At 63.7% G+C, this 56,863-nt stretch carries 52 protein-coding genes (2 of these 52 only partly in view); 17 read left to right on the forward strand and 35 right to left on the reverse strand.

The window, feature by feature from the left end; translation table 11 throughout:
* Positions 1-155 carry the beginning of a PhzF family phenazine biosynthesis protein gene (locus DGA31_RS14500; RefSeq protein ID WP_109513008.1) on the reverse strand. Its footprint begins 688 nt before the window's first position, so only the first 155 of its 843 coding nucleotides appear in the window; the start codon lies at positions 153-155; the stop codon falls past the left edge of the window.
* 107 nt (positions 156-262) lie between these two features.
* On the opposite strand from DGA31_RS14500, the gene DGA31_RS14505 reads away from it, so the two are divergent.
* A complete protein-coding gene (locus tag DGA31_RS14505; protein WP_109513009.1) occupies positions 263-1,081 on the forward strand; it encodes an NAD-dependent protein deacetylase in 819 nt (272 codons plus the stop codon).
* Between the two features lie 47 nt (positions 1,082-1,128).
* Here DGA31_RS14505 and DGA31_RS14510 read toward each other — a convergent pair whose 3' ends face one another.
* Positions 1,129-3,495, reverse strand: coding sequence for a DNA polymerase II (locus tag DGA31_RS14510; protein WP_109513072.1), 2,367 nt, complete (start codon positions 3,493-3,495; stop codon positions 1,129-1,131).
* A 192-nt stretch (positions 3,496-3,687) separates the two neighbouring features.
* Here DGA31_RS14510 and DGA31_RS14515 point away from each other — a divergent pair, with 192 nt between their 5' ends.
* Entirely contained in the window at positions 3,688-6,270 is a 2,583-nt protein-coding gene (locus tag DGA31_RS14515) for a bifunctional diguanylate cyclase/phosphodiesterase (protein WP_109513010.1), read from the forward strand.
* Positions 6,271-6,386: 116 nt separating this feature from the next.
* The gene (locus DGA31_RS14520) at positions 6,387-6,827 is read left to right on the forward strand and encodes a CBS domain-containing protein (RefSeq protein WP_056839811.1); all 441 of its coding nucleotides are present in this window, start codon (positions 6,387-6,389) and stop codon (positions 6,825-6,827) included.
* Positions 6,828-6,844: 17 nt separating this feature from the next.
* On the opposite strand, the gene DGA31_RS14525 is transcribed toward DGA31_RS14520, so the two are convergent.
* Positions 6,845-7,366, reverse strand: coding sequence for a DUF4174 domain-containing protein (locus DGA31_RS14525; protein ID WP_109513011.1), 522 nt, complete (start codon positions 7,364-7,366; stop codon positions 6,845-6,847).
* Between the two features lie 126 nt (positions 7,367-7,492).
* A complete protein-coding gene (locus tag DGA31_RS14530; RefSeq protein WP_109513012.1) occupies positions 7,493-8,662 on the reverse strand; it encodes an aspartate aminotransferase family protein in 1,170 nt (389 codons plus the stop codon).
* A 107-nt stretch (positions 8,663-8,769) separates the two neighbouring features.
* Here DGA31_RS14530 and DGA31_RS14535 point away from each other — a divergent pair, with 107 nt between their 5' ends.
* A complete protein-coding gene (locus DGA31_RS14535; RefSeq protein WP_109513013.1) occupies positions 8,770-9,684 on the forward strand; it encodes a LysR family transcriptional regulator in 915 nt (304 codons plus the stop codon).
* Here the strand turns inward: DGA31_RS14535 and cysC are convergent.
* Positions 9,648-10,298, reverse strand: coding sequence for an adenylyl-sulfate kinase (gene cysC, locus DGA31_RS14540; protein WP_109513014.1), 651 nt, complete (start codon positions 10,296-10,298; stop codon positions 9,648-9,650). The genes DGA31_RS14535 and cysC overlap by 37 nt on opposite strands.
* Positions 10,299-10,382: 84 nt before the next feature.
* Here cysC and DGA31_RS14545 point away from each other — a divergent pair, with 84 nt between their 5' ends.
* The gene (locus DGA31_RS14545) at positions 10,383-10,967 is read left to right on the forward strand and encodes a GNAT family N-acetyltransferase (protein ID WP_109513015.1); all 585 of its coding nucleotides are present in this window, start codon (positions 10,383-10,385) and stop codon (positions 10,965-10,967) included.
* 3 nt (positions 10,968-10,970) lie between these two features.
* Here the strand turns inward: DGA31_RS14545 and DGA31_RS14550 are convergent, their stop codons facing one another.
* A complete protein-coding gene (locus DGA31_RS14550) occupies positions 10,971-11,243 on the reverse strand; it encodes a hypothetical protein (RefSeq protein WP_109513016.1) in 273 nt (90 codons plus the stop codon).
* A gap of 197 nt (positions 11,244-11,440) precedes the next feature.
* Positions 11,441-13,006, reverse strand: a complete 1,566-nt coding sequence (locus DGA31_RS14555; protein WP_109513017.1) for a TerC family protein — start codon at positions 13,004-13,006, stop codon at positions 11,441-11,443.
* Between the two features lie 617 nt (positions 13,007-13,623).
* On the opposite strand from DGA31_RS14555, the gene DGA31_RS14560 reads away from it, so the two are divergent.
* The 4 genes from DGA31_RS14560 to moaA all read left to right on the forward strand — a co-directional run bounded on the left by DGA31_RS14560 (position 13,624) and on the right by moaA (position 16,878).
* Positions 13,624-13,908 carry a hypothetical protein gene (locus DGA31_RS14560; protein ID WP_056839818.1) on the forward strand — a complete coding sequence of 95 codons (285 nt, stop codon included), beginning with the start codon at positions 13,624-13,626 and terminating at the stop codon, positions 13,906-13,908.
* 147 nt (positions 13,909-14,055) lie between these two features.
* Positions 14,056-14,754 (forward strand): YoaK family protein, encoded by a 699-nt coding sequence (locus DGA31_RS14565; RefSeq protein ID WP_338322866.1) that lies wholly within the window; start codon positions 14,056-14,058, stop codon positions 14,752-14,754.
* 59 nt (positions 14,755-14,813) lie between these two features.
* Entirely contained in the window at positions 14,814-15,755 is a 942-nt protein-coding gene (locus tag DGA31_RS14570; protein WP_109513019.1) for a class I SAM-dependent methyltransferase, read from the forward strand.
* 124 nt (positions 15,756-15,879) lie between these two features.
* Entirely contained in the window at positions 15,880-16,878 is a 999-nt protein-coding gene (gene moaA, locus DGA31_RS14575; protein WP_109513020.1) for a GTP 3',8-cyclase MoaA, read from the forward strand.
* Positions 16,879-17,090: 212 nt separating this feature from the next.
* Here moaA and DGA31_RS14580 read toward each other — a convergent pair whose 3' ends face one another.
* The 6 genes from DGA31_RS14580 to poxB form a co-directional block, all read right to left on the reverse strand.
* Positions 17,091-17,399: a hypothetical protein gene (locus tag DGA31_RS14580; RefSeq protein ID WP_056839820.1), complete on the reverse strand. Its 309-nt coding sequence runs from the start codon at positions 17,397-17,399 to the stop codon at positions 17,091-17,093.
* Positions 17,400-17,925: 526 nt separating this feature from the next.
* Complete coding sequence (gene ycaC, locus DGA31_RS14590; protein ID WP_056839821.1) at positions 17,926-18,558, reverse strand: isochorismate family cysteine hydrolase YcaC; 633 nt, start codon at positions 18,556-18,558, stop codon at positions 17,926-17,928.
* A 75-nt stretch (positions 18,559-18,633) separates the two neighbouring features.
* On the reverse strand, positions 18,634-20,475 hold the full coding sequence (locus tag DGA31_RS14595) for an amidohydrolase (protein WP_056840174.1): 1,842 nt from the start codon (positions 20,473-20,475) through the stop codon (positions 18,634-18,636).
* Positions 20,476-20,622: 147 nt separating this feature from the next.
* Positions 20,623-21,237, reverse strand: coding sequence for an antibiotic biosynthesis monooxygenase (locus DGA31_RS14600; protein WP_056839822.1), 615 nt, complete (start codon positions 21,235-21,237; stop codon positions 20,623-20,625).
* Positions 21,238-21,359: 122 nt separating this feature from the next.
* Positions 21,360-22,277 (reverse strand): LysR substrate-binding domain-containing protein, encoded by a 918-nt coding sequence (locus tag DGA31_RS14605; protein ID WP_109513021.1) that lies wholly within the window; start codon positions 22,275-22,277, stop codon positions 21,360-21,362.
* Positions 22,278-22,697: 420 nt separating this feature from the next.
* Positions 22,698-24,416: a ubiquinone-dependent pyruvate dehydrogenase gene (gene poxB / locus DGA31_RS14610; protein ID WP_109513022.1), complete on the reverse strand. Its 1,719-nt coding sequence runs from the start codon at positions 24,414-24,416 to the stop codon at positions 22,698-22,700.
* Positions 24,417-24,635: 219 nt separating this feature from the next.
* On the opposite strand from poxB, the gene DGA31_RS14615 reads away from it, so the two are divergent.
* Positions 24,636-24,947: an RcnB family protein gene (locus DGA31_RS14615; RefSeq protein WP_082481636.1), complete on the forward strand. Its 312-nt coding sequence runs from the start codon at positions 24,636-24,638 to the stop codon at positions 24,945-24,947.
* A gap of 79 nt (positions 24,948-25,026) precedes the next feature.
* On the opposite strand, the gene DGA31_RS14620 is transcribed toward DGA31_RS14615, so the two are convergent.
* From DGA31_RS14620 to DGA31_RS14645, 6 genes are all read right to left on the reverse strand, one after another.
* Positions 25,027-25,428: an ExbD/TolR family protein gene (locus tag DGA31_RS14620; RefSeq protein WP_056839826.1), complete on the reverse strand. Its 402-nt coding sequence runs from the start codon at positions 25,426-25,428 to the stop codon at positions 25,027-25,029.
* Between the two features lies 1 nt (position 25,429).
* Entirely contained in the window at positions 25,430-26,149 is a 720-nt protein-coding gene (locus DGA31_RS14625) for a MotA/TolQ/ExbB proton channel family protein (RefSeq protein ID WP_056839827.1), read from the reverse strand.
* Between the two features lie 92 nt (positions 26,150-26,241).
* Positions 26,242-27,069, reverse strand: coding sequence for an energy transducer TonB (locus DGA31_RS14630; protein WP_109513023.1), 828 nt, complete (start codon positions 27,067-27,069; stop codon positions 26,242-26,244).
* A 246-nt stretch (positions 27,070-27,315) separates the two neighbouring features.
* The gene (locus tag DGA31_RS14635) at positions 27,316-27,498 is read right to left on the reverse strand and encodes a hypothetical protein (RefSeq protein ID WP_056839829.1); all 183 of its coding nucleotides are present in this window, start codon (positions 27,496-27,498) and stop codon (positions 27,316-27,318) included.
* 339 nt (positions 27,499-27,837) lie between these two features.
* Positions 27,838-29,103: a dihydrolipoamide acetyltransferase family protein gene (locus DGA31_RS14640; RefSeq protein ID WP_109513024.1), complete on the reverse strand. Its 1,266-nt coding sequence runs from the start codon at positions 29,101-29,103 to the stop codon at positions 27,838-27,840.
* A 1-nt stretch (position 29,104) separates the two neighbouring features.
* Positions 29,105-31,207: an alpha-ketoacid dehydrogenase subunit alpha/beta gene (locus DGA31_RS14645; protein ID WP_206606841.1), complete on the reverse strand. Its 2,103-nt coding sequence runs from the start codon at positions 31,205-31,207 to the stop codon at positions 29,105-29,107.
* Positions 31,208-31,353: 146 nt separating this feature from the next.
* Between DGA31_RS14645 and DGA31_RS14650 the strand changes: the two genes are divergently transcribed.
* The 3 genes from DGA31_RS14650 to DGA31_RS14660 all read left to right on the forward strand — a co-directional run bounded on the left by DGA31_RS14650 (position 31,354) and on the right by DGA31_RS14660 (position 33,648).
* Positions 31,354-31,833, forward strand: a complete 480-nt coding sequence (locus DGA31_RS14650; RefSeq protein WP_056839832.1) for an Lrp/AsnC family transcriptional regulator — start codon at positions 31,354-31,356, stop codon at positions 31,831-31,833.
* 319 nt (positions 31,834-32,152) lie between these two features.
* Positions 32,153-32,491, forward strand: coding sequence for an FKBP-type peptidyl-prolyl cis-trans isomerase (locus tag DGA31_RS14655; RefSeq protein WP_109513025.1), 339 nt, complete (start codon positions 32,153-32,155; stop codon positions 32,489-32,491).
* A gap of 194 nt (positions 32,492-32,685) precedes the next feature.
* Positions 32,686-33,648 (forward strand): ABC transporter substrate-binding protein, encoded by a 963-nt coding sequence (locus DGA31_RS14660; RefSeq protein WP_109513026.1) that lies wholly within the window; start codon positions 32,686-32,688, stop codon positions 33,646-33,648.
* Positions 33,649-33,841: 193 nt separating this feature from the next.
* Here the strand turns inward: DGA31_RS14660 and ptrR are convergent, their stop codons facing one another.
* Positions 33,842-34,708 carry a putrescine utilization regulator PtrR gene (gene ptrR / locus DGA31_RS14665; protein ID WP_109513074.1) on the reverse strand — a complete coding sequence of 289 codons (867 nt, stop codon included), beginning with the start codon at positions 34,706-34,708 and terminating at the stop codon, positions 33,842-33,844.
* 107 nt (positions 34,709-34,815) lie between these two features.
* Between ptrR and DGA31_RS14670 the strand changes: the two genes are divergently transcribed.
* A complete protein-coding gene (locus DGA31_RS14670) occupies positions 34,816-36,207 on the forward strand; it encodes an aldehyde dehydrogenase family protein (RefSeq protein ID WP_109513027.1) in 1,392 nt (463 codons plus the stop codon).
* A gap of 275 nt (positions 36,208-36,482) precedes the next feature.
* Here the strand turns inward: DGA31_RS14670 and DGA31_RS14675 are convergent, their stop codons facing one another.
* Positions 36,483-37,052, reverse strand: coding sequence for a flavin reductase family protein (locus tag DGA31_RS14675; RefSeq protein WP_109513028.1), 570 nt, complete (start codon positions 37,050-37,052; stop codon positions 36,483-36,485).
* Between the two features lie 90 nt (positions 37,053-37,142).
* Here DGA31_RS14675 and DGA31_RS14680 point away from each other — a divergent pair, with 90 nt between their 5' ends.
* Positions 37,143-37,745 carry a nucleotidyltransferase family protein gene (locus DGA31_RS14680; protein WP_421957970.1) on the forward strand — a complete coding sequence of 201 codons (603 nt, stop codon included), beginning with the start codon at positions 37,143-37,145 and terminating at the stop codon, positions 37,743-37,745.
* A gap of 308 nt (positions 37,746-38,053) precedes the next feature.
* On the opposite strand, the gene DGA31_RS14685 is transcribed toward DGA31_RS14680, so the two are convergent.
* From DGA31_RS14685 to DGA31_RS14705, 5 genes are all read right to left on the reverse strand, one after another.
* Entirely contained in the window at positions 38,054-39,022 is a 969-nt protein-coding gene (locus tag DGA31_RS14685; protein WP_109513030.1) for an XdhC family protein, read from the reverse strand.
* A gap of 5 nt (positions 39,023-39,027) precedes the next feature.
* Positions 39,028-41,244, reverse strand: coding sequence for a xanthine dehydrogenase family protein molybdopterin-binding subunit (locus tag DGA31_RS14690; protein ID WP_109513031.1), 2,217 nt, complete (start codon positions 41,242-41,244; stop codon positions 39,028-39,030).
* A complete protein-coding gene (locus DGA31_RS14695; protein WP_109513032.1) occupies positions 41,241-42,230 on the reverse strand; it encodes an FAD binding domain-containing protein in 990 nt (329 codons plus the stop codon). The genes DGA31_RS14690 and DGA31_RS14695 overlap by 4 nt, the downstream gene beginning before the upstream one ends.
* Complete coding sequence (locus DGA31_RS14700; RefSeq protein WP_109513033.1) at positions 42,230-42,919, reverse strand: (2Fe-2S)-binding protein; 690 nt, start codon at positions 42,917-42,919, stop codon at positions 42,230-42,232. Before DGA31_RS14700 ends, DGA31_RS14695 begins: the two co-directional genes overlap by 1 nt.
* Before the next feature lie 230 nt (positions 42,920-43,149).
* Entirely contained in the window at positions 43,150-44,115 is a 966-nt protein-coding gene (locus DGA31_RS14705) for a DMT family transporter (RefSeq protein WP_109513034.1), read from the reverse strand.
* Positions 44,116-44,255: 140 nt separating this feature from the next.
* Here DGA31_RS14705 and DGA31_RS14710 point away from each other — a divergent pair, with 140 nt between their 5' ends.
* Positions 44,256-44,759: an Lrp/AsnC family transcriptional regulator gene (locus tag DGA31_RS14710; RefSeq protein ID WP_056839846.1), complete on the forward strand. Its 504-nt coding sequence runs from the start codon at positions 44,256-44,258 to the stop codon at positions 44,757-44,759.
* A 223-nt stretch (positions 44,760-44,982) separates the two neighbouring features.
* Here the strand turns inward: DGA31_RS14710 and DGA31_RS14715 are convergent, their stop codons facing one another.
* Positions 44,983-45,420: a YqaA family protein gene (locus tag DGA31_RS14715; protein ID WP_109513035.1), complete on the reverse strand. Its 438-nt coding sequence runs from the start codon at positions 45,418-45,420 to the stop codon at positions 44,983-44,985.
* Positions 45,421-45,686: 266 nt separating this feature from the next.
* On the opposite strand from DGA31_RS14715, the gene hmpA reads away from it, so the two are divergent.
* Positions 45,687-46,868, forward strand: a complete 1,182-nt coding sequence (hmpA, locus tag DGA31_RS14720; protein ID WP_109513036.1) for an NO-inducible flavohemoprotein — start codon at positions 45,687-45,689, stop codon at positions 46,866-46,868.
* 53 nt (positions 46,869-46,921) lie between these two features.
* Here hmpA and tssE read toward each other — a convergent pair whose 3' ends face one another.
* The 8 genes in view from tssE to DGA31_RS14760 are tightly spaced (at most 54 nt apart) and all read right to left on the reverse strand, a layout consistent with a single transcriptional unit that may run on beyond the window.
* A complete protein-coding gene (gene tssE, locus DGA31_RS14725) occupies positions 46,922-47,362 on the reverse strand; it encodes a type VI secretion system baseplate subunit TssE (protein ID WP_109513037.1) in 441 nt (146 codons plus the stop codon).
* Between the two features lie 3 nt (positions 47,363-47,365).
* Positions 47,366-47,875 (reverse strand): type VI secretion system lipoprotein TssJ, encoded by a 510-nt coding sequence (gene tssJ / locus DGA31_RS14730; protein ID WP_109513038.1) that lies wholly within the window; start codon positions 47,873-47,875, stop codon positions 47,366-47,368.
* Positions 47,781-48,968, reverse strand: a complete 1,188-nt coding sequence (gene tssG / locus DGA31_RS14735) for a type VI secretion system baseplate subunit TssG (RefSeq protein ID WP_109513039.1) — start codon at positions 48,966-48,968, stop codon at positions 47,781-47,783. Before tssG ends, tssJ begins: the two co-directional genes overlap by 95 nt.
* A complete protein-coding gene (gene tssF / locus DGA31_RS14740; RefSeq protein ID WP_193551506.1) occupies positions 48,932-50,692 on the reverse strand; it encodes a type VI secretion system baseplate subunit TssF in 1,761 nt (586 codons plus the stop codon). The genes tssG and tssF overlap by 37 nt, the downstream gene beginning before the upstream one ends.
* A 54-nt stretch (positions 50,693-50,746) precedes the next feature.
* Positions 50,747-52,333 (reverse strand): type VI secretion system protein TssA, encoded by a 1,587-nt coding sequence (tssA, locus tag DGA31_RS14745; protein ID WP_109513041.1) that lies wholly within the window; start codon positions 52,331-52,333, stop codon positions 50,747-50,749.
* Entirely contained in the window at positions 52,330-55,671 is a 3,342-nt protein-coding gene (locus DGA31_RS14750) for an ImcF-related family protein (protein ID WP_421957968.1), read from the reverse strand. The genes tssA and DGA31_RS14750 overlap by 4 nt, the downstream gene beginning before the upstream one ends.
* Positions 55,664-56,782 carry a hypothetical protein gene (locus DGA31_RS14755; RefSeq protein WP_240043500.1) on the reverse strand — a complete coding sequence of 373 codons (1,119 nt, stop codon included), beginning with the start codon at positions 56,780-56,782 and terminating at the stop codon, positions 55,664-55,666. The genes DGA31_RS14750 and DGA31_RS14755 overlap by 8 nt, the downstream gene beginning before the upstream one ends.
* A 5-nt stretch (positions 56,783-56,787) precedes the next feature.
* A protein-coding gene (locus tag DGA31_RS14760; protein ID WP_109513043.1) for a PAAR domain-containing protein crosses the window boundary here: on the reverse strand, positions 56,788-56,863 show its 3' end. 182 nt of this gene lie beyond the right edge of the window; 76 of the gene's 258 nt are visible here — the last part of the coding sequence; its start codon lies off the right edge, out of view; its stop codon occupies positions 56,788-56,790.

Below are 56,863 nucleotides of genomic sequence, written 5' to 3' on the forward strand. Positions count from 1 at the left end.
AGGATGAACGTGGTCTCGCTGAGGTTGGTCCAGTTCGCCAGCGCAGCCATGCGCTCATCACTGAGGTCATCGGCATCGAACACCACGGCCAGCGGATTGCCTTGCAAGGGCTGTTCGGCAAAGACATCCAGTTGTTTGAACGGGTAACGACGCATGACCGACTCCTGTCGACAAAACGCCAAGCGTGGCACGGCCACGACAGGGAGGTAAAGCGCGCCGGCTCAGGTTAAGCTCCAGTGAGCCTGCCAGGAGAGACGCGCTCATGCCCCTTGAAACGCTCTGCCATACCTTTGAGCAACACCCGCTGCTGGTGATCACCGGTGCCGGGATCAGCACCGCCTCCGGCATCCCGGATTACCGCGACCGTGAAGGCGTGCGTCGCGGCCAGCAACCGATGATGTATCAGGAATTCGTCGGCAACCCTGCGGCCCGCCAACGCTACTGGGCCCGCGCCATGCTGGGCTGGCCGCGCATCCTGGCCGCACAGCCCAATGCCGCGCACCAGGCGCTGGCGCAACTGCAGGCGGCAGGCCGGATCAGCGGCCTGATCACCCAGAACGTCGACGCCCTGCACACCCGTGCCGGCAGCCCGGCGGTGACCGAACTGCATGGCAGCCTGCACCGGGTCCTGTGCCTGGACTGCGGGCAGCGCTGCGAGCGCGCGACGCTGCAGCAACAGATGCTGGCCGACAACCCTTACCTGAACCGCGTCGAAGCGGTGCAGGCCCCCGACGGTGACACCCTGCTCGATGCCGCCTATATCGCCGACTTTCGCCTGCCGCTGTGTCCGCACTGCCAGGGTCAGCGGCTCAAGCCCGACGTGGTGTTCTTCGGCGAGAACGTGGCCAGCGACACCGCCGCCCAGGCGCTGGCCCTGGCGCACCAGGCGGCCGGCCTGCTGGTGGTCGGCACCTCACTGATGGCCTGGTCGGCGTTTCGCCTGTGCAAATTGATGGCCGAACAAGGCAAGCCGATCCTGGCCATCAACCAGGGCAAGACCCGCGCCGACGACCTGCTGAGCGCCAAGTTCGAGGTGCCGTGCGAAACGCTGCTGCCCCGGCTGGCGCAGGCACTGACTTAGGCTCTGTTGCCGTTTCAGCACGAGCCGTGATGAAACGGCAACAGCCCCTAGAACAAGCCCATCTGCCCACCGATCAGGCGGCTGAAATCGTCGCCGACAAAGGGCAGGATCGCATCGGCCAGCGGTTGCAGCTGGCGCGTGACGTAATGGTCGTAGTCGATGGGTGACTGCCGTGCTTCCAGCGGTTCGGGGCCGTTGACCGTCATGACATAACTGATCCAGCCGCCGCGCTGGTACTGCAACGGCCGGCCCAGGCGCCGGTTGTAGTCATCTGCCAGTTTTGCCGCCCGCACATGCGGCGGTACGTTGCGCTGGTATTCGTCCAGACGTCGGCGCAGGCGCTTGCGAAACACCAGCAACACGTCCAGTTCACCGGCCAGGGTGCGGCGTACATAATCGCGGATGTAATCCTGATGGGGGCGACGCTGGAAAATCAGCAGGTACAGGGCCTGCTGGAACTCCCGGGCCAAGGGTGACCAGTCGGTGCGCACCGACTCCAGGCCCTTGTAGATCATTTCCTGGGTCTGGTCGGCACGCGTGACCAGCCCGGCGTAACGTTTCTTGCTGCCCTCCTCGGCGCCGCGAATGGTCGGCATCAAAAAGCGGGTGTAGTGGGTTTCGTATTGCAACTCCAGGGCGCTGCTCAGGCCGTGGGTCTGCTGCAGGTGTTCGGTCCACCATTGATTGATATGCGCCACCAGCTCCAGCCCGAGGGCACGGGCCTGCTGCTCGTCATGGGGCTTGCCCAGCCAGACGAACGTGGAGTCGGTGTCGCCGTAGATCACCTGATGACCACGCGCTTCGATCAGTTGCCGGGTGGTGTGCATGATTTCATGCCCGCGCAAGGTGATCGACGACGCCAGGCGCGTATCGAAGAAGCGACAGCCACTGGTGCCCAGCACGCCATAGAATGCATTCATGATGATTTTCAACGCCTGGGACAACGGCGCATTGCCTTCACGCTTGGCCGTCTCGCGGCCCTGCCAGACCCGCTCGACAATAGCCGGCAGACAATGCCGGGTGCGGGAAAACCGGGCGCCGCGAAAGCCGGGCACCGAATGCTCGTCATCGGGCTGCTGCAAGCCTTCTATCAGACCGACGGGGTCGATGAGAAAGGTGCGAATGATCGAGGGGTACAGGCTCTTGTAGTCCAGCACCAGCACCGACTCGTAGAGTCCGGGCCGGGACTCCATGACAAATCCGCCGGGGCTGGCCTCGGGCATGCGCTCGCCCAGGTTCGGCGCCACGAAGCCCTGGCGGTGCATCAGCGGCAGGTACAGGTGGTAGAAAGCTGCCACCGAACCGCCATTGCGGTCGGCGGCAAGGCCGGTGACCGTGGCCCGTTCGAGCAGGAAGGTCAGCAGTCCCGTGACCTCGAAGATGCGCGTGACCAGTTCGCAATCCTTGAGGTTGTAGCGGGCCAGTGCCGGCTTGTCTTCGGCGAACAGGCGGTTGATTTCATCCATGCGCTGGTACGGCGTATCGATGGCCTTGCCCTCACCCAACAGCGTCCGGGCGACGAATTCGAGGCTGAACGAGGCAAAGCTCCAGGTGGCCGAGCGCAGCGCCTCGATGCCGTCGATGATCAGCCGGCCGCCGACCTGGGCAAAGAAATGCTGGCCGCTGCCATGTTCGCGCCAGCCCATCGGCTGGCCATCACGCCCCAGCAGAAGGGGCACACCCAGCCGCCGGGAATGCTCATGAAGAATACGCAGGTCGAACTGCACCACGTTCCAGCCGATGATGGCGTCCGGGTCGTGCTCGGCCAGCCACTGATTGAGCCGGATGAGCAGGTCGGTGCGACTGGCGCAGTACTCAAGCTCGAAATCCACCGCCGAGCTGTCGCCATTGGCCGGTCCGAGCATATACACCTGGCGCTGCCCGCAGCCCTGCAGGCCGATGGAGTACAGTTCGCCATGCTCAGTGGTCTCGATGTCCAGCGACACCAGCTTCAGGCGCGGTCGATAGTCCGGTGCGGGACGCACGACGGCCTGGCCCAGCACGCCGTCGGCCTCGGGCGTGCCCCCAAACCACACGGGCGCGGTGATGAAACGCTCCATCAGGTAGCGTTCCGGAGGGCGGATGTCGGCTTCGTAGAGGTCCAGGTTGCCCTTGCGCAACAGCCGCTCGACACTCAGCAACTGCCGATACTGCGTGCAATAAAGACCCAGCACCGGACGATGACGAAAGTCACGCAGCGCAAGCTCGCGCCACTCGACATCGGCGCCTTCCTCCCCACTTAGCAGCGCCTGGGCACGCTCGCGTTGCACGGCGGGCATGAACATGACCGAAGGCTGGGCCGGCAAGCGCACCCGGCGCGGTCCGTGGTCGGTCGCCAGCCACAATTCGATTTCAGTCCCGGCGGGCGTGTCACGCCAGTGGCGGCTGAGAATGAAACCCTGTTGTAGATCCAACGCCCTGGCCTCGCTGCCGTTCAGGCTGGCCATTCTACGCCAGAATCTATCCCGGATTTCCGACAACCAACACTGGATCAAGTGGTCTACTGCTGCGATATAATTTTGCCACTATTGACATCACAACTTCGTGCATTGGTTGGATATGAAGTCAATACTCGTCTTCAGTAGTAGCGTCATGGACCCAGCCTGATGAATTCAGCGACACGGATACCGCCGTCCACTCCCCGCAATGCCCGGCTCGCCAGACGTACCCTGGTAACGCTGCTGGGTTTGCTGAGCGCTATTTCATTGGTCATGGTCGTGGCGCTCCTGTTGATTGCCTTGCAATTGAACCGCGAGGCCAGTGCTCACAGCGAGCGCCTGGTCGACAAACTCTGGCAGGCGACCTCGAAGCAGCTTTCCACGGTCATGCTTGAAAATGCGCCGTGGGGTGACGCTTACAGCCATTTACACGTAAAGGTCGACACGGACTGGTCCTACGTACGGGATAACCTGGGGTCTTCGCTGTTCACCAGCTTCCAGTTCGAAGGGGTTTTTGTTGTCGACCCGCATAACCGCAGCAGCTATGCGCTCAATGAGGGCGAATTGACCGAGGCATCGCTGCAGGACTGGCTGGGCAACTTCCCTGCCAACCTGATCGAAGAAGCCCGTGCTGCCGAGGCAGACGATCATGTGGCCACACAGATCAGTCACCGCAAGGGCCAGCCGGTGTTTCTCCTGGCATCAAAACTGAGCCCAGGTAATGATCCCAGCGTGGAAAAGACGCCCGGGGTGCAATCGGTGCTGATCATGGCCTATCTGTTGAGCCCCGAGAAACTGCTTGCACTGGGCAAAAGCTATGAGATTTCCGGCCTGCGCATCCCTGCCGACGCCGAAGATGATGCAAGCGAGCCCTTCCTGCAGGTCGATCCTTACCTGTCGCTGCACTGGGACCCCGAGCAGCCCGGCTACCGGTTGCTGCGCGTGCTGTTGCCGATCCTGCTGTTGCTGCTGGCTTCGCTGTTGTTCGTGTCGCGACGCATTACCCGCCGCACCCTGGGCACTGCGCACCTGCTGGACAAGCAGTACGCGGTGATTCATGCCAGCCGTACAGCCCTGGCCAGCAGCGAGGCACGTTTTCGCAACGTCGCTGAAGCGGCCTCGGACTGGCTGTGGGAAACCGACCTGGAGCTGCGCATCACCTACTTGTCGGAGCGCTTCAGCGCCATCACTGGCCAATGTGCACAAGACTGGCTGGGACGCTGCCTGGATGACATGTTGCAATGCCAGGGCCAGACATTGCGTGACTGGATACGCGCCCAGCATACCGCCACGACCCGCTCGGTGATTCGTTGCACCCACTGCTCGCCTGCCGGAGTCCTGCTGACCAGCCATCTCGCCGTCAAGCCGATCCTGCGCGACGATCAGGTCACCGGCTATCAGGGCAGCGCCTCGGACATCACCCGTGAAGTGGCCGCCGAAGAGCGCCTGATGTACCTGTCGCAGCACGATACCCTCACCGGCCTGGCGAACCGCGTGCAACTGCGTGAATATCTGATCGCGCAACTGGAACAACTGCCGCGCCGCCCACAGCCGCTGACCATGCTCAACCTGGACCTTGATCACTTCAAGCCGGTCAATGACATCTATGGCCACAGCGGCGGCGACAGCGTGCTGCGCGAGTCGGCCTTGCGCATGGCGCGCTGCCTGCCGCCTGGCAGCCTGCTCGCGCGCCAGGGCGGTGATGAGTTCATTCTGATTGCCACGACGCTGGTCACCCGCGAAGACCTTGAACAGCTTTGCCAGGCGCTGATTGCCTGCATCGGCCAGCCATTCATCGTCAATCACCAGGAAGTCGTCATTGGCCTGAGCATTGGCGTGGCCCAGGCGCCTGCCCACGCCCGCCAGCCCGAGGACCTGCTCAGATTCTCTGACCTGGCGCTGTACCAGGCCAAAAAGGACGGGCGCAACACCTGGCGGCTGTACGATCCCGAGATGCTGGTGCGCCTGGAGCAGCAACGCGAACTGGAAAGCAGCCTGCGTACTGCGCTGCGGCACGGGCAATTCAACCTGCACTACCAGCCCAGGCATGATGTGCACAGCCGGCGCATCCTGAGCGTCGAGGCGCTGATCCGCTGGCAACACCCGCAAAAGGGGCTGTGCATGCCTGACCAGTTCATTGCGCTCGCCGAAGAAAACGGTCTTATCGTGCCCATCAGCGACTGGGTGCTGCAACGGGCCTGTAGCGATGCCATGCAGTGGGAAGACGAACTGCATGTCTCGGTCAATATTTCTGCCGTGGAGTTTCGCACTCAAGGGCTGGTCGAGCGCATCGCCAGCGTGCTGGCGGCCACCGGCCTGCCCAGCCATCGCCTGGAACTGGAGCTGACCGAGCGGGTGGTGATCGAAGATGCCGCTTCCAGCCTGGAGCTGATGCTCGCCCTCAAGGCATTGGGCGTACGCCTGTCGATGGACGACTTCGGTACCGGGTATTCGTCACTGAGTTACCTGAAAGACTTTCCGTTCGACACCCTGAAAATCGATCGCAGCTTCATCCAGGAGATCGACAGCAGTGCCCGCGGCCGTTCCATCGTGCAGGCGATCATCGCCCTGGGGCGGGCCCTGTCGATGAACATTACCGCCGAAGGCGTCGAAACCGAGGAGCAACTGCAATGCCTGGCCGGCTTCGGCTGTGATGAAGCCCAAGGCTACTTTCTCAACCGACCGATGCCGCTGCCGGCACTGATGCAGGCTATCGGCACCTGCAATGCCGTGGTGCCGTCCTTGAGCTGACGTTTTCCATGCCGTGCAGGGCGCTTTCAAGCTTGCGCGGTCTGCACGCTTGCCCGATGCTTGAGCGACCCCGAAGAGGGTCCTTCCCGATAACGTTCTCGCCACCGGAGAGCACGATGAAAACCGTAGCCCAGTTACTCAAATTAAAGCCTGAGCAGCATCGCCAGGTGCACACCATCGCCCCCGACGCCCTGGTGCTCGATGCCTTGCGACTGATGGCTGACAAGAACATCGGCGCCCTGGCCGTGGCCGAAGGCGGTCGTGTGGTCGGGGTGCTCAGCGAGCGCGATTACGCCCGCAAGATGGTGCTGCAGGGACGTTCATCGGCCGGCACGCCGGTCAGGGACATCATGAGCAGCCGGGTCATTACCGTCGACTCGGCGCAGAACGTCGAGACGTGCATGAACATCATGACCGACAACCACCTGCGCCATCTGCCGGTGGTCGATAATGGCGAACTGCTGGGCCTGCTGTCGATCGGCGACCTGGTCAAGGAAGCCATCGCCGAGCAGGCCAGCCTGATCCAGCAACTGGAACAGTACATTCGCGGGGAATAAACAACGGGCCGGCAGGATCAGTCATCCAGGACCGGCGCCCCGCCCTTGCCTGCCTTCGGGGCCTTCTCGGCCGGGGCGGCCGGGGTTGCCGCCGATGCAGATGCCGCAGCTTCCCGCTCACGCATGGGCATCTGGTCGATGGTGGCGAAGATCTCCTTGGGATCGAGGGTGTCGGCATCCATCTTTTTCTCGCCATCCTTGCCGATCAGGACCACGCGGGTCTTGCCACCGGCGCCCTGGCTGAACTCGCGGATCAGCGCCATGGTCGCCTGGGTGTCCAGCGGCTTGTCATTGCGCTTGCCCTCAAGGCCTACCAACGTGTACAGCACCATGTTGCGCTGGTTGAAGGCTTCGCGGTTGGCCGGTTCCTCCAGCACTTTTCTGATAGAAACCAGCGTCGGGTCGTCCGCCTTGGGCGCAATGATGACCAGCGGCCGGGATTTGCCACGGTCCTGGGCCAGCGGCGTATCGCTGTCGGCAGCAAACACCGGGGCGGCGATCAGCAGCAGGGTGGCAAGGGTCAGTGACCGGATAGGCATGAGCAGCTCCTTTTCAAATCCATGGGTTGGCATATCGCGAGATGAATCCGCAATTCCCATGTGAATTTCTACCGCATCGAGCCCTGACCGTACAGTCCAAATCCACGTTACCCACTGCGGCCTGACTCAGGCCAGAAGCTGTTGCAGACGCTCGACAATCATTTCCACCTCATCGGCGGTCAGGGTCAGAGGCGGCAGCAAGCGAATGATTCGCCCCCGGGTCACATTGAGCAAAAGCCCATACTGGCGGGCCGCGACCAGGGCAAGATCAGCCACGGGCTGATGCAATTCCACGCCAATCATCAGCCCCCGGCCACGGATGGCAGACACTTTGCTGTGACCGGCGAAGACCTCATTGAGCCGCTGCAACAGATAGCGTCCCTGGACCTCGGCATTATTTACCAATTGTTGCCGGGCAATGATCTCCAGCACTGTGCACCCCACCCGACAGGCCAGTGGATTGCCGCCAAAGGTGCTGCCATGACTGCCCGGCGTAAACAGCCGCGCGGCCTTGCCGCGCGCCAGGCAAGCGCCGATGGGAATGCCATTGCCCAGGCCTTTGGCCAGGGTCATGACGTCCGGCACGATGGCTTCGTGTTCGAATGCAAAGAGCCGCCCGGTACGCCCCATGCCGGTCTGGATCTCATCGAGCATCAGCAACCAGTCGCGCCGGCTGCAGCGCTCGCGCAGGGCCTTGAAGTAGCCGGCCGGCGGCATCTGCACGCCGCTCTCACCCTGAATGGGCTCGACCAGCACAGCCGCGATACGCGGTCCGTGGCGGGCGCACAGCTGATCGAAGGCCGGCAGGTCCCCGAACGGCACCCGCACGATGCCGCCGGGCAGATCGGCAAATCCCAGACGTACCGCCGGCCCGTCACTGGCGGCCAGCGTACCCAGGGTGCGGCCATGAAAGGCATTGCCCATGACCACCACCAGCGGTTGCTCGATACCTTTGTGCCAGCCGTGCAACCGCGCCAGCTTGAGTGCAGTTTCGTTGGCTTCGGCCCCTGAATTGCTGAAGAACACCCGCTCCAGGCCGGACAAGCGGGTCAATTCATGCGCCAGGCGGTGCTGCCATTCGATGCTGTACAGGTTGGAGGTGTGCAACACCATCCCGGCCTGTTCGCTGATGGCGGCCACAAGGACCGGATGGGCGTGGCCGATGTTGGTCACTGCCACACCGGCCACGGCATCGAGGTATTCACGCCCATCCTGATCCCACAGACGGGTGCCCAGGCCACGCACGAAACTGACGGGCAATGGCTGGTAGGTGTTCATCAGGCAGGCGGCGGTCATGACATCGGGCTCCACGGTATGTCAGGGGGGGTGATTTGCAGTATGGTTAGCCACCCCTGGTGGATAAACCCCGAAACACTTACATCTTTTTAAAGCATGGATTGATAATGGATCTTTTTCAGGCGATGACGGTGTACGTCAAGGTGGTCGAGACCGGTAGCATGACGGCAGCTGCCCGCGAGTGCGGCCTTTCCACCACCATGGTAGGCAATCACCTGCGCGCACTGGAACAACGCCTGGGCGTCAGCCTGCTCCAGCGCACCACTCGCCGCCAGCGGCTGACCGAGTTCGGCCAGGCTTACTATCAACGCTGCCTGGAGGTGCTGGGACTGGTGGCCGACTCCGAACAGTTGGCCGAGCAGGCACAGGGTGAACCGATCGGCACCTTGCGCATTACCGCGCCCCTGACCTTTGGTTCTGAACGACTGTCGCCTGCGCTGTGTGAATTTTCCAGGCGTCATCCGAAGATCAGGCTGGATGTGGTGCTGACCAACCAGCGCGTCGACCTGCTCGACAACGGTTTCGATGTCGGCGTTCGCATGGGCAGCCTGCCGTCGTCCTCACGCCTGGTCGCCCGTGCGTTGCATGACTACACCCTGACGCTGTGTGCAGCGCCCGACTACCTGGCCCGACGTGGCACGCCCGTGTGCCCGCAAGACCTTGAAAGTCATGATTGCCTGGCGTTCGCGTACCTGGCAGGCGACGACTGGAGCGCCACGCAAACGCACTGGCCGTTCAGCGGGCCCGAAGGCGAGGTGCGGGTACCGGTGTCGGGCTCATTGACGATCAACTCTTCGGCCGGGCTGTACCAGGCAGCCAAGGCCGGCATGGGCATTGTCATGATGCCTGATGCACTGGTCGAACAGGACTTGCGCGAAGGCCGCCTGGTTGCACTGCTGCCCGCGTACCGGCTGCCCAGCCGGCCCATGCACCTGATCTACCCGCAAGAGCGCTACCGCCTGCCCAAGCTGCGCAGCTTTGTCGATTATGCGCTGGGGTTATGGGGCCGGTCGGCACCGTAGGCCCGCTCGCACAGTGCCTCAAGCAACGGCCCGGTGGCCATCGTATGGCTGTCGAACACGAACTCGGCATCCTGCGGCACTTCGAACGGCGCATCCCAGCCGGTCAGGTTGTGCAGTTCGCCGCGTTGCGCCCGGGCGTACAGCCCCTTGGGGTCGCGCTGCATGCACACCTGCAGGCTGGTCGAGACGTGCACCTGGGTGAAACGACCGGTGTCGAACAACCGGCGCACCCGCAGGCGGTCTTCGGCGAACGGCGAGACAAAGGCGCAGATGACCTGCAGCCCGGCGCGGTGCAACAAGGCGGCCACTTCACCGGCGCGACGGATGTTTTCCTGCCGGTCGGCGTCGCTCATCCCCAGGTCCGCACACAGGCCGCGCCGCAACTCATCACCGTCAAGCACCACCACGGCTTGCCCCTGCGCCTTGAAACGCTGCTCCAGGGCACGGGCCAGGGTGGTCTTGCCGGCGGCAGGCAGGCCGGTCAGCCAGAATACATGGCTCATGAAGCCAGGCCTGCGCACACGGGTACGGACACCAACAGAGAGAATCGAGGACGACAACGCATGGATTTTTCTGCCTGGAGGGCTGAACACAGGCCTGACGATATAAGCCATTGGCCATATCCTGCAAGCCTGAGCCTTGCAGGTTGACCGTGCGCCGCATAAGGTGCGGCACACGTCTACACCGTAAGGACCGACATGATTGACATCCGCCCCATGACCGCCGCTGACTTCGAGCGTTTCTGGCCGACCTTCAAGGCGGTTGTCCAGGCTCAGGAAACCTATGCCTACGACCCCGCCTTGAGCCTGGAGCAGGCCCGTGAGCTGTGGCTGAAGCTGCCGCAACACACCCTGGTCGCCGAGCAGGACGGTGAACTGCTGGGCAGCTACTACCTCAAGGCCAACGCCGCAGGCCCCGGCAATCATGTATGCAACTGCGGCTACATGGTCAGCGAAGCAGCCCGCGGTCGCGGTGTGGCGCGCCTGATGTGCGAGCACTCCCAGCAACTGGCGCGTGACAACGGCTTTCTGGCCATGCAATTCAATTCGGTGGTGGCGAGCAATACTGTCGCCGTGGCGCTGTGGACCGCGCTGGGGTTCGAGACCGTCGGCCGCCTGCCCCGCGCCTATCGGCATGCCCGGCTGGGGCTGGTCGATTGCCTGGTGATGTTCAAATGGCTGGGTGAAGCACCCGCTGTCGTGCGCGAATCCGAGCCGCAGCGCACGCTGCTGATCGGGCGCAAGAACATCGAGTCGGTGGTCTCGCGCCCGCGGCGGCGTTAAGCGTCACTCCTTGACTTCGCTCAAGGCGAACCGCCGTCCCTTGGTATCACGCACCTCATTGCCTTCGATCCAGGCCATGGTGTAACCGTCATGGTCGACCAGCCGTTGCGGCGTGCCCAGGCTCAGGGTGCCGATCTCGCCGCTCCAGTCGCGGCGGGGGTCGTGTTCCAGGTAGGCATAGACTTTGCGCTCGCGAATGCGCCACACCGGCAGCGACTTGGGGGTGGCGATCACGTCATAGGTCAGGTTGGGATTGAAAACGATAGCGGCAGTCATGACAGGCTCCGTGCGGTTAAGTGGCTGACTGCACGTTGAAGCCACAGGATGACGCAGGATAGACCAGGCTTATGCTTTTTGGTTGAGCGAAGGCGACCAACAGCACACCGTCGGCGTTAGCGGTGTTTGAGTCACCGCTGGAGGGGTTTGGGCAAGACAGCCCGGCCTTGATGGCCAGACTGTCCGACCGCAATGAATCAGCCTGCAGCGCCAGGGCGTTGCAACAGCACCTGCGTGACCCGGCGCTCTTCGACGCCCACAACCTGCAGGTTCCAGCCTTGATGCTCCAGGCGATCACCGATCACCGGCAACCGGTCAAGCAGGCTCATCACCATGCCGGCCAGGGTCTGGTAATCCTCGGTGGCAGGGGCCTGGAAGCCGGTGCGTTCGCGGATCAGGCTGAGGTTCAGCGCCCCTGACACCACAAAGTCCCCACCCTGCTCCACGATGCCGGGGCCGACTATTTCACTGGCGTCCGGCAACTGGCCGGCAATCGACTCCAGAATGTCGGTCATGCTCAGGATGCCGATAAAGTCGCCGAACTCATTGACCACAAAAGCAATGTGCGTCGATTCCTTGCGCATCTGCTCCAGCGCATTGAGGATCGTGAAGTGTTCGAGCAGGTTGATGGCCTTGCGTGCCATCAGCTTCATGTCCGGCTCATTGCCACCGAGCAACTCGCCCAGCAGTTCCTTCTTGTGCACATAGCCCAGCGGTTCATCAATGCCACCCTCGCCCACCAGCGGCAGGCGCGACACGGACGAGTGCATCAGCTTGAGACGGACCTTGTCGGCATCGTCCCTCAGGTCCAGGTAATCGACTTCGGCACGCGGGGTCATGATCGAACGGATCGGGCGTTCGGCCAGTTGCAGCACACCACTGATCATCACCCGCTCGCGACGATCGAACAGCACCGCCTCGCCGTTGCCAGTGTCGCCCAGCATGTCGCTGATCTCCTCGTCGACTTCACCGTCCTCAAGCTTGCGCCCACCCAACAGGCGCATCACCGCATGGGCGGCCCGCTCACGGCGCGGCAGCGAACCATGGGCCGACGCCTTGCGACGCTTGCGCGCGATCTGGTTGAACACCTCGATCAGGATCGAGAAGCCGATTGCCGCGTACAGGTAGCCCTTGGGAATATGGAACCCCAGGCCTTCGGCGGTGAGGCTGAAGCCGATCATCATCAGGAAGCCCAGGCACAGCATGATCACCGTCGGGTGGCTGTTGACGAACTTGGTCAACGGCTTGCTGGCGACGATCATCAGGCCGATCGAAATGATCACCGCGATCATCATCACCGACAGGTGCTCGACCATGCCCACCGCCGTGATCACCGCATCAAGCGAGAACACCGCATCAAGCACCACGATCTGCGCCACGATGGGCCAGAACAAGGCATAGGCACCGTTGGCGGCACGCTGGCTGACATGGCCTTCCAGGCGTTCGTGCAATTCCATGGTGGCCTTGAACAACAGGAACACACCACCGAACAGCATGATCAGGTCACGGCCCGAGAAACTGTGGTCGAACACCTCGAACAACGGCTCGGTCAGGGTCACCATCCAGGAAATACTTGCCAGCAGGCCCAGGCGCATCAGCAGGGCCAGGGTCAGGCCGATCACCCGCGCCTTGTCACGCTGGTGCGGCGGCAGCTTGTCGGCCAGGATGGCAATGAACACCAGGTTATCGATACCCAGGACCAGCTCCAGCACGATAAGGGTCAACAGGCCCAGCCAGGCCGTGGGGTCAGCAATCCATTCCATTTATTCAGTTCTTCTTGTCAGTCAAAAGGGAGGCAAACGTCAGCGCACGACGCACAAGGGTCGGGCTTTGCTCAAGGCAAGAGACACATGAAAAGCTGAGCGGACGGCACAGGGCTGTGCCTGATCGGGAAAATTCGCCAGCGGGACGGCGAAGTATCGACAAACGCAAAGGAGTGCGCTGGCGGCGATGGGGAGGCTCCTGGAGGGTGTTCATAAGGTCCTGAAATCAATTACGGAATCGAATCCTACAATACCCGGTAACTTTTCTTAATCCGAAGAAGTATTACAAGGATTGACGCAGGCACTCTGCCACTTCGTGGCGGCAGCGCCCGCCCCGTGGCGATTTGCCGCAGCCCCGGACGTGCCAGTTGTCCGACAACGACGCATTGGTGCTGGCCTTTACGGTTTTTTTTGTTCTAAAATGTTGCAATAGCGACAAGTACAGGCACAAGCGAACCTTGATCCCCGCCTGGATCATCGAATGCGAACCCTGAAGACTTGATCCACTTATAAAAAGAAAGCCCGTCCATGACGGGCTTTTTTCGTTTTCAGCTTTTGTCCGCGACCTTTGCCGATGGCATCGCGGCACCTTTTCCACCACCTTGAGGCTCTTTATCATGCTGCGGTACGTTGTAATCCACCTGTTCCAATGGCTGAAGCGCTTTTCCTCGGTACAGGATCCCCGCCACCATGCTGACCTGAAGTATTCGCGCGACTTTACCCGCGAAGAGCAGCGCGCCAACAGCTGGAGCCTGACCACCATCGTGCTGGTCAGTGCGCTGGTCTGCTACAGCCTGGGCGGGCTGGGCTACTACGCCAAGACCCACATCTGGGACACCATGACCGACGTGCAGAAAGAACAGATGGCCCAGGCCATGATTGCCAGCTCGCAGAACCTCTGATCACGCGACCGGCTACATCGACGGGGCAGCCAATGGCTTCCCCGTTTTCATGTGTGCCGGGTAGCGTTACGCCGAGGCTGATTGTCCGGTGACAAATCTGTATCGTTTGCACCCTCTTTGAGCGACAGCCCCGGAGCAGCGTCGATGATGCAGCCTGATACAGCGCCCCTCGTCCCCGGTTATCGCCTGCGGCAGAAAATGCGTGACCGGGTCGGCCTGGCCCTGGCAGCCGGCCTGTCGATGCTGGCCGGCATGACCGATGCCATCGGTTTCATGGCCACCGGTGACTTCGTGTCGTTCATGAGCGGCAACACCACCCGCCTGGCCGTGGCCATCAGCGAGGGCGAGCTGGCGGTCATGGCACGCCTGGCACTGGCGATTGTGATCTTTGTCATCGGTAATGCCCTGGGCATTGTGGTTGCCCGCCTGGGTGGCAGACGGGCCTTGCCGCTGCTGCTGGTCATCGGCGCCCTGCTGTGTGCAGCGGCGCTGCTGCCGGTGCAGGCACATTTGCCGGCGCTGGTGTGCGCCATCCTGGCCATGGGCATGCTCAATGCCGCCGTCGAGCAAGTCAGCGGCATGGCCGTGGGCCTGACCTACGTGACCGGCGCCCTGTCGCGCTTCGGCCGCAGCCTGGGTCGCTGGCTGCTGGGCGAGCGTCGCGCCGGCTGGGTCGTGCAACTGGTGCCCTGGGCCGGTATGTTCGTCGGTGCCGTGCTGGGTGCATTGCTTGAACATCGGCTGGGCATGGCCGCCCTGCTGGTCAGCGCCGGGCTGGCCTGCGCATTGGGCCTGGTGACGCTGGGCATTCCCCGGCGCTGGCAGCGCTGCTATATGCCACGCTGATTGGCCTGTACAGGATCAATGCGTTTACCATGCGCGCTCGTTTATCAATGACCACTGCCATGAACCCGCAATCGCTCGCCACCCTGCACCAGCACCTGCTCACCGCCCTCGACCCGGCCCCGGCCGAAACCCGTCGCCTGTTCCACGGTCGTGGCCGGGTCTGGCCGGGACTGGAGCACATCACGGTGGACTGGATGCAGGGCGTGGTGCTGGTGGCGCTGTTTCGGGAACCGGCCGAAGCGGAACTGGCCGCCCTCAAGCAACAATTGCTGGAATTGACCCGCTCGGCGCAATGGCAAGGCAGCCAGGCCGAGGCCTTGCTGCTGCAACATCGCTATTCACCGCAAAGCACCACCGAGTGGCTGCTGGGCGAGCCGTTCGACAGCCGCGTCATCATCGAAAGCGGCTTGCGCTACAAGCTCGATTTCGGCCGCAACCAGAACACCGGGCTGTTTCTGGATATGCGTCTTGGCCGCGACTGGGTGCGTGCCCAGGCCCGCAACAAGCGGGTGCTCAACCTCTTTGCCTACACCTGCGGCTTTTCGGTGGCCGCCGTGGCCGGCGGTGCCGAACACGTGGTCAACCTGGACATGGCCAGGCCGGCCCTGAATCGTGGCCGCGAAAACCACAAGCTCAACGGCCATGACAGGATTCGCGCCAGCTTTCTGGGCCATGACCTGTTCAATTCATGGGGCAAGGTCACCCGCAGCGGCCCGTACGACCTGATCATCATCGACCCGCCGTCGTTCCAGAAAGGCAGCTTCGTGCTCGACAAGGACTACCAGCGGGTCTTGCGCCGCTTGCCGCAGTTGCTCGAACCCGGCGGCAGCGTCCTGGCTTGCATGAACGACCCGGCCATCGGCCAGCAGTTTCTCATCGAGCAGACCGCCCGCGAGGCGCCGCAGTTGAAATTCGTCGAACGCCTGGACAACCCGCCGGAGTTTCCCGACATCAGCGCAGACGGCGGCCTGAAGGCATTGGTGTTTACCCTCACCCCCTGATGCCGCGCCTGGACGGGGCCGCCGGCCATCATCAAGCCGATCGATCATGTTATTGTCACAACCGATTGGACTGTGACGGGGTCCAACACGCAAGCTGGTGCCTGTCATGATTTGCGAGGGTTAAATGGCTGATTCCGTCCTGCTCGACCGCTTTGCGCGCAAGGTCGATTATTTACGCCTGTCGGTGACTGACCGCTGTGATTTTCGCTGCGTGTATTGCATGGCCGAAGACATGACCTTCCTGCCACGCCAGCAGATCCTCAGCCTGGAAGAAATCTTCCAGGTGGCGCAAAGCTTCGTGGCGCTGGGCACGCGCAAGATCCGCCTGACCGGCGGTGAGCCGCTGGTGCGCTCCGGCATCGTCGGCCTGTGCGAGAACATTGCCGCCCTGCCCGGCCTGCGCGAACTGTGCATGACCACTAATGGTTCGCAACTGGGCAAACTGGCCGGGCCGTTGTTCAAGGCCGGGGTCAAGCGCCTGAACATCAGCCTCGACAGCCTGGACCCGCAGCGTTTTCGCGAGCTGACCCGTACCGGCGACCTGCAACAGGTGATCGACGGCATCGATGCCGCCATCGCCGCAGGGTTTGTGCACACCAAGCTCAATTGCGTGGTCATGCAAGGGCGCAACGACCACGAAATCAACGACCTGGTGGCCTTTGCCATCGAACGCGGGCTGGACATCACCTTTATCGAAGAGATGCCACTGGGCTCGATCAGCGAGCACAGCCGCAAGGAATCGTTCTTTTCCAGCGATCAGGTACGGGCGCGCATTGCCGAACGCTACACGCTGTTGTCGTCCACCGACTCGACCAACGGCCCGTCGCGCTACTGGCGCATCGCCGAAGCCCCGCACAGCCGTATCGGGTTCATTTCACCGCACAGCCATAACTTCTGCGCCACCTGCAACCGGGTGCGCATGACTGTCGAAGGCCGGCTGCTGTTGTGCCTGGGCAATGAACACTCGGCGGACTTGAAAGCGGTGCTGCGCGACAATCCCGGCCAGCCGCAGATGCTCGAAGACGCCATCGTCAAAGCCATGCAACTCAAGCCCTGGAGCCATGACTTTCGCATCGATGACGATGTACAGGTGGTGCGGTTCATGAACATGACCGGCGGCTGAGGCACCTGCTCAAATCCCGGAAACGCAAAAGCCAGCAAGGGGGTCCAGATCTACTGAAAGATCACTGCGGCGCCACCTGCTGGCTCTTGGCCAAGAAACTTAGCGCAATCCGCTTCGCTTGTAAAACCTGCGCAACAGACGCTTACATAAGCAGGGGCCCGGCCTTCAATGCCCGTGATCGGCACAGACGCCGGGCTCTGTTGTCTTACCGGTCAGGCCACGCGGGCGCTGGGACGTGCCCTGCGCCAGGCCTGGCGCAGCTCGCCGAGCTGGCCTTCGATGAACGCGTCATCGGCGGCCGCCTTCTTGCCCACGTAGCCCAGGCCACGGCGAAACATCTTCACGGCGATGCACAGGTTGCGCTGGGCGGCGCAGAACTCATGTTCCTGGGTGTAGGGGCTCATCGGGTCCAGGCGGACTTCGCCTGAATGGGTGATCCACAGAATATGGCAGTCCAGCGTGTCTTTGCGCGCAGCAAACAGACGAGCCAGCTCATCAGGGGTCATGTGATTGATAGTCATGGTGATGCTCCTTAGCTCGTTCACTGTTCAATGGACTTGATCGTCGACTTGCACATCGGATCACCGGCGAACGCGACGTTATACGGCGTTCGAGAGGCGACTCCCGGGCTGAAGAAGATGCAGGTAGTCTCAGTGAGAAACCGCTACACCGCCGTGCCGGTTTCAGAGGGGAGATGGCGAAGGCCAAAGACTGGGCTGGCAATCGAGAACCGATCAACCACAAGCACGTCATGAGGTCGTTTCGCCAGCTGCCCGCCTGTCGCGACGTTGGGCCGGTTCATCTTCTTCAATCTGCCTTGTGGGCAGCCTACATCCTGAAACATCCCGACGGCTTGTCGGGACTGTTGAGTACCGCTTTTTCTGCGCTCCCGATCAGGGAGATGGCTGCATCATGCAAAATGAAAAGGCAGGCGTCAACCAATATGTAGTGATTATTTTTTATCACTACATATTGGCGGATATGGCACAGGACAGGCCGGGCGACGATGCGCCACGACCTGGAAGGGCGGGATAAAGCGCAGGGTGATCAGTGCGAAGCGGTGAACGTCGTGTAGCTGTTGATCAGGTTGCGGTAGTTGGGCAGGCGCTGGGACAGCAGGTTGGCCAGGCCTTCCATGTCGTTGCGCCAGTCGATCTGCAGCTCGCAGGCCACGGCAAACCAGTTCATCAGTTGTGCGCCGGCGGCGCTCATGCGCGCCCAGGCGGCCTGCTGCACGGTTTCGTTGAACGTACCGGACGAGTCGGTCACTACGAACACTTCAAAGCCTTCTGCCAGGGCCGAGAGGGTCGGGAACGCCACACACACGTCGGTGACGACACCGGCGATGATCAGTTGCTTGCGACCAGTGGCCTTGACCGCCTTGACGAAGTCTTCGTTGTCCCAGGCATTGATCTGGCCAGGACGGGCGATGTACGGCGCGTCCGGGAACTGGGCCTTGAGTTCCGGCACGATCGGGCCGTTGGGGCCTTGCTCGAAGCTGGTGGTCAGGATGGTCGGCAGGTTGAAGAACTTGGCGATGTCACCCAGGGCCAGGACATTGTTCTTGAACTCGTTGGGCGAGAAATCCTGGACCAGCGAGATCAGGCCGGTCTGGTGGTCGACCAGCAGAACAACGGCGTCATCCTTGTTCAAGCGCTTGTACGGGGTAGTAGTGCTCATGATTGACTCCTGTGGTTTTCAAAGGGAGCACCGGGTTGCACGGCAACCCGGCGTTTTCACGCAGGTGACACAACATCAGAACGCGAAACACGAACACCCGAAGGCGCCCCAGAAGCCCTGGAAGTCGCTGACCGGGGCATTGGACAGGCGCGCTTTCTCGTGGCTGTGCGAATGCACCTTGCACGGGCCGCTGCACTGGTGAACCTGGGCCAGTACCGGCGAGGCCGGGCGCCAGTGGCCCTGCACCTTGGCCACCGGCGACCAGTCCGGCAGCACGGGAACGCGCTTGGGACCCAGCGGCTCGAAGTCATCGGCGCCGTACACCACCTTGCCATCGACGACGGTCAACACCGACTCGATCCACTTGATGGCTTCAGGCTCGACGCTGAAGAAGTCAGCCGACAGCGCCGAGAGGTCGGCCAACTGGCCCACGCGAATCTGGCCTTTCTTGCCCTGCTCGGACGAGAACCAGGCGCTGCCGTGGGTGAACAGCTCCAGCGCGGTTTCTCGTGGCAAGCCTTCGGGATACAGCTCCAGCCCGCCGACGGTGCGACCGCTGACCATCCAGTACAGCGAGGTCCAGGGGTTGTAGCTCGACACCCGGGTGGCGTCGGTGCCGGCGCCCACCGGCACGCCTTCGGCCAGCATGCGCTTGATCGGCGGGGTGGCCTGGGCGGCCTTGGCGCCGTAGCGCTCGACGAAATACTCGCCCTGGAAGGCCATGCGGTCCTGGATCGCGATACCGCCACCCAATGCCCGGACCCGCTCGATGTTGCGCGGGGTAATGGTTTCGCAGTGATCGAAGAACCACGGCAGGCCATTGAACGGAATGTCGCGGTTGACCTTCTCGAACACATCGAGCATGCGGCTGATGGATTCGTCATAGGTGGCGTGCAGGCGGAACGGCCAGCGCTGCTCGACCAGATGGCGCACCACCGGCTCCAGGTCATCTTCCATGCCCTGTACCAGGTCCGGGCGCGGCTCGCGGAAGTCTTCGAAGTCGGCCGCCGAGAAGGTCAACATCTCCCCTGCCCCGTTGTGCCGCAAGAAGTCGTCGCCCTGGTGCAGCTTGACGCTGCTGGTCCAGTTCTTGAAGTCGGCCAGTTCTTCCTTGGGCTTCTGGGTGAACAGGTTGTAGGCGATGCGCACGGTCAGCTGCTTTTCGCGGTTGAGCTGTTCGATCACCGCGTAATCGTCAGGGTAGTTCTGGAAACCGCCGCCGGCGTCGATACAGCTGGTGATGCCCAGGCGATTGAGTTCGCGCATGAACTGGCGGGTCGAATTGACCTGATACTCCAGCGGCAGCTTCGGGCCTTTGGCCAGGGTCGCGTACAGGATCATGGCGTTGGGCTTGGCCACCAGCATGCCGGTCGGGTTGCCATTGGCGTCGCGCACAATCTCGCCACCAGGCGGGTTGGGCGTGTCGCGGGTGTAGCCGGCCACGCGCAGGGCGGCGCGGTTGAGCAAAGCGCGGTCATACAGGTGCAGCAGGAACACCGGCGTGTCGGGTGCGGCCTGGTTGATTTCTTCCAGGGTCGGCATGCGCTTTTCGGCGAACTGGAATTCGTTCCAGCCGCCCACCACGCGTACCCACTGCGGGGTCGGTGTGCGGTCGGCCTGGTCCTTGAGCATGCGCAGGGCATCGGCCAGCGACGGCACGCCTTCCCAACGCAGTTCCAGGTTGTAGTTCAGGCCGCCCCGGATCAGGTGCAAGTGCGAGTCGTTGAGGCCCGGGATCACGGTGCGGCCCTTGAGGTCGATGACCTGTGTGGCACTGCCGCGCAAGGCCATGACTTCGGCCTCGCTGCCGACCGCCACAAAGCGTCCACCACTGATGGCCACCGCGCTGGCCGTGGGTTTTTCACGGTCGACCGTGTGGAATTTGCCGTTGAACAGAATCAGCTCGACGTTATTCATCGCAGTTCCTTTGTCAGAAAATTGGGAAGCGCCCGCATGGCCTGCGAACGTGAAGGCAGGCAGCAGCGCCGCCGCTGCACTCAGCAGCGAACTGTTGGCGATAAAGCGCCGGCGCTGCAGGTCGGTCTTGTCGTCATCACTCATGGCTCATTGCCCCTGTTTATCGTTGCCAGGCGCGTTCAGCCAGGCGGCAAACAGCCGCGTGGCAGCGGGCATCATCAGGTAGACCACCAACAGGACGATGGTCAGGGTGATCAGCACGTTGCTCATGAAATACCCCGACAGCCAGGGGCTCAGGTGCAGCAACGGCCCCCACAGCATAGGCACCAGCAGGCTCAGCGGCAGGATCACCAGGTAGGACACCACCGCCTGTTTCCAGCGCGGCGGCGGGCCGGCCTGGTCATTTTCGGGGCTGAACCAGAATTCATTGTGCGTGGCCACCTGGGTCTGGTCGCCATCGGCCAGCATCGGTTCGGCCTCACGCAGCAGCTCGCGCCGTTGCTCGGAGTCCAGCCACTGTTGCATGGCGGCCGTGGAGGAAAAGCGCAGCACCGAGGTGAAGGCCTGCAAGCCGCCGGTACGACCGCGCATCACATCGACGCCCAGATGACCGGGCGCCTGGCTGGCAATGCCGACGACACGCCGCAACCATTGTTCGTATTGCGCTTCAAGACCGGCTTTGGCCCGGTGACGGATCACCAGGGTGACGACTTCATGGGACGGCTCGTGCGCAGGGGCAGCGAGGCTTGAGGGTTCGGACATGACCGGCAGCTCCGTGACACCAGAAAGGGATGCCTGGGCACCCGTGGTTCAAATCGAAGCTGATAGTGCCGCCGTTTGCCCGTCGAGAATTGGACGCATGTGCTGTGTTTGCTGCCACGCCTTTATCCGATGGGCAGCGACGCCGACATGTACTCATGGATCATGCCGCGCAGCCAGCGCTCGGCCGGGTCGTTGTCGTGCACCCCGCTCCAGACCATCGACAACTCGGCCGGCACGATGGGAAACGGCGGGTCTTCGGCGCGCAGCCGGGTGCCGTCGACCAGCGCGCAGGCGGCGTAATCGGGCACGGTGGCGATCATTTCGCTGCCGGCCAGCAAGGCGCGCAAACCATTGAACTGCGGCACCGCCAGCACCACCTTGCGGCTGCGTCCGACCCGGGCCAGGTCCAGGTCGATATTGCCCGACAGATCGCCGGAAAACGACACCATGGCGTGCGGTCGCGCACAGTAATCGTCCAGGCTCAACAGGCCGGGGCGGTCATCGCCACGAATCACCTTGCACGGAATGTCACGCAGCTTCTTGCGCTTGGCGTTGGCCGGCAGTTCCACTGTCCAACTGACGCCCACCGAGATTTCACCCGAGGCCAGCAACGCCGGCAGCAGCAGGTAATTGGCCCGGCGAATGACAATGATGACGCCCGGCGCTTCGGCCTGCAGACGCGCCAGCAACAGTGGCAGCAAGCCGAATTCGGCATCGTCCGACAGGCCGATGCGAAATACGTCGGTACTGGAAGCCGGGTCGAAATCCTTGGCGCGGCTGACCGCGCCGGAAATGGTGTCCAGCGCCGGGCGAATTTCCTTGAGAATGTCCAGCGCCCGCGCCGTGGGCTCCATGGCGCGCCCATTGCGCAACAGCAATGGGTCGTCGAACAGATCGCGCAAGCGCCCCAGCGCCGCGCTGACGGCCGGCTGGCCGATAAACAGTTTCTCGGCCACCCGGGTCAGGTTGCGCTCGAACATCAGCGCTTCGAAAATCACCAACAGATTGAGATCGACACGGCGCAGGTCGTTACGGTTCATGGTTCGGGACTCTGAGGGTCAAAGACAGGACTTTGCCATCAGTAGGCACGAAACCGCCGGACTGCGCTTGTACCTGTGTGCGCTTCTTGTGCAATACGGACGGCCCAAGGGAATGGCTCCCGGAAACACCATAACCGGCCCGGACACCCCCCGTCTGGTCCCCCCTTGCGCAACAAAACAGCCTTCACCAAACACAAAATAACTCACTGATTTTATGTGATATCAAATTTACCCTCGTAGGAGCGCGCTCTGCCCGCGACCGGCTGCGTTAGCAGTCGTAAATTCGTGGCGTTTCATAGATCCCTGATGGGTTCGCAGTCGTAAATTTTCAGCGGCTACACAATTTCTGCGAGCGCTGCGCACTCGGTCGCGGTGGTCCGGCATTCCGGCAGAGCGCGCTCCAAGGTCATGCAGCCCTCATCAGCGCAGATTGGTCTTGGCCAGCTCCAGCACTTCGCTGCCGCGCCCGCTCATCACCGCCTTGAGCATGTACAGGCTGAAGCCCTTGGCCTGCGCCAGCTTGATCTTCGGGGGCATGGCCAGCTCCTGCTTGGCGACCACCACATCGAGCAACACCGGCCCCGGATGATCGAACGCCTTGCGCAAGGCGCCCGGCAGGTCCTGGGCGTTCTCGACCCGGATACCCAGGATCCCCGCGCCCAATGCGATGCCGGCATAGTGCGTCGGATTGAGGTCGGTGCCGAACGGTACATAGCCGCCCGCTTTCATCTCCATGTCAACGAATCCCAGCGAGCTGTTATTGAACACAATCAGCTTGATGGGCATGTTCAACTGGCGAATGGTCAGCAGATCGCCCATCAGCATCGACAAGCCGCCATCGCCGCACAGTGCCACCACCTGTCGCTCAGGATGCTCGGCCTGGGCGCCCAGCGCCTGGGGCATGGCGTTGGCCATCGAGCCGTGGTTGAACGAACCGATCAGGTTGCGCTTGCCATTCATCGACAGGTAGCGCGCCGCCCACAGCGTCGGCGTACCGACGTCAACGGTAAACAGCGCATCGTCCGCCGCCAGTTGGTCGACCATGCGCGTGAGGTACTGCGGATGAATCGGAGCGCCGGCCGGGGTCGGGGTCGCCAGTTCATCCAGTTCGGCACGGGATTTGGCATAGTGCTTGAGCGCCTTGTCGAGAAAGCGCCGGTCGGCATGCGGCTTGAGCCGGGGCAGCAAGGCATCGAGGGTTTCGCGCACGCCCCCCACCAAGCCCAGGTGCACCGGCACGCGACGGCCGATCTGGGTCGGGTCCAGGTCGATCTGCACGATGCGGGCTTTATCCGGGTAGAAATTGCGGTAGGGAAAACTGCTGCCCAGGATCACCAGCGTGTCGCAGGCCATCATGGCATGGTAGCCGGAGCTGAAACCGATCAGGCCGGTCATGCCGACATCGAACGGGTTGTCGTATTCGATGTACTGCTTGCCACGCAGGGCATGCACCACGGGTGCGTTGAGACGTTCGGCCAGGGCCACCACCTGTTCATGGGCGCCGGCACACCCGGCGCCACACAGCAGTGTGACCGCCTTGCTGGAATCGAGTAATTCGGTCAGGGCCTGAAGTTCAGACTCGACCGGCAGCACCGTCGACTGCCGGGGCTCGACCTTGCTCAAGGGCACGTCGGGCGCCGCCTGCAGAGCCACATCGCCCGGAATCACGATCACCGCCACGCCTCTCTGGCCGATGGCGGCGCGCATGGCCCGCTCCAGCACGCGTGGAAACTGGTCAGGGTGGCTGACCATTTCGACGAAATGGCTGCACTCCTTGAACAGTTCCTGGGGATGGGTTTCCTGAAAGTAATCCAGGCCGATTTCGGTGGACGGGATGTGCGCGGCAATCGCCAGCACCGGCACGCGGCTGCGATGGCAGTCGTAAAGGCCATTGATCAAATGCAGGTTGCCCGGTCCGCAGCTGCCGGCGCACACCGCCAGGGTGCCGCTGGACGCCGCCTGCGCACCCGCGGCAAAGGCGGCGACTTCTTCATGGCGGGTGTGCATCCAGCGAATCTTGCCCATGCGTTGCAGGCTGTCGCTCAAGCCGTTGAGGCTGTCGCCGGACACCCCCCAGATATGGGTGACGCCGGAGGCAGCGAGGCTTTGCGCAAGATGGTCGGCAATGGTCCTGGACATGCAGGTCTCCTTGAGAGCAATGGGATTCAGGGTCTGCTGTGGTCGACCCCCGCACCTTGCCATCAGTTCAGAAAAGCTGCGTTGTGTCGTTCAGGTCTAGAAAAACCTGCCTGTCAGAAGGGGTTTATGCAGATGGGCGGAATGATTTGCGCACCCGCCTGTCCGACTTAACAGGCATGGCATACAGCCGCCATCATGTAGACCGATAGGGAGATACCCATGAAAAAGACTTCGATGTTCGCCGCCCTCCTTCTGGCTGGCAGCCTGTGTGGCGCCACCCTGAGCGTACAGGCCCAACAGGCCGAAGCCGAGCCCAAGGGTGGCTCACTGCACCCGGCCGAAATCAAGGTGGGCGAGAAAGCGCCTGAAGAAGCTGATCGCAAGAGCGAGGCCATCGACTGGAAAAAAGCCGGCCTGACCGAACCGGAAAAGGAAAGCCAGTGGGTCAAGCATGACAACCAGTACCTGCGCGTGCAGATCACCAATGGCCGGATCATGGAAATCGTGCCGGTCAAACAGACCAAGAAATAAACAGGCACGCAAAAAAAGGCCGCCCCCTACGCCTTGCCGGGACGGCCTGAAGCTCACTGTCTTGAAGAGGTGAACCGGCTTATTTGGCCGTGATCACTGACAACTTGGTGATGCCGGCACGTTCGATGGACGCCATGGCACGCGCCACTTCGCCATAATTCACACCATCATCGGCCTGCAACTGGACCCGCACCTGTGGGTCCTTGTTCTTGGCCGCCTGCAGGTTGGTTTCCAGCAGGTCGGCCTTGATCTCGTCCTTGTTGATGAACACCTTGCCGCTGCCATCGATGCTCACCACCAGTGGGTCTTTCTGTTCGGCCGGGGCCACCGCCTCGGTCTTGGGCAGGTTGATCGGGATCGAATTGGTCAGCAGCGGCGCGGTGACAATGAACACCACCAGCAGCACCAGCATGACGTCGACCAGCGGTGTGACGTTGATCTCGCTGAGTACTTCATCGCTGTCCTGGGTTGAAAAGGCCATATCAGGATGCCTCCTTCACTTTCTGGCCGCGAGCCGTGTCGCCGGACTTGAGCACCGGGTGCAGCAGCACGCGGAACGAATGCTTCTGGGCCAGGCTGTAGAAGTCGTGGGCAAAATCGTCCAGGTCAGCGGCGGTCAGCTTCAGGCGGCGCAGGAAGTAGTTGTAGACCAGCACGGCCGGCACCGCGACGGCGATACCGACGCCAGTGGCCACCAGCGCCGCGCCAATGGGGCCGGCCACGGTTTCCAGGCTGGCCGAGCCGGCGGCACTGATGCCCTTCAACGCCGACATGATGCCCCACACCGTACCGAACAGGCCGATAAAGGGCGAGGTGCTGCCGATACTGGCCAGCACGGCCAGGCCGGTTTCCAGCGAGCGGCGCTCACGGACGATCTGCTGGCGCAAGGCGCGCTCCAGGCGGTCCTGGTGATTGATCGACTGGCTCAGGTCATTCTGGGCGTTTTCCTGCACCTGGATGGCGGCATAACCGGCCTGGGCCACGCGGGCAGCAGCACCGGGCTTGTCATGCGCCAGCTCTGCCGCCGAATCCAGGCTGGACGCGGCCCAGAACTGCTTGTGAAAAGCCTTGTCCTGGCCCTTGAGGCGCGCGAACTGCCCGCCCTTGAGCAGGGCCAGGCCCCAGGTGACAACAGAAAAACCGATCAGCAGCCAGATGACTGCGTGTTCAACCGATTCGAAGGGGGATGCCAGTAGGTTCATGGTCGGTACTCTCGTGCAAATGCATCAGGTCGGGGATGCGATGCTCCTTGTGTCAGGTCGCCCGCTGAAGGTGGAAAATCCGGGTAAAACGCTTACTTGAGCTTGAAGTCGATCGGTACGCTGACCCAACCATCGACCGGCTGGTCGCCCTGCTTGCCGGGCACGAAGCTCCAGCGTTTGACGGCGGTGACGGCGGCTTCATCGAGTTGATCGCGACCGCTGCTTTTCTGGATCTGGATGTCGCCGGGGCGACCGCTGGCGAGCACATGCACACGCAGCAGTACGGTGCCTTCCCAGCCGCGGCGCATGGCCAGCGACGGGTATTCCGGCGCCGGGTTGCGCAGGTAACCGGCGTTGGCCGAGGGCGCTGTGACCGGCTTGGGCGCAGGGGGCGCGGGCGGCGCTGGGGCGGCTACCGGCTGAGGCGTTGGCGGCGTCGGCGCTGGTGGCTGTGGCACCGGTTTGGCCACCGGCTTGGGCGCAGGCTTGACGACCGGCTTGGGCTTGGCCTGGGGTTTTGGCGGCGGCGGTGGCTTGACCGCCAGCTCGTCCTCCACTGGCGGTGGCGGCTCGACCACCGGCGGTGGCGGAACCGGTTCAGGGGGCGGTGGCGGGGTTTCGACCACCGGTGGCGCCGGGGTGGAAAACTCGATGGTCATCGGCGGGATTTCCGGTGGCACGAGCGGCAGCACAGGCGTCGGATTCTGGCTGACCCAGTAGATCACCGCACCGTGCAGGACCACGGCGAAAACACCCAACAGAATCCCTTCGCGTCGGCCCAGAACCCGCTTGGGCGTGCTGTGCAATCGCGACAGCGCCAGGGGGCCCCGGTAAGGACGGCCCAGGTCGACCAACTCACCGCTTTGCACCTGGCGCCGTGGCACCTCATGTGCACTGGCAGCGGTCTGGACATTGCCCATTGATTCACTCCTGCATTTTTTCAAAAAAAATCCAGGTTCTGTTGGTCTCAGTCACCCTTGGTCAGTGTGTTGCGTTGAGCGCAATCATCACCGAAACCCTATGTTCCGGAAAGGAATGTTTGGTTCTCCATTTATGCAAAAAAAGCATATAGCTTACTCATGCGTCATTTGTACCCGGCACCACGTAAAAGCCCCTGACCGTGCACGACGGTCAGGGGCTTTTACCAGGCGCTTATCGGAGCGCATTCAGTGCCGGGTATCGGCCTTGGCCTTTCGGGTATGCAGGCTGACCGCGTAGGCCATGGCCTCATCACGGGTGTTGAAGGTTGCCAGCCGGTCGTGATCGGTACAGACCCGCCATGGGCCGTTATTAACGCTGATCACCTGGTAACCGTTGACTTGCTGCTTATGAAGCATCGAAGTACTCATGTGCACCTCCACGGATGCGAGTGGGTTGCAACGCCTACCTTACACCTGTAAATCCGGCCTGTGCAGACCGTTCGGCATGACTGCCTTGCCCCTATGGCGCGCAACAGGCCTGGCCGGGTGCGCAACTTCCGCCATAGCCAAAGGCTTACACGCCATGGCGCACAATGGCTATTCCCATCCTGCTGGCATAAGCCTAAGATTGGATCCAACCACTGACGAGCAGGAAGCCCGTCAGGATCAGGGACGATCGACCATGTAAGGAGACTGCCGACAGGGAGTTGGAATGGTTCTGGATAAAAACCCGCTTCGGCGGGTTTTTTGTTGCCTGCGATTGGCCTGTCAATCGCCCCAGGTCTCCAGCACCTCGACAAAGCGGCGCAACCAGGCATTGGTCTGGCTGCCGTCCAGCACCCGGTGATCGATGGTCAGCGACACATAGGCCATGGTCCGGGCCTGGAAACTGTCCACGCCGTCGACCTCCCTGACCACCACACGCTTTTGCAACGCGCCCACGCCCAGAATGGCCGACTGCGGCTGGTTGATGATCACCGGCGTGGCCAGCAATGAACCTGACACTCCATGGTTGGAAATCGTGAAGGTCCCGCCCTGCACATCCGCCGGTTTCAGCCGGGACGTCCGGGCCAGTTCGGTCAGGGTGTGCAGACGGCTGGCGATGCCCAGCAGCGACAGCGTCTGCGCTTGCCGGATCACCGGCACGATCAGGCCCTGATCCCCCAGGGCGGCCCCGACACCGATGTTCACGTCGCTGAACACTTCCAGGGCGTCTTCATGCCAGCGACTGTTGACCTGCGGTGCGGACTGCATCGCCTGCACGGCGGCAGCCACGAAGTAGGCGGTAAACGTAAGGTTCACGCCCTGCCCGGCATACTCGGCCTTGTGGCGCTGACGGTGCTGGATGATCGCCGTGCAGTCGGCCTCGAACACCGCGGTGACATGCGGCGCTACGCTGACCGAATGCTGCATGTGCTCGGCAATCCTGCGGCGCATGCTCGAATGCGGGATGCGTTCGGCCACTCGTGGCGCCGTCGAATCCTCAACGGGCAAACCGGCTGGGGCAGACGGCGCTTTTTCAACCGGCTCGGGCGCTGCAGGTGCCTCCAGACGCTGCACGGCCCTGACTACATCTTCGCGGGTCAGGCGCCCGCCTCGACCGGTGCCACAGCCCTTGAGCGTGGCCGGGTCCAGATCATGCTCGGCCAGCAAGCGGCGCACGGCAGGTGACAATCTTGATTCAATGTCCGAGAGCGGCTGATCGCGCTCGGCGTCTTCGGACTCAGCCGGTACAGGCCGCTCAACCCGCGGGGCATCAGGCGCAGGCTGTTCAAGCAGCGCTGCCGCCACCCGCCCCAGCAGCGCACCCGGCAACACGTCCTGGCCTTCCTGCACGACAATGTCCAGCACGCCGTCACACGGGGCACAGACCTCCACCATGACCTTGTCGGTTTCCAGCTCGACCACCGGTTCGTGCTGGCGCACCGGGGCGCCGACAGCCTTGAGCCAGGTACGCAGCACGGCCTTGGTGCCTTCCTGTTGCAACGGCGCGATGACGTCCTGTGCCGGGGTGTTGAGGGTCAGGTCAGTCATGTCAGAACCCCACCATTTCGTCGATCTTCGCGCGGATTTTTGCGACCGAGGGCAAGGCATGCTCCATCAGCAACGGGTGATGCGGGCTGGGAATGTCCGGCATGGTCAGGCGCGCCACCGGGGCGTCCAGGTCCATGAACGCCTGCTCGGCGACCACGGCAATGATCTCGGCGCCAAAGCCTGCGGTGCCCAGGTCTTCATGGACCACCAGGCAGCGATGGGTACGCGACACCGACGCCAGCACCGTTTCACGGTCCCAGGGCATCAAGGTCCGCAGGTCGATGACCTCGACCGAACGGCCTTCGGCGGCCTGCTCGCAGCGCTCGACCATCGCGCCCCAGGTCACCAGGGTCAGGTCGTTGCCCTGGGTGACGCAGCGGGCCTGGCCGAACGGCAGCACATAGTCGTCGCCGGGGTAGCTGCGCCGGGCGCTGGCGGCGTCGAGCATGGCGCGGTGCTCAAAGAAAATCACCGGATCGTTGCCCCGCAGCGCGGTGCGCAGCAGCCCGACCGCGTCTTCGGCATTGGACGGCACCGCGACTTTCCAGCCCGGCGAATGCACGAACTGCACCTCGTTGGTCTGGCTGTGCCACGGGTCGCCGCATTTGAAGAAACCGCCCGGAATTCGCACCACCATCGGCGCGGCAAAGCGGTTATTGGTGCGCCAGCGCATGGTGCCGCAGTCGTTGATCTGCTCCATGGCCGGGTCGGCGTATTTGCGAAACTGGATTTCCGGCACCGGCATCAAGCCGCCCAGCGCCATGCCCACCGCCCGGCCGATGATGCCTTCTTCGGACAGGCTGGTGTCGAACACCCGCTCGGCACCGTACTTGTCCTGCAACCCCAGCGTCACCGCATGCACCCCGCCCTTGGGGCCGACGTCTTCGCCGAATACCACTACCCGCGGGTTGATGCTCAGCTCATGATCAAGCGTCCGGCGAATCGCCGCGACCATGTTCAGACGCGGGCCTTGCGGCTCGGCTTGCAGGGTGTCGGCCGGCGCCCGGTAGCCATCGCTCCACTGCCCGCCGCGCTGCTGCAGCGTACCTTCGAAAAATACGTTTTCGGTCACGCGCTGCGGATCGCTGACCGGGCGTGCCTCGGCCTGCTCGCAGGCCTGCTTCACGGCCTCGGCAGCCTGGTCTTCAAGTGCCTGCCACTGCGCCTCGCTGAAGCGGGCCGGCACCAGGAATTCATGCAACCGCGGCAGCGGGTCACGGGCCCACTCGGCGTCCACCTGTTCGGTCGACTTGTAGGCCTGGGTGTCCTGAAAGCTATGCCCTTGCAGGCGCGGCACGGTCAGGCGCAACAGGCACGGTCCCCGGCGCTGGCGCACATGGTCGACGGCGCGGGCGATCAGGGCGGCGCTGTGCTGCGGGTCGCAGCCGTCGCCAGAGATCACTTCCAGGCCCTGGAAACTGGCCAGGTTTCTGGCGATGTCAGCGCCCGGGGTCTGCAAGGTCGAGGGCACGGAGATGCCGAAGCCATTGTCTTCGATGTAGAACAGCATCGGCAGCTGTTGCGTGGTGGCCATGGTCAGCGCCGACCAGAAGCCGTTGGTGGCCACCGACCCGTCACCGCCCAGCACCACGCTGATGGCCCGGGCACGATCAGCCTGCGCCATCACCCGCGTGCGGTAGTTCAGGGCCTGGGCCCAGCCGGCCGTGGGCGTGTACTGCGCACCAACGCCGCCGCACATGGGCAGCGCGGTGACGCCACCGGGGTTGGGGTAATTGAACACCACGCCGATGTCGCGGCCGTCGGAATAGCCACCGGCGCGGGCCATGGACGACCCCAGCGCATCGACCAGGTCAACCCCCAGCGCCAGCAACAGCGGACGTGAACGGTAGTAACCACAGGCGGCATCGTGCGGGTCGGTCAGGTGCAGACCCAACAGGATCTGCGCCATGTCATGACCACGGGCTGAAAACTGATAGAGCACCTTTTTCTGCGGCACCAGCGTGCCCTCTTCCAGCGCGTCGAGCTGGCGCGAGACCATCATCAGGTACGCGGCGCGTTGCCAGTCCACCGAGACATCGTGGGGTGCGACCGGCGTGGCCTGGGCAGGTGTGGCACGGGCAGGTGTGCGTTGGATCACCGTCATTTTATTGTTATCCCTTACGGTTGAGCGGCATGGCGCAAATGAGTGCTTGCTGTGCTCAAAGCGTAAGGACGCCAAGGGAGAATGTGCTTCCTATTTCTTGAGCCTTTGGCCAGAATCGAGCACGTTCATTCTCCGAATAAAAACAAATGAAGAAAGATCGCCTCGACACCTACAGCATCCGCATTCTTGACGCCCTGCAAGCCGACGCCCGCCTCTCGGTGCAAGACTTGTCCGAGCGCATCGGCCTGTCCTCGACCCCGACCTGGAAGCGCCTGAAAAACCTTGAACAGGACGGCTATATCAAACGCTACACTGCCATCGTCGACCGCCAGCAGGTCGGGCTGGGCAACTGCGTACTGGCCGAGGTCAACCTGTCCAAGCACGTCGAAAACGTCGTCGAAGCCTTCGAAGAAGCAGTGCGCAATTGCCCGGCGATCATCGAGTGCAACAGCACCACCGGCCAGGCCGACTACATCATGAAGGTGCTGACCACCGACATCGCCCATTACGACGAATTTCTGCACAAGGTGATTTTCAAGCTGCCAGGCGTGAGCGAAATCCGCTCGGCGGTGGTGATCCGCGAGGTCAAGGCCAATACCCCGGTACCGCTGGGGCACCTCAACTGAAGCCGGCACGACGTCAACCTGAACACTGAACGTGCGGCGACGATCCGCCAATGAGGCCAGTGAGACAGGCACATCGGCTGCGCCTGTACGGCCGCCTTCGCCAGCAGAGCTGCCTCCCACAGCATTCGCGACCGTTGGTCGCTCTACAAGGCCGTGTGGCGCCTGGCTACGCAGCATGACGACGTGGGAGCGACCAGCGGTCGCGAAAGGGCCGGCCGGCGATCTGCTGGAGCCTGGAACCCGCCGACACTGCCAGCCGCTTGCATCACCGCTCTTTTTTTGCGAAAAAGCCGCCTCTCTTATCAACCCGAGCCCGACCATGACCGACACCCTGGACATCACCGACCTGCACGAAGGCGACGGCAAGGCCGTGGTCAAAGGCGCCTTGATCACCACCCACTACACCGGCTGGCTGGACGACGGCAGCGTATTCGATTCCTCGGCCGGGCGCGGCAAGCCGTTCCAGTGCGTGATCGGCACAGGCCGGGTGATCAAGGGCTGGGACCAGGGCCTGATGGGCATGCGCGTCGGCGGCAAACGCAAGCTGCAGGTGCCGGCCGCCCTCGGTTATGGCGAGCGCCAGGTCGGCAGCATCCCGCCCAACGCCAACCTGACATTCGAGATCGAACTGCTCGAAGTGCTGACCCGCGACGATTGACAGTCGCCAGCACAAAAAATACAAATAACTGATGTTAAATACCAACCAAATAACTATTTTTCATAATTAGCTTAGTCCTAAAAAGACTTTCACAGCTATTTCTCATAACGGTAAGGTCATTCCCAGACCCGACCCCTTTCCTGGCGGAGGCACTTCTCACCTGGCCATCAAGGCCCTGCCCAGGAAAGTCCCGCATGTTCCTCCGTTCCCTGCTTGCCACACTGATTGTCGGCGCACTGTCGGTCGCCACCCAGGCCGCCGAGCTGGCGCCGCTGAAAGTCGCCAACCAGAAGTCATCCTACAAACTGCTGCTGGAAGCGGCCGGCGAACTCAAGGATGTGCCGTACCGCATCGAGTTCTCCGAATTTGCCGCCGCCGCACCCTTGGGTGAAGCCCTCAATGCCGGGGCCGTGGATGTCGGCGGGCTGGGAGATGCGCCCTATGTATTTGCCCTGGGCGCCGGTGCGCCGCTCAAGGTGATCAGCATCACCCACGCCGACGGGCGTTTCTCCACCTCGATCCTGGTGCCCAAGGATTCGCCGCTGCAAACCGCCGCCGACCTCAAGGGCAAGCGCGTGGTGACCAATCGTGGCTCGATCGGTCATTTCCTGGTGATCAAGGCACTGCGTGATGCCGGCCTGAAAAGCTCGGATGTCACCTTCGTCAACCTGCTGCCCACCGACGCACGCAGTGCGCTGGAAAGCGGCAATGCCGATGCCTGGTCGACCTGGGACCCGTACACCACCATCGCCATCACCCAGAACGGCGCACGAATCCTGCGCAAGGGCGATGACCTGCTGACCAACCACCTGTACACCGCCGCCACCGCTCAGGCAATCCGTGACAAACGCGTACAGCTCGATGATTTCGTGCAACGCCTTGACCGCGCCTGGGCCTGGGTCAACCAGCACCCGCGCGAATATGCCCAGGCCCAGGCCAGAGTCACCGGCCTGCCACTGGAAGTGCACCTGGCCAGTGCCGAAAGCACCGACTTCGAAAAAGTCGCCATCACCGCCCCGGTGATCGCCAACCTGCAGCAGACCGCCAACATTTATCTGGAAGAAGGCATTCTTAACCGTCCGGTGGATGTGTCCCAAGGCTTCGACGCCACGTTCAACGCCGTTCGCGGCCTGGCCACGCAGGTGAATACACCGTAAGGCTGGTCGAGCCACGATTCGCTTTAGCCGGAAATACAGACGCCATCGCCCCATGACCTGGCGGTCTTCGCGGCCAAAGCCGCCCTCATCAAAAATAAAATAACTTATTGATTTTATTGAGTTTTAAATTCACCCCTGTTTGCGCGACAGCGCGGTGTCAGTGACACAGGGGTAATCTCCTACGGTTTGAAGTTCAGGCCGGGACACTTGTTTCCAGCAACTCAATGAAACTGGCCAGGCTGCGCGACACCGTGCCCTTGCGCCACACCAGCCAGGTCTGCAGGTAACGAAACTGCGCCGACAGCGGCCAGACGCTGACAGTGCTGCAACCGGGCATGCTTTCGAGCATGCTGCGCGGCATCAGCGCCAGGCCGGCGCCAGCGCTGACGCAGGCGAGCATGCCGTGGTACGACTCCATTTCGGAGATCTTGCCCGGCACCGCCGCGTTATGGCTGAACCAGCTTTCGAAATGGTGGCGGTACGAGCAGTTGGCGCGAAAGGCATAGATGGGTTCGCCGTTGACGTCGCTGCCGCTGTCGATGGGCGCGTGGTTGAGCGGCGCGATCACCACCATTTCTTCTTCGAACACCGCCACCCCTTCCAGCGCCGGGTGCAGCACCGGGCCGTCGACGAAGGCCGCCGCCAAGTGCCCGGCCAGCACGCCGTCAATCATGGTGCCGGACGAACCGGTCGACAGCGCCAGTTCGACCTTGGGGTACGCCTGGTTATAGGCCGCCAGCACGGCCGGGATGCGCACTGCAGCGGTGCTTTCCAGCGACCCCAGGGCCAGTGGTCCACGCGGTTCATCACCGGCCACGGCCTGGCGCGCCTCGCTCACCAGGTCGAGGATGCGCCGGGTGTAATCGAGAAAATTCCAGCCCGCCGGCGACAGGCGCAGGCGATGTTTTTCCCGAATGAACAGTTCGACGCCCAGGTCCTCTTCCAGCTGCTTGATGCGCGTGGTGAGGTTGGACGGCACCCGATGGATGTGCTGGGCGGCGGCGCTGATGCTGCCGTGTTCAGCGACAGCCTTGAAGATTTCCAGTTGGACCAGATCCACATCATTCTCCAAACGTGAACGTATTGCTCAGTATTATTCAGTTTTCAAGACTCTAGCATGGCCCTAACCTGATCGCACTTTCCTGACACCACGATGCAGAGGCGGCCATGACCAGCGTTTCCAGCCAGACCCACGCGATTTCGATCAACCCCGCCAACGGCGAGCAGATCGGCGTCTACCCGTATGAAACCGACGCGGCCCTGGACGCGGCACTGGCGCGGGCAGCCGCCGGTTTTGGTGCCTGGAAGCGCACGCCCCTGGCACAGCGTGTCGAACTGATCCAGGCGCTGGCCCGCGTACTGCGCAGCAAGGCCACCGACATGGCGCGCATGGCGACCCTGGAAATGGGCAAGCCGTCGACCCAGGCCCGTGGCGAGGTCGAGAAATGCGCGCAGTTGTGCGAGTGGTACGCCGAGCATGGCCCGGCCATGCTCGCCCCGGAACCGACCCAGGTGCCCGGCGGCAAGGCGCGTATCGAGTACCGGCCGCTGGGCCCGGTGCTGGCGGTGATGCCGTGGAACTTCCCGTTCTGGCAGGTGCTGCGTGGCGCGGTGCCGACCTTGCTGGCCGGCAACACCTATGTGCTCAAGCATGCACCGAACATCATGGGCTGCGCCTACCTGCTGCGTGATGCCTTGCAGGAAGCCGGCTTTGCCGAAGGCGTGTTCGAGGTGATCAACGTCACCCCCGAGGGCGTCTCCAAGGCCATTGCCGATAACCGTATTGCCGCCGTAACCCTGACCGGCAGCGTGCGGGCCGGGATCGCCATCGGCTCGCAGGCCGGGGCCGCCCTGAAAAAATGCGTGCTGGAACTGGGTGGCTCTGATCCGTTCATCGTGTTGAATGACGCCGACCTGGACGCGGCGGTCAAGGCGGCGGTGATCGGCCGTTACCAGAACACCGGCCAGGTGTGCGCAGCGGCCAAGCGCCTGATTGTCGAACAGGGGGTGGCCGAGGAATTCACCCGGCGCTTCGTCGAGGCCACCCGGCAACTGGTGGTGGGCGATCCGCTGAGTGAGGCCACCTACATCGGCCCGATGGCGCGGTTCGACCTGCGTGACGAACTGGATCAACAAGTGCAGGCCACCCTGGGCGAAGGCGCCACCTTGCTGCTGGGCGGTGCCAAGGCCGAAGGCAACGGTAACTTCTATGCGCCGACCGTGCTGGGCGATGTCACCGACCAGATGACCTCGTTCCGCCAGGAACTGTTTGGCCCGGTGGCCTCGATCATCACGGCCCGCGATGCCGAACATGCCCTGGCGCTGGCCAACGACAGCGAATTCGGCCTGACCGCAACGATCTATACCGGTGATGTGGCGCGTGCCGAGCAAATGACCGAGCAGCTGGAAACCGGCGGCGTGTTCATCAACGGCTACAGTGCTTCCGACCCACGGGTGACCTTTGGCGGGGTGAAAAAAAGCGGGTTCGGCCGCGAGCTGTCGCACTTCGGCGTACGCGAGTTCTGCAATGCCCAGACCGTGTGGCTGGATCGCAACTGATCCTGAAGAATCAATAGTCCTGAAAAACACCGGTCCGGGAACGCCTATGATCGGCGTGGGACCACCTCTGTAGGAGCGCGCTCTGCCCGCGACCGAGTGCGCAGCGCTCGCAGAAATCTGTGAAGCGCTGCAAATCTACGACTGCTGGCGCAGCCGGTCGCGGTGATCCGGCATTCCGGCAAGCGCGCGCCTACACCGGTCCCATGTTTGCTGCGCGACAGCGCTCCGCCTTGACGCGGTGCCATTAACAAGGGGTTTGTACAGGCGCTCCGGCTTCACACCACGGCCGGCTCGCCAATGGCGTAATAATGCCCGCCCGCAATGTAGTGCAGGCTGCGCCATTGCGGGTCGGCGTGTTCGAACTGCCAATGACCGTCGCTGAACACCCGATCGTCCGCCCAGGCGGCGACCACTTCACCGATGAACAGGTCGTAGGTCTGCTGGTTGTGCGGCTCGGGAAGCACTTTGCAGATCAGCCAGGCCGAGCAACCGGCCACCAAGGGCGTCTCGAACCCGTCCATATGCACTAATTCGACGCCGCAACGGGCCAGTTTGTCCGGGTCATCGGCCAGGCTCTGGCTGCCCACCGCCTGGGTCAGCTGCAGTTGCGCCAGGTTCGGCACCTGCAACGCGAAATACCCGCTGCCTTCGACCAGGCAACGGGTATGGGCAATCTTGTCCAGCACGACAGTAACCTTGGGCGGAGAAAAATCCAGGGCGCAGGCCCAGGCAGCGGCCATGACGTTATCGACGCCGGCATGGGTGGCCGAGACCAGTACGGTCGGGCCGTGATTAAGCAGGCGGTAGGCTTTTTCCAGCTCGACGGGGCGAATGTGCGGGTTCATCGATTCTCTCTTGGCAAATAGGCTGTGCAGCCAGGGGCAGACCTGCAAGACTGCCACAGTCTGGCCCTTGCGGTCTTAACGAGACGGGTCATCATGAGTCAACCTGCGCCGTCCCCCTTTGTGATCGCCCTGCTGCTGGCCGCCGGCAGCAGTCGCCGGTTTGGCAGTGACAAGCGCCAGGCGCGCCTGCCATGCGGGCGCACGGTGTTGCAGGCCAGCCTTGATACCGCCTTGACGGCCTTCGAAGAAGTACGCGTGGTGCTGCGTGCCACGGATGGGACCGAAGCCTTGGGCCTGCCCGCCACGGTGCAAACGGTGCGCAGTGAACAAGCTGAATCAGGCATGGGCCATAGCCTGGCCAGCGGCATCCGCTCGCTGGCTGACACCCAAGCCCAGGCAGTGGCCATCCTGCTGGCCGACATGCCGTGGCTGCGCACCGAGACGCTGCTGCACCTGGCCAACCGGGCCGACCCGCAACGCATCGTCATGCCGGTGTTCGAAGGCCAGCAAGGTCACCCGGTGATCATCGGCCGGGCTTTCTGGCCGCTGCTGGAAGGCCTGACCGGCGATCAGGGTGCCAGGGCGGTGATCAAGGCGCATCCAGAAGCGTGTATACGGATCACCAGCGACGACCCCGGTACCCTGCTGGATGCCGACACTCCCGCCGCTTTGGCTCAAGCCTTGGCTCATTGAAACCAGGGCCGTTTTCTTGAGGTGCTGCCTCAAATACGACCTTTGACCGGGATGAATCACCCTGTGGGAGGATCGTTTCGCGACCGTGGGTCGACCTCATCAAACATAAAATAACTTATTGATTTTTCTGGCTATAAAATTCACACCTGTAGGAGCGCGCTCTGCCCGCGACCGAGTGCGCAGCGCTCGCAGAAATCTGTGAAACGCCACAATTTTACGACTGCTACGCAGCCGGTCGCGGTGGTCCGGCATTCCGGCAAGCGCGCTCCTACACCGGGTCCATGTTTGCTGCGCGACAGCGCGCGCCATTAGAGCTGTCGGCGGTCGATGCCATTGGCGGTGCGCAGGACATCGGCCATCACCGCCAGGGCGATTTCGGCCGGGGTCTTGCTGCCCAGATTGAGCCCGATAGGTGCCTGGATACGCGCCAGCGTCGCCTCGTCCAGATGGCCGATGCGTGCCAGGCGCTCCAGGCGCTTGCGACTGGTCTGGCGTGAACCCATGGCACCGATGTAGAACGCCTCGGTGCGCACTGCTTCAAGCAAGGTCAGATCATCCAGGCGTGGGTCATGGGTCAGGGCTACCACGGCCGTGGACGCATGGCAGCCGCCTTCGGCAATGAACACCGCCGGCAATACCGGACAGACTTCGACGCCGGCCAGTGAAAACCCTGCCAACACCTCGGGACGCGGGTCACACAGGATGACTTCATACCCCAACGCCAAGGCAAAGCTGGCACAGAACTCAGCCACCGGCGACAGCCCGGCCAGCAACAGACGCTGCACCGCACCGATGCGGATGCTCGCCTTTCCCGCCTCGACCTGCACCCGGGCCTGGCCCATCTCCCCGGCTTGCAGCTGCGGCGCCACCGCGCCCAGGCCGACCACACGCCGTAGCAAGCCGCGCCCGCTCAACGCCTGCTCGACCTGCGCCAGATGCGCCTGAATCTCGGCGCCAGGGGCCAGGTACTCGACCAATACATCCAGCACCCCGCCACAGGGCAAGGCCAGGCTCGGTGCCAGGCCGCCAACGCCGTAGCGCACCTGCTGGGTCACCGGTTCAAAGCGGCCCAGCGCCAGGCGTTCAAGAAAGTCCTCCTCGATACAGCCACCCGACAGTGAGCCACGGTGCTCGCCGGTGGACAGCGCCACCAGCATCGCCCCCGGCCCGCGCGGGGCGGAACCGTAGGTCGAAAGCACCGTGCACAGCCACACCGGCTTGCCCGCCGCCAGCCAGTCGCGGGCTTGTTGCACGACCTGCAAGTCGAGCTGTTTCATCGCGTTCAAACCCCGGCCATGAGTTTTTCCTTGGTGATCGGCAGGTCACGAATACGCTTGCCGGTGGCGTGGTACACCGCGTTGGCCACCGCCGCCGCCAGCCCGGTGATGCCGATCTCGCCAATGCCTCGCGCACCGAACTCGTTGAGGTTCAGGTCCGGGTAATCAAGCAGAATCACGTCGATGTCCGGCTGGTCGGCGTGCACCGGCACCACGTATTCGGCGTAATTGTCGTTGACCGGCAAACCGCTGCGCGGGTCGTACTCGGTGGCCTCGAACAGCGCCATGCCGATGGCCATGACAATCGCACCCTCGACCTGATTACGCGCCGCCAGCGGATTAACCACCTTGCCGACGTCAATGGCACTCACCACCCGCGCCACGCGCAAGCGCGAAATGCCCGGGTCCCAGCGCACCTCGACAAAATGCGCGCCGAACGAGCGGAACGAATAATCCTTGGCATTGGCCTGTTCGCTGTGGTGCGTGCCGTCGGCCCGTGCCAGGCGTTGCTGCTCCAGCACCTGGGCAAAACTCACGCGGCGCTCGCCCTTGACCAGGTGGCCGTCACGCACCTCCAGGTTTTCGGGTTTTTCACCGGCAAAGAAGCCTTTTTCGGTGACCGCATAGCTGCGCAGTTTTTCCAGTGCCTGGCGGGTGGCGCCTGCCAGTGCCGGCATGATACTGGCCGTCACCCAACTGCCGCCGGACACAGGGCCCGGTACGAAGGACGAATTGCCCAGTTGCACCTCGACCTTGTCCAGCGCCAGGCCGGTCAGTTCACTGACGGTCTGGGCGACGATGGTGTAGGTGCCGGTGCCGATGTCCTGCACGCCGCACTGCACCAGTGCCGTACCGTCGGCGCGCAGGCTGACCCGCGCTTCGGTCGGCACCTGGAAGGCTTCCCAGTTACAGGCGCCGATGCCGTAACCGATGATCTCGTCACCGTCGCGCATCGCGCCCACCTCAGGCTTGCGCTGGGCCCAGCCAAAGCGCTTGGCGGCCTGCTCGATGGCCTCGGGCAAATGGTTGCTCGACCATGGCAGGTCGCTGCTTTCATCACGTTCGGCCAGGTTCAACTGCCGAAACGCCAAAGGGTCCATTTTTGCCGCCAACGCCATCTCATCAATGGCCGACTCCAGCGCAAACAGGCCCGGTGCAGCACCCGGTGCGCGCATCGAGGTCGGCGTGCCGCGATTGAGCGGGCTGGTGTGGTGGCTGACCAGCACATTGGGGCAGCTGTAGAGACTCTTGGTCACGCTGCCGCAGGTTTCGATGTAGGTGTCCACAGTCGAGGTGCCGTTGTACGACTCATGGCTGAGCGACACCAGCTTGCCCTTGGCATCGGTGGCCAGGCGCAGGCGCTGTCGGGTTTCCGGACGGTGGCCGACGGTGCTGAACATCTGCGCACGCGGCAGCATCAGTTGCACCGGGCGCCCGGTCACCCTGGCGGCGGCACAGGCCGCGACCGAATGCGGCCACGGCCAGAGCTTGCCGCCAAACCCCGAACCAATGAACGGCGCACGCACCTCGACCTGTTCGGGCGTCAGGTCAAAGACATTGGCCAGAAAATTACGGTGGTTGACCACGCCCTGGGTGCTTTCCTCGACATACAGCTTGCCGTCCTGCCAGCGCGCCGTGGTGGCGTGCATTTCCATCGGGTTATGGGTTTCGACCGGCGTGGTGTAGGTCACATCAATGCGCTGGGCAGCGGCCTTGAAGGCCTCGTCCGGCTTGCCGCGCTGATGGGTGCCGTCGGCTTCCTTGGCGCCGTTGGTTTTCAGCGCCTGCGCCAGTGACTTCACCGGCTCGCGGGCCTCGTAGCGCACCTTGACCTGACGGGCGGCGGCGCGGGCCTGCTCGAAAGTGTCGGCCACCACCAGGGCCACGAACTGGCCGGGGTAATAGACGCGGTCGTCCTCGAACGGCAAGCGGTGCTCGTCGGCCTTGCTGGCACTCAAGATGCTATCGAAGCTCATGGCGGTTTCCGGCGTGCGGTGCAGGCGCGGGATATTGCCGTGGTGCAGGATCTCGACCACGCCGGGCATGGCGCGCGCAGGCGCGTCGTCAATCGCCAGGATACGACCGCTGGCAATGGTGCTGAACACGCCGTAGGCGAACAGCAGGCCGTCCTGCGGGTAGTCGGCGGCATAGCGCGCCTGGCCGCTGACTTTCAAACGGCCGTCGACGCGTTTCTGGGCTTTACCGATGATGGACTGGCTCATGACAGCTCCTTGGCCGTGAGATCACGGAGGTTGCGAACGATGACCTGCTGGCCAAGCGGAATCTTGAAAGCGTTGTGTTCGTAGGCCTTGGCGCCCTGCATGGCGGTTTGTGCCACGCGCTCGAACAGTTGCAGCGACGCCGGCTGGCCGACCAGGGCCTTTTCGGCCTCCACGGCGCGCCACGGCTTGGTGCCGACGCCCCCCAGGGCGACACGGGCATCGACGATACGCTTGCCATCAAGCACCACCACCACGGCGCTGGAGGCCAGAGCGAACTGGTACGAGGTGCGGTCGCGCAGTTTCAGGTAGGCCGAGCGACTGCCGGCCAGTGGCGCATCCAGGGTCACATGGGTGATCAACTCACCCGGTTGCAACGCATGTTCGCGCCACGGGGTATCGCCCGGCAGCAGATGAAAGTCATTGAACGCAATGTCGCGGCTGCCTTGCCGACCCTGGACCGTCACTTGCGCACCCAGCGCGGCCATGGCCACGCACATGTCCGAGGGGTGACTGGCAATGCACTGCTCGCTGGTGCCCAGCACCGCATGCACGCTGCGGTTCAGCCCGTCGATGGCGGCACAGCCCGAGCCCGGCTCGCGTTTGTTGCAGGCCGAAATGCCGTCGCGAAAGTAGTTGCAGCGCACGCGCTGCATCAGGTTGCCGCCGGTGGTGGCCTTGTTGCGCAAGGCGGTGCTGGCCCCTTGCAGAATGGCCTGGGCCAGCACTGGATAATGCTCGCGCACTCGCGCATGGTTGGCCAGTTCGGTGTTGCTGACCAGCGTGCCGATGCGCAGGCGACCGTCGTCCAGCAGTTCGACTTTCTTGAGGTCCAGACGATTGATGTCCACCACCTGCGCCGGCTGCATCACGTCCAGCTTGACCAGGTCCAGCAGCGTGGTGCCGCCGGCCAGGTAGACGCTCTGCTCGGTGGCGACGTTGACCGCCTGGGCCGGCGAGGTGGCGCGGGCGTATTCGAATGTGCGCATCAGACCGCCCTCCCCAGCTTGCCCCGGGCCGACTGCACGGCCGACAGGATGTTCTTGTAGGCGCCGCAGCGGCAGATATTGCCGCTCATGGCTTCACGCACGCTGGCGTCATCGGCAGGAATGTTCGGGTCGTTGAGAATCGCCACCGCGCTCATGATCTGCCCGGACGTGCAATAACCGCACTGGTAGGCGTCGTGCTCCCAGAAGGCTTCCTGCACCGGGTGCAACTGGCCGTCTTTGGCCAGGCCTTCGATGGTGGTGATTTCGTCACCGTCGTGCTGCACGGCAATGGACAGGCACGCGTTGATCGCCACGCCATTGACCAGCAAGGTGCAGGCACCGCACTGACCATGGTCACAGCCTTTCTTGGTGCCGGTCAGTTGCAGGCGGTCGCGCAGCACGTCGAGCAGGATGGCATTGGCCGGCACGTTCAGGCGATGGCTCTGGCCATTGACCTTGAGCACGATGGCCTGCTCGCCCGCTGCCGGCTTTTCGCTGGCGGGGGCGGCAGGCGAGGCCTGGGCGGCCTGGGCATTGCTCTGCTCCGGCACCCAGGTGCCGATGCTGGCAGCGGCCAGGCCCGAGGCGCCGACCTGCAGGAAGCGGCGGCGGGAAGCTTGCAGGTGGGTGGCCTGTTGGTCAGGCGTGGAGGAAGGCTGTGGCGTGCCTTGTGGCGTAGCATCTTTCATCAGGATCACCGTTCAAGGGTGCGCTCACGGGGCGCATGGGGTCATGACGGGCTGCGATGCATGTCGCAGCCTCTCCAGTAACCGGTCCCTTGAGTCGACCCGAGTGGGGTGAATAGATTCAGCGCAATGTGCCGATGCCCTGCCAAGTGGTTTGAACCGTGCCGAAAAATGGCTTTTGCACTGATTACGCCTGGCGATTTCAGGTGGTATGAATAACGGCTCAACGCATCCTATGGGGTGGTATTAATCGCACCTTTCGTCGTGGTCGATCGCTTGACCGTCACGATCAGAATGCCGCCCAGAATCGCCATCAAGCCGACAATCAGCGCGCCGGTCAGTTGCTCGCCCATGAACAGCACTGACATCAGCAAGCCCACCACCGGCACGCCGAGCATGGCGGTGGACATGCTGGTGCTGGTCAGCCACATGCTGGCGGCATTGACCGCGCAAAAGCAGAACGCGGTGGCCAGCGGGCCCATGAACAGCATGATCTGCCACAGCGTCCAGGAGCCGTCACCCGTGAATGCCCCTTCCACGCCATAGGCCAGCCCCACCAGCGGCACGGTGGCGGTCAGCATCTGCCACGGCGCCAGCTGGTAGGCGCTGGCCTCGGGACGCGAATGACGCAAGTGCAGAATGCACAGCGCCCAGCACACCGAAGCGCCGATCAGCATGAGGTTGGCCTTGAGCAACGCGGTGTTGCCCCAGTCCAGGGTCAGGGGGTTGAACAGCACGCCGACCCCGATGCCGCCGAGCAAGGTGCCGGCCACCTGGCGTTTTGAAAGCCGCTCACCGAAGAAGGTCACGGCAATGGGCGTGACCCACAGCGGCGTGGTGTAGGCCAACACTGCCGAACGCCCGGCCGGAACCTCGGTCATGGCCATCGCCCCCAGCACAGTGAAGGTCAGCATTTGCAGCAGGCCGACACTGAGCATCAACGGCAGGTCGCGCCGGGTCGGCACACGCAGCGTGCCGGTGGCCAGTTGCAGGGCAAACAGGCACAGGGCACCGGCGGCAAAGCGCAGGGCCGAGAACCAGATGGGGGTAATGTGCTGCAGGCCGGTCTTCATCACCGGCCAGTTGGCGCCCCAGATCAGGATGGCCAGTACCAGCAGGGTCACGCCCTTGACCTGCGGCGAGGCCCACAGGCGGCCGGTGGCTGGGGTCAAGGTCGCGGTGCGGGTGGCGTTGAGCATGGTGTCCCCTGAAAGGCCGAAAGCGGTCAGGGGAAATTTTATTCAAGCGCGCGCAGAATTTTTTTCCTGCTTTGTCTGGGATTGGCGCCATTACAAGCATTAATCTCTGCACACATACGGTATTGCAGAGGTTTATTCTCTTGAAAAAGCTTGATCGCACTGACATCAACCTGCTGGAGAGTCTGCAACGCGACGCCAGCATCACCAATGCCGAGCTGGGTCGCTCGGTGAACCTGTCGCCCACGCCCTGCTTCAACCGGGTCAAGTCGATGCAGGAAGCCGGGCTGATCAAGGGCCAGGTCACCCTGCTCGACCCCAAGGTGCTGGGCCTGGACCTGAACGTGTTCATTCATGTGAGCCTGGAGAAACAGGACGAAGGCGCCTTGCAGCGCTTCGAAGCCGCCGTGGCCGGACGCCCGGAAGTGATGGAGTGCTACTTGATGACGGGCGATGCCGACTACCTGTTGCGCGTTCTGGTGCCGAACATTCACGCGCTGGAGCGCTTCATTCTCGAGCACCTGACCAAGGTCCCGGGCGTGGCCAATATCCGCTCCAGCTTTGCCCTCAAGCAGGTGCTGTACAAGACCGCCCTGCCCTTGCCGCCTGACGGGCTGACGCTGGCGCGTCAGGGGCTGTTGCCGTAAGCCGGCACATGTGGTGCGCTTGCAGGAATGCAGGAATGCCGGAATGCAGGAATGCGGGAATGCGGGAATGCCGAGCCATCGTGGCCGGCTGCGTTGGCCGTTGTAAATTTGTGGCGTTTGCGAAATTTTGCGAGCGCTGCGCACTCGGTCGCGGGCAGAGCGCGCTCCTACTGGGGGCACCGTGGGGGCGGGGCGGGTGTGTTGGCTGAAACGGCATTAACCCCTAAATGATGTTGAAGGCGATCAGCATCACCACCAGGTAACGCAAGCCCTTGGCCAGGGCCACGATCAGGGTAAAGCGCCACAGCGGCTCGCCCATCACCCCGGCCACCACGGTCAGGGCGTCACCGATTACCGGCACCCAGCTCAGCAAAAGCGACCAGTAGCCGTAGCGGGCGTAGTGCCGACGGCCCTGCGCCAGGCGCTGTTCGCTGACCGGAAACCAGCGCTTGTGACGCAGCCGTTCGACCGAGCAGCCCATCAGCCAGTTGAGCATCGCACCCAGCACATTGCCCAGGGTCGCGACCAGCCACAGCAGCCAGGCCAGGTAATGCCCGGACACCAGCATCCCGACCAACACCGCTTCCGATTGCATGGGCAGCAAGGTGGCGGCGCCGAAGGCGGCGAAAAAAAGGCCCAGGTAGCTGGTGAGTTCGAACATGCGCAAAGACTGGCCAGATGTAGGAAGACCGGCATCGTAGCGCTAAAGGCCATCATCTGCCGCACCCCGTAACCGCTTGTAATAAGCGCGCGAAATCATACACAAGGCAACCGCAGTCAAAATGACTCAAGCAAGTCATTCCGACCCCTCCCCGCTCAGTGTCTTTATGACACCTGCACCCCGAAGCCCTTGATTCACGGGCCCTGACGCCCTGGCACGGAAGTTGACTCTCTCATGGCAACTGTCCACTGCCCAGGAGCGTTTCCATGTTCACTGACTCACAACGCGCGATCATCAAGGCCACTGTTCCGCTGCTGGAATCAGGCGGCGAAGCCTTGACCACCCACTTCTACACAATGATGCTCGACGAATACCCCGACGTGCGTCCGCTGTTCAACCCGGCCAACCAGGCCAGCGGTGCCCAGCCGCGCGCCCTGGCCAATGCGGTGCTGATGTACGCCCGGCACATTGATCGGCTGGAAGCCCTCGGCCCGCTGGTGGGGCAGATCGTCAACAAGCACGTGGCCTTGCAGATCCTGCCCGAGCACTACCCGATCGTCGGCACCTGCCTGCTGCGCGCCATTCGTGAAGTGCTGGGGGCCGACATCGCCACCGATGACGTGATTGCCGCCTGGGGCGAGGCCTACGGGCAACTGGCCGGGATCCTCATCGGTGCCGAAGAAGCCGCCTACAAACAGAACGAAATCGCCCCCGGCGGCTGGCGCGGTGCGCGGGTCTTCAAGGTGGCGCGCAAGCAGCAGGAAAGCGCGCAGATCACCTCGTTCTACTTCGAGCCCGAAGATGGCGGCGCGGTGGTCGACTACGCACCGGGCCAATACCTGGGGATCAAGCTGACTATCGATGGCCAGGAAGTGCGCCGCAACTACTCGCTGTCGGCCCAGGCCAACGGCCACAGCTACCGGATCAGCGTCAAGCGCGAAGGCCAGGGCGCCGTGTCGACCTACCTGCACGACCGCGTGCAGGTCGGCGACCGCGTCGAGCTGTTCCCGCCGGCCGGGGACTTCACCTTGCAAGCTTCACCCCGTCCATTGGTGCTGATCAGCGCCGGCGTCGGCATCACCCCGACCCTGGCGATGCTGGAAGCCGCCCTGCCGACCGGCCGACCGATCACCTTTATCCACAGCGCCCGTGACGGCAGCGCTCATGCATTTCGTCCCTGGCTGGAAAGCTTGCAGCGTGAGTACCCGCAACTGGCCTGCCACGTCTGCTACAGCCAGCCGGCCAGCGACGACCGCTTCGACGCCCAGGGCCGCTTGAACCAGGACATGCTGGGCCACTGGCTGCCGGAAAACCGCGACGTGGATGCCTACTTCCTGGGCCCGGTCGGGTTCATGGCCAGCGTCAAGCGCGACCTCAAGGCGCTGGGCGTGCCTGAAGCGCAGAGCCACTACGAGTTCTTCGGGCCGGCGGGGACATTGCCCGAGTAAGCGGACAAGGCAATGACTGACTGACCCTCGGCAGGAGGCGCACGCCTGACCGTTCAGCGTTGTGCCAGATAGTCCTGCCGTTTCAAATGCCGCACCAGCACCCTGCCTTCCGGGGCCAGGGTGGTGCCGAAGGTCACCCACTCGCCCCCCTTGAGCCGGACGTCCAGCGCGTAATGCAAATGACCGACCGGCGCACCGGGCAGCAGCTCGATCTGAAGGTCCGCAAGGCGGGGTTCGTACTTGCGCAAAGTGGCGAGCATGATGGTCATCAGGGTGTGGGCCGAGGCCGGCAATCCTTGCAGTATCTGGCCCATGTCGGGCAAGCCGTAGTCCGGCAAGTGCGCCAGGGTGCCGGCGCGGCTGTTGAGGATACGGCGCAGATTATCCAGCACCGACAGCACCGGCTGGTGCGGCTCGGCGACGTGATGCAGGTCCAGTTCGCCATCGAAATTCTGCAGCAGCGTTTCATACAGCGATGGGTTGAGATCGGCCATTGTTCACCCCTCGCCCAGAGGCCGCAGATCAAGACGATTGCCCTGCAGCTCGATGACCCGGGCCCGCTCCGGGTCCAGCTCATCGCGGGTCAGCACCAGGCGCCAACTGTTGTCCTGCCTGTCGGGCTCACGGAACAGCCCCACCACTGCCACGAACTGCGCCTGCGGATGCAGCGGCCTGCTTATCTGCACGCCCTCCTCGGGGCGGATGACCACAGCGTGCTCGTCAAGCACGTCAGAACGCAATCGGACCGCGCCCTGACGGGTCACGTTGTCGTAGTCGGTTCTCTGCACGGTCTTGTCGTCGCGCAACTGGTAGACACGCACCAGGGTCGGCACCGACAAGGCGTTCATGTCCGCCGCATCGAGGTTCATGCCCGCCCGAGCACTGAGGTCCAGATGCAGGGTCCTGACCTGTTTATGGAATATCGCCCGGCTGACCGAGGCGGTGCTTTCGCTCACGCTCTGAAACAACCCGCAGCCGCTCAGCGACAGCCCCAGCGTGGTCATCATCAGGACCTTGGAAACGGTATTCGACATGCTCTGCCTCTCGGTTGTCGGGGTTGGGGCGCAGCCCCTGATAGCGCCCCAGTTCGATGGTAAGGGTGGAAGGTGCGTGCCGGGGACTGACAGGCATGACCGCCGTCATGCCCAGCTTCAAGGGCGCCTCGCCCAGTAGCGCCCTGGGCAGGCTGTCCGGCGGCAGCACCAATTGCAGCTTCACGTTGCAGCGCCACCCCAGGTACACCCGCAGCAGCACGCCTAAATCGTTGTGCAATTGAGCACCGGGCAACCAGCCCAAGGCCTCGTGACGGTCTTGCGTGAACAGTCGCAGCCGCAACTGACTGTTGGCATCGCGTCCCACCGGCCCCAGCGGCACACCTTGCGCCAGGCTGACCGGGCGCTGGCTGCACAGGCGGGCCGGCTGCGCCAGCACGACATTGTGTGGCCAGTGCGGGGTAATCTGCGCCCGCGTGCCAGGCGCCAGCAAGGTCACCAGCGCGGTGATGCCTTCGGCGTTGCGCGTCGGCAGGCGCATCACGCTCAACAACGCCAGAAACCGCGACATGGGCGTGGCGATCTGCCGGGCAGTGCCTGGAATGCCCAGGCCGATCAGCCCGAGCAGGCATTGCGAGGTGGCATCACGACCGCCGGCTTCAAAGGCCGCCGGGTACGAATACTTGCGCCAGATACGGTAGAACTGGGTAAAGATCCGGTGATTGAAAATGTCCAGAAAGGCTTCCAGCGCCTCATGGCCTTCACGGCGCTGGGCAATGTCGTCCAGGTAGCAGGTCGGCAAGGGCGAATCGACCCCGTACAGACCCAGCAACCGGGTGCGTACCGTGGCCGGGCGATGGGGATGGGCGTCGTCGAATTCGACGGCCTTGAGTTCGCTGGCCGGAAACCCCATGCCCGGATCGGGCCGGAAACGCACCGGGTCATCGCCCGGATGCGCCGTGCTGCCCAAGGGTGGCTGGTCCGGCAAGGCGTGCTCAAGCACTTGGCAAAAACGATACAGGCTGGCCTCGGCCACCCGGCCTTGCAAGGCTTGCAGCACACCTGCCGCTTTCAGCCGGGAATACGCTGATTGTGGTTCTCGTTCCATCGCAGGCACTTTCCGGTGGGTTGCAGGATCAGCGTGAGCTGGTTGAACAGATGAATGTCGGCATACAGGGCGAAAAACCGGTTGAGCATTTCACCGAACAGCCGGATATCGCCCTCGCCACAGAAGCCGTTGGCGTCCAGGGTGATTTCGATGTCCACCCCGCGCAGCAGGAAGCCTTTTTCAAAGCGCTGGATCAGGTGATGGCCGACCTCGACGATGGCCTCCAGACGCCGGCGATTGAGTTCGCTGCCGGTCCAGTCGTACAGCGCCAGGGTGCCGCGCAGCACTTCGGCGCTGTCGAGCATGGGCAAGAAATTGGTGCCCAGGTGGCTGAGCACCCGCCAGTGAAAGCGATCCCGGTCGGGCGGGTAGCACGGCATGCTGGGCGCGCACAGGTTGCGCACCCGCAAACCGCTGCCCTGCACCAGGGTGTCGAGCACCGTGCTTTGCAGCGCCTTGCGCGGCAACTGGCCGTGGGTGCCGGTCAGGCGCAGCGACAGGCTCTGCTGCCCCTGCACCCGGTCGCTGTCGAACCCCTCGCCGCCCAGGATCAGCCAGGTGTCGTGCAGGCCATTGGCGGCGCGCTTGAGGCGGGTATGAAAATAACGCTCGGGGGCTTCGTCACGCAGCATGCCGCCCTTGTGGCGAAAGCTGCTGAACGGCACATAGTCCAGCCGCTCGGTGCTTTTCGAGGCCGTGACATGATCGACCGAATAGATCTCGGTATGCCCGTCCTGCAGGCGCATCGGGCGCAGCAGGTAGTCGGTCTGCAAGGGATCGATCATCAGCGGATCGGCCTCCAGGGCGAACAGGTTGATCACCGGCACCGCATGCAGGCGAATGTGCTCGGCGCCCGGCACCAGCCCTTCAGGCCAGGCTTCGCGTAGCACCACGTCGAGTTCGAACCACGCGGTGCCCGGCGCGAGACTCAAGCGTTCCAGCCCGCAGAGGGTCACGAACATGAACTTGTCGCGAAAGGTGAAGTACTCCAGTAGCAACTGATACCCGCTGAAGGCGCTGTCGCCCTTGGGCCATAAACGGTCCTGCTCGGCAAACCCCCTGGGTACGAAGTGCGCTTCAAGGGCCTGGCGCTCGGTGTGCCCCGGCAAGCGCACATACAGCGCCTGGGCGTGACAGGTCAGGGCCAGGTGCAAGGCACTGGCCAGCGGCAGGTCGGCGCCCAGGTACAGGGCAATGTCGCTCAGGTCGGTCGTGGGCCAGTCGGTCAGGGGCCCGCAGGCAAAGCGCAGGCGCAGCACATGGCGCCCATCGGGCTCATACCCGACCCGCACGGCCTCCAGTGCCAACGGGCGCAGCATCACGTCTTGCGTGGTGGTGTAGCGACAGCGGGTGCGCTGCGCGCCGATCGGTTGCGACAGCACCTCAAGGCCCTTGCCGATAAGGTCGTTGCCCTTGAGGTGTTGCAGGTCCGGGAGCAGTTCGACAATGGCCAGCGAAGGAATGGTGCGCAGGTAATGCGGCCACAGCAGGCTGACCAGCCCTTCGGTGAGTTCCGGCAAGTCATCGTCAAGCTTCTCGCGCAGGCGCCCCATCAAAAAGGCGAAGCCTTCGAACAGGCGCTCGACAAAAGGATCGTCGGCGCCCGGCTTGTCGAGGTTCAATTGCGCGGCGCGGTCGGGGAAGGCTTGCGCGAACTCCTTGCCGGCTTCACGCAGGTAACGCATCTCGGCGTCGAAATAACGCAGTGTCAGGTTTTCATTCATGTCCAGTGATCCATTGAGGCGGTGTTGAGCAACCGGGGCGGCAAACAGGCAACCTCACCCACACAGCACCGCCGCGCGCACCGGGTCCAGGGCCACCAGCGCGGCCAGCAGGGTTTCGCTGCGGCGGGCCAGCTCGGGCTTGTCTGCATCGCCGCGCTGGGCCTTGAGGCGTAGCAGGCGCAACAGCCGAGCCTTGACTTCGAAATCCAGCGCAGGCTCCCAGTCGGCCAGGGCCTGCCGCCGCGCCGTGGTGTCCAGCTCGGCCAGCAGGTGAATGGCCAGGTCGTTCTTGCCATATTGCTCGGCCACCCGCGCCATCAACAGGCGCAACAGCCAGCGCTGACGCCCTGCGTGAAGGTCCGGGCGCGCGGCCAGCCAGGCCAGGGCCTGTTCGACACCCTCGCTGTCAGCCCGGGCCAGGGCCTCACCTTCCAGCGCCAGGACCGGGTCATCGACAAGCACAGCGGTCGTTGCGGCACTGGCCGGCCAGGATGGGGCCGTGCCGGCACCGAACTCGCGGTTGATCCACTCCACCGTGGCCGGGTCGGCAAACGGGCTGCCATCGTTCCAGCACAGGTCCTGGAGCCCAGGCAAACGCGCCAGGAACATTTCGAAGTCGCGCTTGATGATGGCGGCCCAGCCCTCCTGCGGTGCGGGCTGGTGGCTCAGCGCCTGATAGAGGTAGCACTGCAGGTCCAGCCAGAAGTGATTCACGCCCTCGGCATACATGCGCTCGGCCTGCTCAAGCAGTTCAGGCCAGTTCTGTTGCAGGTACAGGCCCTTGAGCTGCGCCCGGTATTCGCTGCGCGGCGGCGCCAGGCGCGTCTTGCCGCTGGCATCGTGCGGGGGTACATGGTGCAGCGTGTCCCAGCGCAGGCTCTTGATCAGGCGATGCGCGGCCAGCCAGCCCAGCGGCTGCTCGCGCAGGTACGCCGCCAGTTGGCGACCGCTGTCGAGCACGTCGCGCCCGGACTTGATGGCGGCCGCAGCCTGAGGCAGCGCCTGCCCGCCCGCCTCGGGCGCGGCTTTGTTTTGCAGCGCCTGCGCCTGCGCCCCGCCCGCCTGCGTCAGCCGGGCAGACAGCGCGCCATACAGGCCGCCCAAGGCCGGACGCTGTTCCACCGGCCAGGCAAGCACTGCCTGCGCAAGCCAGGCCAGCGCCGCCACCGTGCGCTCGGCCTCGGCCATCACCACGTCCGGGTACAGCGCCAGGCTGTCGAGCACCCGGGCGCTGGTCAGCCACTCCACGGCCATGCGCCGGCCATTGCCACGCACAGGCAAGACCTGATCGGGGTAGTGCTCGACCAGCGCTGCCAGCAGTCCCAGTCCGGCGGCCAGCCCTGCCTCGCCCTGCATCTGCAAGCGGGCCCAGGCGTAATAGCTGGCCACGCGCAGGTCCTTGCAGCGCTGCTTGAGCAGTTTTTCCGCCAACAACAACACCTGCGGCGCATCGGCGGCAGACAACTTGTTGACCTCCTCGCGCAGGCGCTGGAAATCATCGTCACACGCAGGGTCTTCACCGGCCGGCGCGGCAGCGTCGATGGGCAACAGCCAGTCGGCCCAGTGCGCGGCCTGCTCACGGCCCAGGGCCACGGCATCGCGCTCGCCCAGACAGCGTTCGATCAGCACGGGCAGGCTCACAGGTCGGCCCCGGCGGTGGCGAGAAAAACCTGCCTCGGCAACTTGAAGCCGCGCAGCTTGAGCAGTGTCAGCGGCCCTTCGCCCAGTTCGGTGCGCAGGTGCCAGGTCAGGCCCAATCCGTCCGGCGCCTTGAGGATCAGCTGGTAGCGGCTGGCGCTGTCGTCCAGGGTCGTCACCTGCGCCTGCTCCAGCAGGCGGATCAGGCCCCAGGAGCCCTGATGATCGGCCAGCAGTCGCTCGCCGCTGACCGCGCCGATCCAGCGCACGCTGACGCCCGGGTGATCGCTGCGGCCCGGCCAGATGAAACGCTGGCCTGTTTCGCGCTGGTTGAAGTACTCGTGGGGGGTGCCATTGAGCGTGAAAGTGGTCTGCACCACATGGCGGGTGGCCTTGCCTTGCAGCTCGAAGTTCAAGCCCAGGCCGCCGTCGGTGTACAGCACGTCGCTCAGGTGGCTGAGCTGGTTGATGGCCTTGAGAAACGCCGGGTTGAAGCGCAGCCCCTGGCCGTGGGTGGGGTCCACCACCCAGCGGCTGCCTTCCTTGCGCAGCACCCCGCCCAGTTCGCGTTGCAGGAACTGCTCGATGCGCCCGGAGTCGGCCCGGATCATCTGCCCCAGTTGCGCCAGCGAAGCGTCGCTGCCGGTGGCGGCGAACGGGTAGCGGCCGTTGAAGCTGTTGTCCCAGTCGCTGACGATTGCCCGCTGCCACTGGCGGTTCAGGCCCGCCGCCGAGGGTTGCAGCACCTGCTGCCAGGCCTGCTCCAGCGGCTGCACGAACAGCGCCTGGCCGGCGCCGGCCCACTGCCCGCCCAGGCTGGCGGCGATCAGGCTGCCGTAGGCCTGGGTGTCGGTCAGGTCGATGCCGTTGCCCTGGAACACCGTCTGCGCCAGCGCCCGGGTCATGCCCTGCGGGTCGGGGGCGTGGCTGATCTGTTGCAGTTTCAGGCGCACCCGCGTGACCCGGGTCAGAAACGCCTGCAGGGTCAACCGGTCATTGCCGGCCTGGCCTTCGGCCTCCTTGCCCAGCAAGGCCAGCCACGGCCCGAACGTCGCCTCCAGCGGGGTGGCAAAACCGGGTACTGACGGCTCGATCAGGGCCGCCTTGTCCTGGCCGATCAACTGCTGCGCCGATTGCAGCAAGGCATCGCCCAGTGCCGGCGCGCGGGTCCCGGCCTGCGCCTGCCAGGCCAGTGTGTTGCCCAGGGCGATCAGCGGCGACTGGCGCACGTCGCTCATCAGGGTCAACTGGTCGATGACCTCGGCCAGGCTACCCGCCGGCTGCCAGCGCAGGCTGTTGAGCATGCCCAGCCAGGCATCGCTGTAGTCCTCGAAATAGCGCCAGGTCAGTTGCGCGGCCAGCGCCTCGGGGCTCAGCTCGGCGGCGATGTCGCCGGGCCTGTCGCTCAGCACCCAGTCGATCTGCTCGCGGCGCGCCCGGGCGATGCTCTCGATCGCCTCGCGCACCTGACCGTCCCAGGCCTGACGGGTAAACACCCCCGGCACTTCGGCGCGGGTGGTAAACAGCGAGCGGGCCTCGGTGTCGCCAACCAGCTCATCCAGGCCCAACGGCGGGTACTGCGTATCGGCGGCGTCCAGCACCTGGCGGTACAGGCTGGCCTGGGCGTTGCGCTGGCCGAGCTGGCCCAGCAGCACGCGGCGCACCTGGGCCACCTGGCGGGCGTCGACCTCGATGCCCCACTGCGGGTGCGCCGCCAGTTGCTCGGCATAGAACCCCAGCAGCCCCGGCGCCAGCGCCCGCCACAGCCCCTCGGCCACCCCGTCCGGCGGCGGTTGCTGACCCAGCACCCGGGCCAGAAACACCGGGTCGGCCTTGTCCGGACGGGCCATCATCAGCTGCGCCTTCAAGTGTTCATACGCCTGCGGCGCCTGCCGGGCGCGCTCAGGGCTGTCGGCGGGCAGTGCCGCAAAGGCCTGAAGTTCGCGTTGCAGGCGGGCCGCCACCGGGTCACGCAACAAGCGGTTGTTGGCCTCGACATAACGCGGCCACAGCGCCTCAAGCAACGCAGCATTCTGGCTCAGGCCCAGGCGCTGGTACCAGGGCACGCCGTTTCTGGCGCGGGCGTCGAGCCGGCCCAGTTCGCGCATCAGCTCGTTGAGGGCCAACAGGTGTTCATCGTCGGTGCCGGGGTGCTCGACAGCGGCCAGGGCGGTGTGTACCTGGGCGATCTGGGCGCGGTTGGTGGTGTAGGACAGGAGCAGGCCGACCAGGCACAGCGCTGCGAGACCCAGGCCGGCGCGGTAAGTGATACGCACCCCATGCCGGCCCGAACGCCGTGCACCACCGTGCGGGTCGGCGGCCACACCGTGCCAGGCCGGCAGCATCAGTTGCTGTTGATCAGGGTCCTTGGCGGCCGGCAAACCCATGCTGAACCACACCCCGCGCACGCTCAGGTCGCGCCGACGGGCCGTGAACACAGGCGCCAGCGCCTGCTGCCAGCGTTCAATGCCCTCGGCTTGCAGGTCCCGCGACAGGCGCCAGAGAAAGTCATGCCCCTGCTCGACCTCGACCTGCGCCATGCCCGCCTGACGCAGCGGTTGCAGCAGCTCACGCAGGCGGGCCGCCAGTTGCGCCGCCGTGCTGCGCGCCGGCAGCAGGCAGCCCACGGGGCGCGTAGGGTACTCCGGCATCGGCCGGCGACTGTTACACACCTGCCACAGGTGCAGCGGCAACTGCCAATGCAGGTCGCGGGCAACTTGCTGCACATGGCGCACGCCGGCATTCATCAAGGCCGGCTGCGCGCTTTGCGCTTTATTCAATGCCCAGACCACGCCATCCAGAGGCCGCCGACGGTTCAGCGCCTGCAGCGACGCAACCAATGATTCAGGCAGTTTGCCGGCCACGCTGCCGCCCCAGAGCAGCAGCGTATCGTCCATGTGCAGCCAGTATTGCGCGGCCAGGCCGGGAGCGATGGCCTCGATTTCGGCAGGTTCCCCGACCACCAGCAACACGCGCACAGGGCGGCGCCAGAGGATGCCGTAGTGGTCGCGCAGGTGCTGGCGCAGCGGGGTGATCCAGAGGTCGCCGGACTCGGCCTCAGTGCTTGAAGCCTTGCTCGCCATTGGCACCTGACGGGTCTTGTCCAGCCGGGCGTGCAGGCCCTGCACCCACTGCACATTGATTTGCGCAGCAAGCACCAGCAGAGCCCAGCACAACGCCGCTTTCATTAATGATTGCGGCCAATCACGGCCAAGAGGTGGCTGGCCACTGACGAACCACCAGGCAGTGGCCACAATGATCACCAGCACAGCCATCACCGCCGCGATCAACAGCGTAATGGGCCAGTAAGGCACTTTTCTGGAGTCGGTTTTTTCAGTCATGAGGGTGCACTATTCCAAGAGCCAGAGCGTAATGCGGATCGCGGGCCAGCCAGGCACAGGGTGCCGGGCTGTGTTGGCAGTGAGAGGCCGCCAGGGTGATCGCCACCATGGCTTGCAGACCGGCCAGGTCGCCAAAGTTGGCATCCTGCACCTGTGCCCGAGGGCTCCAGCCAGCAGTGGCAAGGTCCGGCAGACAGGCATCGGAAAATGCCACGCAGGTGTCGGTCGGGGCGTCCCGTTCACTTTGCTGCAGCACCCGGCCAGCCACGTCGGCCAACGCCTCGGCCTCGGCGACATACCACTCGCCGCGGGTCAGGCGCACGTCACCCTGCCGGCCCAGCACCCAGAGCACAGCCGCTTCTCCCGGCAGCAAGTTGCTGCCTTGACGCGCCGATGAAGACTGACAACCGGCGCACAGGATGCGCGCCTCGCCCGGTGCCTCCTGCAACTGGTCAATGATCGAAGCCAGGCTGTCAATGCCTTGCCAGGGCTGCGGCTGCGCGGGCAATACAATCTGTGGGCAAGACCTGGACATCTGCTCGAAAAAGGCCTGCCAAGCCTGCGGTGTGCCCTGCCAGTAACAGCGCAAGGGCACAAGGCCGGGCGGCGGGTCGTGTTGCTCGCACCACTGGGCGACCAGCCTGTGCGCCAGTTGCCGCTCACGCTCAGCTACATCGCCCGCCAGAATCTGCGCCAGCGCCAGCCGTGATTCGCCTGCCACGTCAATGGCAGCCGGCGGCTTGTGATCGGGCTGGAACAGCGCCTGACGCTGCTCGGGCGTGCTGCACGCCGGCCCCAGCAGCACCGTATCGAGCAGCGAGACCGTTTGCCGATGCTGCGCCCACCAGTGGGCGCAAATCCGTTGCGTCGATTCGTCGTAATGCCAGGCGTTATAGCGGCTCAGACAACACGCCAGGATGCGTAGCAAGAACGCCGCCAGCCACAGCAACAACCAGAAGGCGCCTGCGTAAATCGCAACCCTGCGGATCTCGCCGGCAGTGCCGCCCCACAAGGCCAGTACGCCTGCAAGCACCGCCGGCGTGCCCCCCATGAGCAGCCAGCGACCGTAGGCCGGGGGCGAGCGTTGCGGGTAGGGATCAAATTCGGGCATCGGTGTCATGACGCTACCCATGTGTCGGGCATGGAACTGACCAGCGAGCAGCCGCATGCACAGCGATGACCATGCAGCGCC

The sequence above is a fragment of the Pseudomonas ovata genome, assembly GCF_003131185.1.
In the GTDB taxonomy this organism is placed as follows: domain Bacteria; phylum Pseudomonadota; class Gammaproteobacteria; order Pseudomonadales; family Pseudomonadaceae; genus Aquipseudomonas; species Aquipseudomonas ovata.

What these genes read in the sequence shown, in the direction of transcription:
- DGA31_RS14505 (WP_109513009.1), top strand. Translation starts at nt 263, where the DNA reads ATGCCCCTTGAAACGCTCTGCCATACCTTTGAGCAACACCCGCTGCTG.
- DGA31_RS14515 (WP_109513010.1), top strand. Translation starts at nt 3,688, where the DNA reads ATGAATTCAGCGACACGGATACCGCCGTCCACTCCCCGCAATGCCCGG.
- DGA31_RS14520 (WP_056839811.1), top strand. Translation starts at nt 6,387, where the DNA reads ATGAAAACCGTAGCCCAGTTACTCAAATTAAAGCCTGAGCAGCATCGC.
- DGA31_RS14525 (WP_109513011.1), bottom strand. Translation starts at nt 7,366, where the DNA reads ATGCCTATCCGGTCACTGACCCTTGCCACCCTGCTGCTGATCGCCGCC.
- DGA31_RS14530 (WP_109513012.1), bottom strand. Translation starts at nt 8,662, where the DNA reads ATGACCGCCGCCTGCCTGATGAACACCTACCAGCCATTGCCCGTCAGT.
- DGA31_RS14535 (WP_109513013.1), top strand. Translation starts at nt 8,770, where the DNA reads ATGGATCTTTTTCAGGCGATGACGGTGTACGTCAAGGTGGTCGAGACC.
- cysC (WP_109513014.1), bottom strand. Translation starts at nt 10,298, where the DNA reads ATGGCTTATATCGTCAGGCCTGTGTTCAGCCCTCCAGGCAGAAAAATC.
- DGA31_RS14545 (WP_109513015.1), top strand. Translation starts at nt 10,383, where the DNA reads ATGATTGACATCCGCCCCATGACCGCCGCTGACTTCGAGCGTTTCTGG.
- DGA31_RS14550 (WP_109513016.1), bottom strand. Translation starts at nt 11,243, where the DNA reads ATGACTGCCGCTATCGTTTTCAATCCCAACCTGACCTATGACGTGATC.
- DGA31_RS14555 (WP_109513017.1), bottom strand. Translation starts at nt 13,006, where the DNA reads ATGGAATGGATTGCTGACCCCACGGCCTGGCTGGGCCTGTTGACCCTT.
- DGA31_RS14560 (WP_056839818.1), top strand. Translation starts at nt 13,624, where the DNA reads ATGCTGCGGTACGTTGTAATCCACCTGTTCCAATGGCTGAAGCGCTTT.
- DGA31_RS14565 (WP_338322866.1), top strand. Translation starts at nt 14,056, where the DNA reads ATGCAGCCTGATACAGCGCCCCTCGTCCCCGGTTATCGCCTGCGGCAG.
- DGA31_RS14570 (WP_109513019.1), top strand. Translation starts at nt 14,814, where the DNA reads ATGAACCCGCAATCGCTCGCCACCCTGCACCAGCACCTGCTCACCGCC.
- moaA (WP_109513020.1), top strand. Translation starts at nt 15,880, where the DNA reads ATGGCTGATTCCGTCCTGCTCGACCGCTTTGCGCGCAAGGTCGATTAT.
- DGA31_RS14580 (WP_056839820.1), bottom strand. Translation starts at nt 17,399, where the DNA reads ATGACTATCAATCACATGACCCCTGATGAGCTGGCTCGTCTGTTTGCT.
- ycaC (WP_056839821.1), bottom strand. Translation starts at nt 18,558, where the DNA reads ATGAGCACTACTACCCCGTACAAGCGCTTGAACAAGGATGACGCCGTT.
- DGA31_RS14595 (WP_056840174.1), bottom strand. Translation starts at nt 20,475, where the DNA reads ATGAATAACGTCGAGCTGATTCTGTTCAACGGCAAATTCCACACGGTC.
- DGA31_RS14600 (WP_056839822.1), bottom strand. Translation starts at nt 21,237, where the DNA reads ATGTCCGAACCCTCAAGCCTCGCTGCCCCTGCGCACGAGCCGTCCCAT.
- DGA31_RS14605 (WP_109513021.1), bottom strand. Translation starts at nt 22,277, where the DNA reads ATGAACCGTAACGACCTGCGCCGTGTCGATCTCAATCTGTTGGTGATT.
- poxB (WP_109513022.1), bottom strand. Translation starts at nt 24,416, where the DNA reads ATGTCCAGGACCATTGCCGACCATCTTGCGCAAAGCCTCGCTGCCTCC.
- DGA31_RS14615 (WP_082481636.1), top strand. Translation starts at nt 24,636, where the DNA reads ATGAAAAAGACTTCGATGTTCGCCGCCCTCCTTCTGGCTGGCAGCCTG.
- DGA31_RS14620 (WP_056839826.1), bottom strand. Translation starts at nt 25,428, where the DNA reads ATGGCCTTTTCAACCCAGGACAGCGATGAAGTACTCAGCGAGATCAAC.
- DGA31_RS14625 (WP_056839827.1), bottom strand. Translation starts at nt 26,149, where the DNA reads ATGAACCTACTGGCATCCCCCTTCGAATCGGTTGAACACGCAGTCATC.
- DGA31_RS14630 (WP_109513023.1), bottom strand. Translation starts at nt 27,069, where the DNA reads ATGGGCAATGTCCAGACCGCTGCCAGTGCACATGAGGTGCCACGGCGC.
- DGA31_RS14635 (WP_056839829.1), bottom strand. Translation starts at nt 27,498, where the DNA reads ATGAGTACTTCGATGCTTCATAAGCAGCAAGTCAACGGTTACCAGGTG.
- DGA31_RS14640 (WP_109513024.1), bottom strand. Translation starts at nt 29,103, where the DNA reads ATGACTGACCTGACCCTCAACACCCCGGCACAGGACGTCATCGCGCCG.
- DGA31_RS14645 (WP_206606841.1), bottom strand. Translation starts at nt 31,207, where the DNA reads ATGACGGTGATCCAACGCACACCTGCCCGTGCCACACCTGCCCAGGCC.
- DGA31_RS14650 (WP_056839832.1), top strand. Translation starts at nt 31,354, where the DNA reads ATGAAGAAAGATCGCCTCGACACCTACAGCATCCGCATTCTTGACGCC.
- DGA31_RS14655 (WP_109513025.1), top strand. Translation starts at nt 32,153, where the DNA reads ATGACCGACACCCTGGACATCACCGACCTGCACGAAGGCGACGGCAAG.
- DGA31_RS14660 (WP_109513026.1), top strand. Translation starts at nt 32,686, where the DNA reads ATGTTCCTCCGTTCCCTGCTTGCCACACTGATTGTCGGCGCACTGTCG.
- DGA31_RS14670 (WP_109513027.1), top strand. Translation starts at nt 34,816, where the DNA reads ATGACCAGCGTTTCCAGCCAGACCCACGCGATTTCGATCAACCCCGCC.
- DGA31_RS14675 (WP_109513028.1), bottom strand. Translation starts at nt 37,052, where the DNA reads ATGAACCCGCACATTCGCCCCGTCGAGCTGGAAAAAGCCTACCGCCTG.
- DGA31_RS14685 (WP_109513030.1), bottom strand. Translation starts at nt 39,022, where the DNA reads ATGAAACAGCTCGACTTGCAGGTCGTGCAACAAGCCCGCGACTGGCTG.
- DGA31_RS14690 (WP_109513031.1), bottom strand. Translation starts at nt 41,244, where the DNA reads ATGAGCCAGTCCATCATCGGTAAAGCCCAGAAACGCGTCGACGGCCGT.
- DGA31_RS14695 (WP_109513032.1), bottom strand. Translation starts at nt 42,230, where the DNA reads ATGCGCACATTCGAATACGCCCGCGCCACCTCGCCGGCCCAGGCGGTC.
- DGA31_RS14700 (WP_109513033.1), bottom strand. Translation starts at nt 42,919, where the DNA reads ATGAAAGATGCTACGCCACAAGGCACGCCACAGCCTTCCTCCACGCCT.
- DGA31_RS14705 (WP_109513034.1), bottom strand. Translation starts at nt 44,115, where the DNA reads ATGCTCAACGCCACCCGCACCGCGACCTTGACCCCAGCCACCGGCCGC.
- DGA31_RS14715 (WP_109513035.1), bottom strand. Translation starts at nt 45,420, where the DNA reads ATGTTCGAACTCACCAGCTACCTGGGCCTTTTTTTCGCCGCCTTCGGC.
- hmpA (WP_109513036.1), top strand. Translation starts at nt 45,687, where the DNA reads ATGTTCACTGACTCACAACGCGCGATCATCAAGGCCACTGTTCCGCTG.
- tssE (WP_109513037.1), bottom strand. Translation starts at nt 47,362, where the DNA reads ATGGCCGATCTCAACCCATCGCTGTATGAAACGCTGCTGCAGAATTTC.
- tssJ (WP_109513038.1), bottom strand. Translation starts at nt 47,875, where the DNA reads ATGATGACCACGCTGGGGCTGTCGCTGAGCGGCTGCGGGTTGTTTCAG.
- tssG (WP_109513039.1), bottom strand. Translation starts at nt 48,968, where the DNA reads ATGGAACGAGAACCACAATCAGCGTATTCCCGGCTGAAAGCGGCAGGT.
- tssF (WP_193551506.1), bottom strand. Translation starts at nt 50,692, where the DNA reads ATGAATGAAAACCTGACACTGCGTTATTTCGACGCCGAGATGCGTTAC.
- DGA31_RS14750 (WP_421957968.1), bottom strand. Translation starts at nt 55,671, where the DNA reads ATGACTGAAAAAACCGACTCCAGAAAAGTGCCTTACTGGCCCATTACG.
- DGA31_RS14755 (WP_240043500.1), bottom strand. Translation starts at nt 56,782, where the DNA reads ATGCCCGAATTTGATCCCTACCCGCAACGCTCGCCCCCGGCCTACGGT.